Genomic DNA, 56,783 nt, shown 5'->3' with positions numbered 1-56,783 from the left:
GCACCGCGCAGGCGCTTGGCCATGCCCGGGCTCAGCAGCGCGTGGTCGAGGCGGCCAGTATGGCCGTTGTAGACGTAGCTGTAGGGATGCTCGACCTTGGCGACCTTGAACGCGTCCTGCCAGCCCAGGTCATGCAGGGTGCGGATCGGGTCTTCCATCGCGTAGGCATTGAAATCGCCGAGCAGCACCACGTCCTTTGCACCGGTACCGGTCGGGTCGGTCTGCAGCCAGGCGTGCAGCTGCTGCGCCGAGATCACGCGGGTGGCGTTCCAGCAGCCCTGGTTGTCGTTGCGGTCGGCGTCGGCACCGGCGGCGTCGCGGCAGCCCTTTGACTTGAAGTGGTTGGCCACCACCACGAACGGCGCGCCCTGCTTGCCCTGGAAGGCCTGCGCCAGCGGCACGCGGCTGTGCTCGACGAACGGGCCACCGGTCAGCGTGGCCGGCTTGCCCAGCGGCTGCAGGCGGCTGCTGCGGTAGATGATGCCAACCCGGATCGGATTGTCGCCGGGGCCGTTGCCGGCATCGACGAAGCGCCAGTCGCCCTGCGCGCCACGGTCGCGGTTGAGTGCGTCGACCAGTTCGGCAATGGCCGACTGCGGACCATAGCCATCGTTCTCCAGTTCCATCAGCGCGGCGACATCGGCGCCCAGCGCGTTGACCGTGGTGACCAGCTTGGCCACCTGCGCCTTGTGCTCGTCCAGCGTGCGCGCACCACGCAGGGTCGGGAAGCCACCGCCCTGGCCACCACCATTGAAGAAGTTCTCCAGGTTGAAGGCCGCCACGTGCAGGCTGCCCGGCACGGTCGGCACCGCCGGACGCTTCAGCTCCGGCAGCTTCAGCACGCCTTCGACCTGCAGGCGCGGATGGCCCTGTGCGTCCACGCGCACGATGCCCTGCACATCGCGCAGCTGCATGCCGGTGCGCAGCACCGGGTGGGCCGGCAGGTAGGCCACGCTGGCCGGGTCGAGGGCATCGCTGCCGTCGTCCAGCACCAGCCGGCGGCGCTGGTTGTCGGCCATCACCTGCTCGTAGCCGGCAGTACCCGGCGCGGCCACTTCGGTGGGCTGCCAGAGACGGCCATCGAAGGCCACGGTGAGCTGGCCAAAGCGCTCAAGGCCGTCGGTACCGGCCAGGGTGAGCGGTGCGGCGATGCGCACGCGCTGGCCATCCAGCACACGCCAGTCGGCCGGCGCGGCGGTCAGCACCACGGTGGCGCTGCTGCGCGCGGCCGAGGGCGACGCGACCGGTGCGGCCTGCGGCTGGGCCTGGGCAAAGGCGCCGGCCGGCAGCAGCAGGGACAGGGCAAGGGCGAGGGAACGGCGGCGCATCAACGGGCGACTCCATGGAAGAGGCGCACAGACTAACCCTGAAATGCGAAACCCCAGCGACGCGCGCGGTTTTGGCCTTGGCCGGCAAAGCCGCCGGCGGCAGACGGAGAACGACCGCGGCGATTGGGGCGACCGGCGGGTAGAGTCGACTGTTAATCGACTATCGCGCGCAGCGCGGGCTTTTTCGGTGGCGTTGGGAAGAGCAGTCGACCAACAGTCGACTCTACTCCCTTCCCGCGGTTCCGCCATCCCGTTCGGCCGTTCCATGTTTCGACGTTTCCGCCGTTTCGCGGTTTGGCCGTTCCGGCGCCTACTTCAGGTTGCCCAGCATCCAGTCCACGGTGGCGTGGATCTGTTCCTCGGTCAGCGCCGGGTTGCCACCCTTGGGCGGCATGATGCCGCCATCCGGGCCGGTGTAGCCCTCGATGGCGTGCTTGTAGAGGGTGTCCTTGCCCTGCGCGATGCGCTTGTCCCAGTGCGAATGGTCCAGCGTCGGCGCCATGCCCACGCCGGTGGTGTGGCAGGCGGTGCACAGATTGTCGAAGATGACCTTGCCGTCCTTGGTGCCACCGTAGGCCACCTGCGAGGCGGCCTTGGCCAGCGCGGCGGCCTTGGCCGCTGCCTGCGCGGCGGCGCCGGTGCTGCCGGCATAGACCGCGCCGGTGGGCGAAATGCGCTGTTCGGTGCGCTTGGCCGCCGTCGGCGACACCTCGGGCGGAATCCGGGTGTGGATGTAGGCGGCTAGGAGGATGAGGCCGAGGGTGATGGTCGCCAGCAGCGCGATCACCATGGAGAAGCGTTTCAGGAACTCCAGATCGTAATTCCGCACTCTTCGTTACCCCTGGCTGATAGTCGTTGGACCACGGCTGAGCGACTGCGTGATGGACCGAGTATAGAACGCGCTTTGCGTGCGACAACAGGCGTCACTGCTGGTGCGGCGCAACATGCCAGGGGCTGGGGTCAGATCCCTTTTGCGGCGCAGAAGGGATCTGACCCCAGCAACAGAAGCCGGCCAGCGGCCGGCTCTACCACGTTACCGGGCGCCGATCGCGCGCAGGCAGAAGCTGCAGATCGCATCCACCAGCGCGTCTTCGTCGCGGTGCGCTTCGCGGCTGGGTGCGGTCGGGCCGACCATCGCCTCGGTGAAGGCGCCGACCAGGCAGGCGGCGGCCACATGCGCGTCCTGCGCCGGCAGCTCACCGGCGGCCACGCCCTCCTCCACCAGCCGCAGGAAGACATCCCCAAAGGCACGACGGCCACGCATGCGTTCGGCCTCCACGTCCGGATCGACCGGCTCGACGATGAAGGCATGGGCCAGCCCCGGCCCGGCCAGGGCGCGGCGTACGAAGGCGGTGATCGCCAGCCGCAGCCGCTCGCTGGCCGCCTCTGGACCGCTGGCGATGCGTTCCATGATCGCCACCTCGTGGGCCACCGCGGCGTTGAGCACCTCCACGAACAGCTCGGCCTTGGACGGGAAATGGCGATAGATCAGGCCGGTGGATACCCCCGCCTGGGTTGCCACGGCGGTCACCGGGGCGTTGCGCCAGCCGCCGGTGGCGACCAGCTCGCGGGTGGCCAGCAGGATCCGTTCACGGGCCCCGGCCAGGCGTTCTTCCATCAGTGCAGAGCGTTTGTAGGCCATGTTTTGATTCTGGTTTCAATTTTTGAATTTGTATTCACTTCTTATCCGAACCCCGCTACGCTGGGTCCAATCGCCCGTGCGGGCGGCGGTCCTGCAGACCGCCGCCCGCTCCCCCGCCGGGTGCGTCCATTTCCTGCCATCCCGTCGTGGAGCCACCACAATGCACGTGCCATCCCTGAACTTCGACCTTGGCGAAGACATCGACCTGCTGCGCCAGAGCGTGGCCCATTTTGCCGCCGCCGAGGTCGCACCGCTGGCCGCCGAGGCCGATGCCAGCAACCAGTTCCCGCTGGCCCTGTGGCCGAAGCTGGGCGAACAGGGCCTGCTCGGCCTCACCGTGGAAGAAGCATACGGCGGCACCGCCATGGGCTACCTGGCCCACGTGGTGGCGATGGAAGAAATCTCGCGTGCCTCCGGCGGCATCGGCCTGTCCTATGGCGCGCACTCCAACCTGTGCGTGAACCAGCTGCGCAAGAACGGCAACGAAGAACAGAAGCAGCGCTTCCTGCCGGGCCTGTGCAACGGCAGCCTGATCGGCGCGCTGGCGATGAGCGAGCCGGGTGCCGGCTCAGACGTGGTGTCGATGAAGCTGCGCGCCGACAAGCGCGGTGACCGCTACGTGCTCAACGGCAACAAGATGTGGATCACCAACGGCCCGGATGCCGACGTGCTGGTGGTCTATGCCAAGACCGACATGGACGCCGGCGCCAAGGGCATCACCGCGTTCCTGGTCGAGAAGGGCATGAAGGGCTTTTCCACCGCGCAGAAGCTGGACAAGCTGGGCATGCGCTCCTCGCCCACCTGCGAGCTGGTGTTCCAGGACTGCGAAGTGCCGGAAGAAAACGTGCTGGGCCAGGTTGGCGGTGGCGTGCGCGTGCTGATGTCCGGCCTGGACTACGAGCGCGTGGTGCTGTCCGGCGGCCCGCTGGGCCTGATGGCCGCGGCGATGGACGTGGTGATGCCGTATGTGCACGAGCGCCACCAGTTCGGTGAGGCGATCGGCAGCTTCCAGCTGATCCAGGCCAAGATCGCCGACATGTACGTCGGCCTGGGCGCCTGCCGCGCCTACGTCTATGCCGTGGCGCGCGCCTGCGACCAGGGCCGCACCACCCGCCAGGACGCCGCCGGTGCCATCCTGTACGCCGCCGAGAAGGCCACCTGGCTGACCGGCCAGGCGATCCAGATCCTGGGCGGCAACGGCTACATCAACGAATACCCGACCGGCCGCTTGTGGCGCGACGCCAAGCTGTATGAAATCGGCGCCGGCACCTCGGAGATCCGCCGCATGCTGATCGGCCGCGAACTGTTCCAGCGCACCCTGTAAGGCCACCGCGATGACCGTCCTGAACAGCCAGCTGCAACCGGGCAGCGATACCTTTGAAGCCAACCGCGCGGCCATGCAGGCCGTGGTCGACGATCTGCACGCCACCCTGGCGCGCACCGCGCTGGGTGGCAGCGAAGCCGCACGCGCCAAGCACACCGCACGCGGCAAGCTGCTGGTGCGTGACCGCATCGACGCCCTGCTCGACCCCGGCAGCGCCTTCCTCGAAATCGCGCCGCTGGCCGCGCATGGCATGTACGAAGACGCCGTGCCGGCCGCCGGCGTGGTGGCCGGCATCGGCCGGGTGAGCGGCGTGGAGTGCGTGATCGTGGCCAACGATGCCACGGTCAAGGGCGGCACCTACTATCCCATGACGGTGAAGAAGCACCTGCGCGCGCAGGAGATCGCCGAACAGAACCACCTGCCGTGCATCTACCTGGTCGATTCCGGCGGCGCGTTCCTGCCGCTGCAGGACGAAGTCTTCCCCGACCGCGACCATTTCGGCCGCATCTTCTACAACCAGGCCAACCTGTCGGCGCAGGGCATTCCGCAGATCGCCTGCGTGATGGGCAGCTGCACCGCTGGTGGCGCCTACGTGCCGGCGATGAGCGACGAGACGGTGATCGTGCGCGAGCAGGGCACGATCTTCCTCGGCGGCCCGCCGCTGGTGAAGGCGGCCACCGGTGAAGTAGTGACCGCCGAGGAACTGGGCGGCGCCGACGTGCACACCCGCATATCCGGCGTGGCCGACCACATGGCTGACAACGATCTGCAGGCACTGGCACGGGTGCGTGCGATCATCGCGCAGCTGAACTGGCGCAAGCCGGAACCGGCGATGGCGGTGCAGGCCAGCGAAGAACCGCTGCTGCCGGCACACGAACTGTACGGTGTGATCCCGGCCGATACGCGCAAGCCCTACGACGTACGCGAGGTGATCGCGCGCCTGGTCGATGGCTCGCGCTTCGACGAGTTCAAGCCGCGCTATGGCGCAACGCTGGTCACCGGCTTCGCCCATCTGAACGGCTACCCGATCGGCATCATCGCCAACAACGGCATCCTGTTCTCCGAGTCGGCGCTGAAGGGCGCGCATTTCATCGAACTGTGCACCCAGCGCAACATTCCGCTGGTGTTCCTGCAGAACATCACCGGCTTCATGGTCGGCCGCAAGTACGAACAGGGCGGCATCGCCAAGGACGGCGCCAAGCTGGTGATGGCGGTGGCCTGCGCCAGGGTTCCCAAGTTCACCGTGGTGATCGGCGGTTCGTTCGGCGCCGGCAACTACGGCATGTGCGGCCGCGCGTACTCGCCGAACTTCCTGTGGATGTGGCCGAACGCACGCATCGGCGTGATGGGCGGCGAGCAGGCCGCCAGCGTGCTGGCCACGGTCAAGCGCGATGGCATCGAAGCCAAGGGCGGCCAGTGGCCGGCTGCGGAGGAAGACGCGTTCAAGGCGCCGATCCGCGACCAGTTCGAGCAGCAGGGCCACCCGTACTACGCCAGCGCGCGCCTGTGGGACGACGGCGTGATCGATCCGGCCGACACCCGCCGGGTGCTGGCCCTGGCGCTGTCGGCCAGCCTCAACGCCGCCCCGCAGCAGACGCGCTTCGGCGTGTTCCGCATGTAATCCATGCCATGACCGAGCACGCTCCCATGAAGCCCGTTGCCATGTTCACCAAAGTCCTGATCGCCAACCGTGGCGAAATCGCCTGTCGCGTCATCGCCACCTGCCGCCGCCTCGGCATCGCCACCGTGGCGGTGTATTCCGATGCCGACCGCAACGCGCGCCACGTGCGCCTGGCCGACGAAGCCATCCGCATTGGTCCGGCCGCCGCGCGTGAGAGCTACCTGCGCGGCGATGCGCTGCTCGACGCGGCACGCGCGACCGGCGCGCAGGCCATCCACCCCGGCTACGGCTTCCTGTCCGAGAATGCCGACTTCGCCGATGCCTGCGCCGCCGCCGGCATCACCTTCATCGGGCCGCCGGCCAGCGCCATCCGCGCGATGGGCGACAAGAGCGCGGCCAAGGCGCTGATGGCCAAGGCCGGTGTACCGCTGACCCCGGGCTACCACGGCGACCAGCAGGCACCGGACTTCCTACGCACGCAGGCCGACGCCATCGGCTACCCGGTACTGATCAAGGCCAGCGCCGGTGGCGGTGGCAAGGGCATGCGCAAGGTCGAGCGCAGCGAGGACTTCGTCGATGCGCTGGCCAGCTGCCAGCGCGAGGCGGCCTCGGCGTTCGGCAACGACCACGTTCTGGTCGAGAAGTATGTCGAGCGCCCGCGCCATATCGAGATCCAGGTTTTTGGCGACAGCCACGGTGACGCGGTCTACCTGTTCGAGCGCGACTGCTCGGTGCAGCGCCGCCACCAGAAGGTGCTGGAAGAAGCGCCGGCCCCGGGCATGAGCGCGGAACGTCGTGCTGCGATGGGCAAGGCGGCGGTCGATGCCGCGCGCGCGGTGGGCTATGAAGGTGCGGGCACGGTGGAGTTCATCGCCGGCCCGGACGGCGATTTCTACTTCATGGAAATGAACACCCGCCTGCAGGTCGAGCACCCGGTCACCGAGTACATCACCGGTACCGACCTGGTGGAATGGCAGCTGCGCGTGGCCTCGGGCCAGCCGCTGCCGCTGCGCCAGGAGCAGCTGGCCATCCACGGCCACGCGATCGAAGCGCGCCTGTATGCCGAAGATGCCGACCGTGGCTTCCTGCCCTCCACCGGCACTCTGCGCCGCCTGCGCCTGCCGGCCCCGTCGGCCCATGTGCGCGTGGATACCGGCGTGGAGGAAGGCGACAGCATCACCCCGTACTACGACCCGATGATTGCCAAGCTGATCGTCTGGGACGTGGACCGTGATGCCGCGCTGCGCCGCATGAGCCAGGCGCTGGCCGACTGCCAGGTGGTAGGCGTGACCACCAATGCCGGCTTCCTGCGCCGGCTGGTGAATACCGATTCGTTCGCGCACGCCAGGCTGGATACCGCGCTGATCGAACGCGAACAGGCGGCATTGAGCGTAGTCGGCGACAGCAACGATGCACTGTGGCTGCTGGCAGCGGTGGCCGCCGTGGCCAGCACCGCAGCAGCCACCACCGATGCCCGTGACCCGCATTCGCCATGGCAGGCACAGGACGGCTGGCGCCTCGGCGCGTCTGCGCCGCGCGTGCTGCCGCTGCAGCAGGGCGAGCGCCGGCACACGCTGAAGGTCTGGACGCAGGCCGGTGGCTGGCGCGTGCAATGCGATGACGCGGCACCGATGCGGGTGACCGGCACGGCCGATGCACAGGGGCTGGCGGTACAGCTGGGCGAGCGCCGCTGGACTCTGCAGCTGCTGCGCGACGGTGACCAGCTGTATCTGTTCGGCGCCGATGGCCAGCACCGTTTCACCCTGCATGATCCCGTGGGCGAATCAGACCACGCCGTGGCCGATGCCGGCAGCCTGCTGGCGCCGATGCCGGGCAGGATCGTCGCCACGCTGGTCGCCGCCGGTACCGAGGTCAAGCGCGGCACGCCGCTGGTGGTGCTGGAAGCGATGAAGATGGAGCACACCCTGCAGGCACCGGCCGATGGCACGGTGAAGGGCTATCGCGCCAAGGCCGGCGACCAGGTGGGTGATGGCGCGGTGCTGGTGGACTTCGACGCGGCGTGATGCAGCAGAGGCCGCGCGGGGTCAGCCCGCGCGGTCTTCAAGGTTCCAGATCACGCCTGCCGGGTCCAGTTCGCTGGTCGTCATCCGTGATGCACGCCATCCGAAACCGCAGACCGCGAGTACCCCCTCGTTGATCGTGTCCAGGCCCAGGGCACGTTCGATGGGCTTTTCGTTGATCGCTGCAGTAATGAATGCTCCCAGGCCGGCATCCGTGGCCGCCAGGTACAGCGTCTGGGATAGATGTCCCGCTTCCATCGCGACAACCCGATAGCTTTTCCCATGCTGGCGATACTTCCAGTACGTCCTGTTGAAACGCGGGGCCAGGACCACCAGCACGTGCGCATCCGCGAACCAGTGCTGCTGCCCGACCATGGACATCACGAAGTCGCGATCGATGGCCACGGGGCAATCAACCGGCATCAGTCCGTGGCCCTGCGCTCGATAGAGGTACATGCCCGCGGCAAGTCCATCGACATTGCGCACCAGCACGTAGGCTTCGACAGGATGCAGTCCACCGCCCGAAGGGACGTTCTTCTTCAGGAACACCAGATCATCGCCTTCGCGCTGGCAGCTGCTGCTGCCGAATGCCCGTTGCAGCATCTGGCTCAGCAGGGGCAGCGGCAGTGATCGGGTGACATCGAAGTTCCGGCAGGTGACGCGCCGCGCCAGCAGTGCGTCGAAATCGTTGGACTGCTGAGGCGGCAGTGGTACCAACCCAGCGTCGGCAGCGGCAGCGTGCGGTGGCGGCGGTCCCAACGTCCTGCGCATCTGCGAGGCCGTTTCGATCTGTGATTCACGCATGTTGCGAACGGCGTCAACATCCTCCCAGCGTGAGAAGGCATGCATGACCGCAGCCAGGGGATGCCAATGCGTTGCACGCAACCGCTCGTCACGAGCGGCAACATCGTCATCCTGCCCGCGGGTCAACACCAGGCCACTGGCGATCAGCAGGTCCATCGCGGGTGAACAGGCCTCCCCTGCCTCAAGCGTGGTCCATGCACTTGGGCTCAGGCTTCCCAGCAGTGCCTGTGCCGCAGCGTCCAGCACCACCGGTCCGTCCAGGTGGGGGGCGAGTGCCTCCCAGGCAAGCGTGCGCACCAGCCCATCACCACCGCGCAGCAGGCCCTCAAACTCAAACCGGATCTGCTCGGTGGGCTGTACCACTACGATCGCGCAGCGCCTGACATCCATCGGATCAGCCCTTCCTTCATCGTGAATCCACGTTATCGAACCGCGACCCGATTCCTTTACGTCTCCCGCTCTACCCTCTCAAGAACCGCTTTGCCAAGCCGACATCACCACTGCCCCTCGACACTCCATGGATGCAGGACACAATGCCCACGTTGACGCTCTCGCTGCCGGTCGCAAGGACGCTGGTTCAGCGCCTCGCCACCGATGACACGTTCCGCCAGCTCTTCGCCACCGACACGGCCGCCGCGATACTGCTGGCTGGGCACGTTCCATCCAACCCGGCTGACCTTCAGCAGTTCGTCCAGGATTGCTGCAAGAACATCTGCCTGGCGGAGAAAGACGTCATCGCACAGGCCGAAGAGCAGATCATCGCCATGCTGACCAGTGGTACCGGCTACTCCGTGCCGATGCTTGAGGACGGTTACGGCTCGCCGCGCACGCTGCGCTGAGGCATCGAGGCCATGGTGTCGGCAGCCTCGATTGCCGGCGCCGCCATGAGCCTCCGCACATCCACTACGTTAAGCGCCTGCAGGCAGAAGCTGCATTGCGCTTCTGCATATGCAAATCCGGGGCGATCACGCAGCCAACGCGTCTGCTCCTGGGCAACATCCTTCAGGCCCGCCTCCAGCGCCAGGTCACGCACTGCCAGCCGCACCTGCAGGCGTGGCTGCTTCTTCAGCAGCGGTACGAGCAGGTCCAGCCCGGCCTGGGGCCGGCCCTCATGCTGCATCATCCGCCCGGCCAACAGGGTGACGTACTGGCGCAACACGCTGCTGTCAGGGAGATCCTGAAGCGCGTTCATCCGGGCCTGGACCGCCTTGGCCGGTGCGGCATCGCCCAGTCTCAGTGCCAGCAAGGCTGCCGCGTGTGCTGCAACCAGGCGATCCACTACCTCCACCGCGGGTTCGCCGCTCAGCTCTGCGAACGGCGCGGTCGCGGCCACGCGCGCCACCATCAGCGCCTTCGACCTTCTGCCGGCCATCATGTAGGCGACGGCCAGGGGCATGTCGAAGTTGTACCGATCCATGCCCTGGCGCTGTCCGGCAAGCATCCTTCCCTGTTCGGCGAGCTTGATGGCGCCCTCGACATCGCCTTGGTCAAGCGCAATCGTGGTAGCGAAATTGCCAGCATGGAAGTTGCCTGGATCGATCCGCGCAAGCAGCGCATTGGCCTTCTCGAACTCGGAACGCGCTGCCGCCACCGTCGCCTGGCGCATCAATGCACCTTCCCAACCATTGCCGGCGGCACGGCTGAACGCGATGTCAGCCTCTGCATAGCGCTCGCTGGCCAGCAAGGCGCGGCCGTACTGGTCCTGCGCGATCTCAGGCAGCTCGACCCTGCTTTGTGCAACACGCCTGGAAAGCGCCAGGGCCTCGGCAAGGCGGTTCTCGTGGAAAAGATTCAGACCGGCGTTGTAGCTTGCAGGCATGTAATCCGGATACAGCTCCGCCATGCGCGCCCAGCCATCGGTGGCACGATCCGGATCACTGATCTGCAGCGCCCAGTTCTGCACGTACAGGCGCTCGCGTGGTGTAAGGTGCCCTGATCGACGGTCGGCCTCTGCCAGCAGACGCCGGGCATCGCGGTAATTCATCATGGCGAAGCGACAGCGGGCTTGGCCCAGCCATGCCAGGGCGAACTCAGGATCGACCTCGATCGCCTGTCCGAAGAACGCCATCGCGCCGTTGAAATCTCCTCGGCTGTAGCGCTTCTGGCCCAAGGCAAACGCACGCAACGCATCCATGCTGCCCGTGGTCACCTCCGGCAGGGATTGGCTGTCGCGCTGGATCAATGCGGGCTCTTCGCCCAGGCGATCGCGCAGCTGGCGCGAAACTTCGTCCACCGCCGCCAGTACCGCACCCGCCTTCGCATCGGCGGATACCACGGCCAGGGTGCGCAGCGTCGACGGCTCGACCACCTCCACGCTGAAGCGGGTTCGGCCGCCGACATCGGTCGCCGATGGCACGAACACCAGGCGGGCGCCCGTGCGCACCGCCACAGCGGCGGCATCGCCACGTTCGCGGACACCGCGATCCGGCGGTTTCCGCATCATCTCAAGGGTGCGGCTGACGCGGTCGTCACTGACGACGTTGACGTAGCGGGACTGCTCGAGACTGATCCGGAACGCCTGGTCCAGGGCGTCATCGAGCAGTCGATTGCCGGTGAGGTTATGCAGCCCGCCGAGCACCACCCAGTCGCGTTCGGCGAACGCGATGGCCGGCTGTGGCCGGGTCAGCAACCAGACGCCAAGCACTGCGGCCAGCAGTACGGCGGCCTGCGCCGCCATCGCCAGCGGACGGCGCCACAACGGAAGATCACGCCGGGCCTTGGCCGTGTGCCGCAGCCGCCCCGGGGTGGGCATGCCCGCCGCCTGCACGCCGTAGACTTCGGCTGGCTGGCTCACGCCCTTGAAGCGCCATCGCCCGAACGACCGCCATTGCAGGCCTTCAGCCATCGCGCCCAGCGACCCACTGGAGCGACGCACGATGGATTCGGCCACCGCCGAAAGCAGGATCTGGCCCGGACGTGCCAACTGCATCAGGCGCGCCGCCGTCGGCTTGGCCAGGCCTTCGACTTCAATCGCCTTGGCGCCAGCCCGCACTGCCTCGGCGCTGTTCTCCCAGGTCAGCACATCGCCCACATGCAGACCGGCCCGCGCCTGCAGATGGATCTCGTGTCTCTGCCCCAGCGGCTGCAGCCCACGCTGGTAATCCAATGCGAAGCCAAGCGCGTCGATCGGGCGCTCGAACAGCATGAACAGCCCGTCGGAGCGATCGATCAGCTGGCCGTTCCAGCGCTGCTGCAGTGCCAGCACCAGGCGATCGTGTTCCTGGAACAGTTCGGCGGCAGCGACATCGCCGATGCGTTCGACCAGCAGCAGCGAGTCACACAGGTCGGTGAACAGCAGGGCGCGCAGTTGCTGGTTGTGCGGCGCCGACGTTCCGTTGTCGCCATTCATCGCCTCTGTCTCCCGATCTAGGGTGAGTCCACTGCGTCTGCCCAACGCAGGCAGTTGCCACCATCACGCTTGGCCTGGTACAGCGCACGATCCGCGCTGGCGTACCACTCGCTCCAGCCCGCATCCGGGTCCAGCAGGCTGGCGCCGATGCTGACCAGGCTGACGTGCGGCGTGCCGTGGCTGCGCTCGAGCAGGCCGTGTACCGCGCTGAGGATGAACTCTGCCGCGTGCTGCACGATCTCGTGGTTGCCACGACGCAGGATCAGGCAGAACTCGTCACCGCCGAGCCGGCAGGCCAGGTCCTGCTCACCGGCCATCGAGCGCAGGATGTTGCCCATGCTCTGCAGCACGCGATCGCCGGCCTGGTGGCCATGGCGGTCATTGATCTGCTTGAAGCGGTCGCAGTCGATGAGCAGCAGCGCCTGCGGCAGCCCACTGCCATCGGCGCGGCATTCCTGCAGGTACAGGGTGAGGCCACGGCGGTTGTGCAGCCCGGTCAGTTCATCGGTACGCACCAGTTCACGGGTGTGGGTCAGCTGGTGGGTAGTGATGTACAGGTTGTCCAGCGCGGTTTCCAGATCATGGTTGCGCCGGCGCAGCTGGCTGATCAGCGCCTGTTCGTTGGTCAGCACGCGCATGATCGTGCGGCGCAGGAAGTAGGCGACCAGGCCCGGATCGGATTCCACCAGACGATGGAAGTCGGCGGGCCCCAGCTCAAGCACCTCGCAGTCCACCAGGGCGCGCGCACTGGCGCTGCGCGGGTGATCACCCACCAGCAGGCCCAGCTCACCGAAGAACTCCTGCTGCCCGAGGGTCTTGATCACCAGGTCCTCGCCGAAATCCAGTTCGATCTGGCCTTCCAGGATCACGTACATGCGCTCGCCACGGTGGCCACGCTGGAACAGCCACTGCCCGGCATGAAGCTTGCGTGGACGGGCAAATCTGGCGAACAATGCGACCTCGGCATCGGACAGCAGCGCATGCACGATCTCGGCCATCGCCACCCGGGCGATACCTGACGTCACATCACTGTTCTCGGCCGCACCCCTGCCGGTCATTCCCTGCACCCGCCGCCAGCGTCCCCTGGTGAGCCGCGGAGCATAGCACCGCTTTAAAATGTGCGCCCTATCTCATTTTGAGCCGTGTGGTCCGCTTTCCCGATGTGAAGGCGCACGGTGGCCGTTCTGCCCGCCACGGTCCAGGGAAAAGTCGTTCCGGATCAATCTGATGGCCACCTTCACAGGGTTTCGGCCAAGTTGCCGGACTGTGGGGTGCGCTGGATTGACGCTGCATGCGTTCATCGCGTTTCCATCGATACAACAACGCCGGCAGGTCCCCCGACCGGCCGGCGTTGCCTGGCCCTTCCCTGGCCACCCTGATCGGATTCGCGCCCACGGTAGAGCTGGCCGCTGGCCGGCTTCTCCGTAGTGCACGAAGGCGCACGTGGGTGCCGGCCAGCGGCCGGCACGATCGGATCACGCGGCGCGTTCGCTGCGCCCGCCGTGGAACTGCTCCTCTTCGGTCGAGCCGGTCAACGCGGTGGTCGAGGACTGGCCCTGCTGGATCGCCTGGGTCACGGCATCGAAGTAGCCGGTGCCAACCTCGCGCTGGTGCTTGACCGCGGTGAATCCCCGCTCGGCGGCTTCGAACTCGGCTTCCTGCAGTTCCACGAACGCGCTCATCTGGCGGCGTGCGTAGCCGTGGGCCAGATTGAACATGCCGTAGTTCAGCGCGTGGAAGCCGGCCAGGGTGATGAATTGGAACTTGTAGCCATAGCTGCCCAGCTCACGCTGGAACTTGGCGATGGTGGCGTCGTCCAGGTTCTTCTTCCAGTTGAAGCTGGGCGAGCAGTTGTAGGCCAGCAGCTTGCCCGGGAACTTCGCATGGATCGCCTCGGCGAACCTGCGTGCGAATTCCAGGTCTGGCTTGCCGGTCTCGCACCACACCAGGTCGGCGTAGGGCGCGTAGGCCAGGCCACGGCTGATCGCCTGGTCCAGGCCATTGCGGGTCTTGTAGAAGCCCTCGACGGTGCGCTCGCCGGTGGTGAACGGGCGGTCGTTGGCGTCGATGTCACTGGTCAGCAGATCCGCGGCCTCGGCATCGGTGCGCGCGACCAGCAGGGTCGGCACGCCCAGCACGTCGGCGGCCAGGCGTGCGGCGTTGAGCTTCTCGATGGCCTCGCGGGTCGGCACCAGCACCTTGCCGCCCATGTGGCCGCACTTCTTCACCGACGCCAGCTGGTCTTCGAAATGCACGCCGGCGGCGCCGGCCTCGATCATCGCCTTCATCAGTTCGAAGGCGTTGAGTACGCCGCCGAAACCGGCTTCGGCGTCGGCCACGATCGGCTGCAGGAAGTCGATGTCATCCTTGCCTTCGGCGTGGTGCAGCTGATCGGCACGCAGCAGCGTGTTGTTGATGCGCTTGACCACCGCCGGCACCGAATCGGCCGGGTACAGCGACTGGTCCGGATACATCTGGCCGGCCAGGTTGGCGTCGGCCGCCACCTGCCAGCCGGACAGGTAGATCGCCTTCAGCCCGGCCTTGACCTGCTGCATGGCCTGGTTACCGGTCAGTGCGCCCAGCGCGTTGACGAACTCGCGCTCATGCAGCGATGCCCACAGCTTCTCCGCACCCAGGCGGGCCAGCGAATGCTCGATGTGGACGGTGCCGCGCAGGCGCACCACGTCGGCGGCGCTGTAGTTGCGCTGGATGCCTTCCCAACGCGGGTTGGTATCCCAGTCGTGCTGGATCTGTTCGGCAGTGGGCAGCTTGCTCATGTCTTTCTCCAGTTCGGTTCGTGCGTGCAGCGGGGAGGGAAACGGCGGGTTTGCGGGCAGTCGGTCAGTCGATGCGCGCGTAAGCCGGCAGGGTCAGGAAATCGGTCAGTTCGTCGCTGCGGCTCAGTTCGCCGAGCAGGGCGATGGCCTCGCCGATGCGTGCGCCACCGGGCAGCGCGGCGGTATCGCCCAGCCGTGCCGGCAGCTGCGAGAGGGTGGAATCCAGCAGCGCGAGGTCGATCGCGGTGCCGTCGTCCAGCTGCTGGCCCGGCGTGTGCAGCCACTGCCACAGCTGGCTGCGACTGATCTCGGCGGTGGCCGCATCCTCCATCAGGTGGTGGATCGGCACGCAGCCGTTGCCATCCAGCCAAGCGGCCAGGTAGCGCACGCAGACTTCCACGTTGCCTTCGAAACTGGCGCGGGTGATGGTGCCCGGCGGCCGTGCGATCAGTTCGTCGCGGCCGACGCGCACGTCCTGGCGCAGCACGCTGTGCTGGTTCGCACCGGGCATGTGTTCGTCGAAGATCGCCATCGCCACCGGAATCAGCGCCGGGTGTGCAACCCAGGTGCCGTCATGGCCGGCGGTGACTTCGCGCAGCTTGTCGGCGCGCACGCGGGCCATCGCCTGTTCGTTGGCGGCGGCATCGTTATTGATCGGAATCTGCGCGGCCATGCCGCCCATCGCATGCGCACCGCGGCGGTGGCAGGTCTGGATCAGCAGTTCCGAATAGGCCTTCAGGAACGGCTGGGTCATGGTCACCTGGCCGCGCTCGGGCAGCACGCGATCGGCGTGGCGGCGGAAGGTCTTCAGGTACGAGAAGATGTAGTCCCAGCGCCCGCAGTTCAGGCCGACGATGCGGTCACGCAGCGCGTGCAGGATCTCGTCCATCTCGAACACCGCCGGCAGCGTTTCGATCAGCACCGTCACCTTGATCTGGCCATGCGGCAGGCCGAGCATGCCTTCGATGTGCGACAGCGCGGTCTCCCACAGCGCCGCCTCTTCCATGCTCTGCAGCTTGGGCAGGTAGAAGTACGGGCCGCGGTCCTTCGCCTGCAGGGTGCGGGCGTTGTGGAAGGCGAACACCGCCGCGTCGAACAGGCCACCGGCCAGCGGCTGGCCGTCGATGGCCACGTGCTTTTCGTCCAGGTGCCAGCCGCGCGGGCGCACGATCAGCACCGCCTGCTCGTCGTACGGGCGCAGGCTGTAGTGCTTGCCATTTGCAGCGGTGAATTGCAGGTCACCGCGCACCGCCGCCGCCAGCGACTGCTGGCCGGCCAGGAGGTTGCGCCAGGTCGGCGAGGTCGAATCCTCGAAGTCGGCCATGAACACCTTGGCGCCGGAGTTCAGCGCGTTGATGACCATCTTCGGGTCGGTCGGGCCGGTGATCTCGACGCGGCGGTCCTGCAGCGCGGCCGGCAGCGGGGCAACGCGCCAGTCGCCGTTGCGGATCGCGGTGGTGTCTTCGCGGAAGTCCGGCAGGCCGCCCTGATCGAAGAACGCCTGGCGCTCGCGGCGGGCCTGCAGCCGTGCCTGCCGGCCCGGTTCCACCGCACGGTGCAGCGACACCAGCAGGGCCAGCAGCGGCGCCGGCAGCACGGTGTCCTGGCCGGCCACGCGGGTCGCCAGGGCGATGCCGGGGGTAGCCTTGCTGGCAGGGGTGGGAACAGCGGAAGCGACGGCGGACATGGGGCGACTCCAGCGGTGGGGGAACGACTCCACGGTGCCGCTGGGCCGGAGTATTTGGCAAAACAGTTTTTGCAATGCTTTACATAAATTGTGCTAATACTTGTGACGCCATGACCACGCGCCCCTCGCCAAGTCCGCGTTTTTCCTACAAATCCGACCGGTTGAAGCCGCTGCGCGCGTTCTGCCAGACCGTGCGCCTGGGTTCGGTCTCACGGGCGGCTGAGGCACTTTTCGTCAGCCAGCCGGCGATCAGCCTTCAGTTGCAGGCGCTGGAGCGGGAGCTGGGGGTGCCGCTGTTCGAGCGCAGCGGGCGGCGCCTGGTGCCCAGCCGCGAGGGCCAGCTGCTGTATGAAATGGCGCAGCCACTGGTGGAAAACCTGGACGGGCTGGAGGCGCGCTTCCGCGACAAGGTGCGCGGACTGGATGCGGGCGAACTGAACATCGCCGCCAACAGTTCCACCATCCTCTACCTGCTGCCCAAGATCGTCGAACGCTTCCGCCTGCATCACCCGGACGTGCGTCTGACCCTGCACAACGCGATCAGCGCCGACGGCACCGACCTGCTGCGCGAGGATGCCGCCGACCTGGCGATCGGTTCGATGACCGATGTGCCGGCCGACCTGAGCTACGCCCCGGCCTACCGCTTCGAGCAGGTGCTGATCGCACCGCACGATCATCCGCTGGCCAGTGGCGGCGAGCTGGAGCTGGCCGACATCGCGCGCTATCCGCTGGTACTGCCGCCGAAGCGGCAGATCACCTATCGCCTGGTGGACCAGGTGTTCCAGCGCCACCGCATCGCCTACACCGTGGCACTGGAGGTCGGCGGCTGGGAGGTGATCAAGCAGTACGTGGCGATGGGCATGGGCATTTCGATCGTGCCGGCGCTGTGCCTGAACGAGGCCGACCGCGAGCGGTTGGCGGCGCGGTCGATGAAGCGCTGGTTCCCGGAACGCAGTTACGGGGTGATCGTGCGCCGGGGCAAGGCGCTGTCGGCGCAGGCGCGGGCGTTCATCGAGCTGATCCAGCCGGAGTTGTTCAGCCCGCGCGATTACGACCAGAGCGGGCATTCGGAGCGGTGAGGGGTGTTCGGCAGGGCTGCGCCCTGCACCTGCCGAATCAACGTCAACGGCAACTGCAACTGCAACTGCAACGTCAAAAGCCGGGCTTCCGTGAGATGGCGGGGTGGGTCCGGTTGCGGGGGACGCTGCAAGTACGTCCCTGTAAGCTCGGTCGCCGCATCCATGCGGCTCACGCCCCCGCAACCGGACCCACCCCGCCTTCGACAGTTGGTTGCTGCTGTTGGTGCCAGCTGCTGTTGGTGGGTGCCGACCGTTGGTCGGCACGGGATCGGATCCCATCTCTGATTCATTTCCGGCTGACGATGAATAAACTGGCCGCATGTCCATCGAACTCCGCCACCTGCGTTACTTCCTCGCTGTTGCCGATACGCTGCACTTCGGCCAGGCGGCGGAGCGGCTGGGCATGTCGCAGCCGCCGCTCAGCCAGCAGATCCGCCAGCTGGAGGACCTGATCGGTGCGCGCCTGTTCGTGCGCAGCCATCGTCGTGTGCAGCTGACGCCTGCGGGCGAGCTGCTGCAGGAACGTGCACGCGCCATCGTGCAGCAGGTGGAGACGGCGGTGGACGAGGTACAGCGCGCGCAGCGCGGTGAGCAGGGTGAACTGCACATCGGCCTGACCCGCGCCACGCCGCTGTCGCCGCAGATTCCGCGTTCGATCCTGCATTACCGCCAGCAGTATCCGCAGGTGCGGCTGCAGCTGAGCGAGATGAACACCCTGCAGCAGATCGACGCGCTGCTCGACGGCTCACTGGACGTGGGCATCATCCGCAAGCGTGCGCTGCCGCCGGAACTGGTGGCGCACAGCCTGTTCGTCGATCCGCTGGCGTTGATCGTGCATGCCGACCATCCTGCCCTGCGCAGACTGTCGAAGCAGGGCACGCTGTCGCTGCGCGACTTCGCGCAGGAGCCATTCGTGGCGTTCCGCCGCAGTGCCGGTGCCGGCATCCATGACCACATGATCGCGTTGTGCGCGGCTGCCGGATTCACGCCGCGCATCGTGCAGGAGGCGGGTGAAGCCTCGACGCTGATCAGCCTGGCCGCCGCGGGCCTGGGCGCCGCGATCCTGCCGTCTTCGTGCGATCACATCCGGGTGGAAGGATCGCGCTTCGTGGCGCTGGCCGATGCCGGTGCCCATTCGGAAGTGCAGCTGGCGTGGCATCGCGAACGGGTAACCCCGTTGATCCGCAATTTCGCCACGCTGCTGCGCGGGGCATTCGCCGGTAGAGTCGACTGTTAGTTGTGATCTCTCGGTAGGTTGTTCATCCGGGGCATCTTTGGAAAATGGTGGTTACCACACCTCTCCAGACCCCAAAGAGCCCGGATGAACCACCATAAAAATGCCCGTTTGACGCCGTTTAGTCGAGAACTTCTTGTCCGCCGCATCACTGAGCAAGGCCTTCGGCCAGAAGAGGCCGCCCAGGCTTGCGGGGTGAGTGTACGCACGGCTTACAAGTGGCCGGCCCGGTATCGAGCCGAGGGCCTGATTGGGCTGCAGAACCGCAGCTCTCGGCCCAGCCGCAGCCCCCATGGCACCCCTGAGGCATTGGTAGAGCAGATCGTCCAGCGTCGACGTCAACGGCAAACCTACCTGACCATTTCCAAGGCATTGGGTGTGGCTCACAGCACCATTTCACGACTGATGCGCCGACGAGGACTCAATCGCCTGTGCCTTCTGGACCCACCGAAGAAGGCGGTCCGGTATGAGTACGACAGCCCGGGCGGCTTGCTGCACTTGGATATCAAGAAACTCGGCAACTTCCACCGGCCCGGACACCGGGTCGATCCGAATCGGCGTGGCAATGCTGGCGGCGGTGGCTGGGGCTATGTCCATGTGGCCATTGATGACCACTCCCGAGTCGCCTTCAGTAGCGTTCACACCGATGAGAAGGGCTCAACGGCCTGCCAAGCGCTGCTGGCCGCTTTGGCGTACTACAAGACGCTGGGGGTCACCTTCCAGCGTGTTCTGACTGACAACGGCGCCTGCTATCGCTCCGGCGTCTTCGCTCGACTCGTCGCCTCGTTGGGCATGAAGCACTATCGGACCAAGCCCTACACCCCGCGAACCAACGGTAAGGCCGAGCGCTTCATCCAGACCAGCTTGCGTGAATGGGCCTACGCCTGCGAGTACGCTTCGTCAGAGCAACGCAACGCCGTGCTACCTGAATGGCTGCATCATTACAACTGGCACCGACCCCACATGGGGATCGGCAGCCAGCCGCCTATTTCCAGAATCCCGCTGAACAACGTGGTGGGTTTACACAGTTAGTCGACTATCGCGCGCAGCGCGGGGTTTTCGCGATCTGATGGAAGAGCAGTCGACTAACAGTCGACTCTACCTCGGCAGACCCGCCACACCGTGGTTGCCGGCCAGCGGCCGGCACTACCGTGCGTTGGGTCACGCCGTGACCGGCTGCGGCGCGCGCTGCTGCAGCGCCCAGACGATGCCACCGCCGATCAGGGTCAGCACGGCGGCGAACGCACACACGCCAAGCCAGTCCCAGGCTGCATAGGCCAGGCCACCCACACCGCCCAGCACGCTGGACCCCAGGTAGTAGGCGAACAGGTACAGCGCCGAGGCTTCCGCACGCATCGCACCGGCGCGGCTTCCAACCCAGCTGCTGGCCACGGAATGACCACCGAAGAAGCCGAAGGTCACCAGTGCGATACCCAGCGCCATCGTGCTCAGCCACGGCATCGCCAGCAGCGCGATGCCGGCGCCGATCAGCGCGAACGAGATCGACAGGATGCGGCCGCGTCCGTAGCGCGTGGCCTGCTGGCCCATCCACGCCGAACTGAAGGTACCCACCAGATAGACGCTGAAGATCAGCCCGACCACGGTCTGGCTGAGATGGTAGGGCGGCGCCAGCAGGTGATAGCCCAGGTAGTTGTAGAGGGTGACGAACACGCCCATCAGTACGAACGAGGTGGCGAACAGCCACGGCAGGCCCGGGTCGGCGAACAGCGTGCGCCAGCGCGACGGCAATTGGCGCAGGCCGCCGCGACGTGCATGGAAGTGACGCGACGGCGGCAGCTGCAGCCACAGCAGCACGGTGCTGGCCACGGCGATGATCGAGACCACGCCGATGCCCCAGCGCCAGCCCCAATGGTCGGCGATGATGCCGGCCAGCAGGCGCCCGCTCATGCCACCGATGGCGTTGCCGCCGATGTACAGGCCCATCGCCAGGCCCAGCGCGCGGCTGTCCATTTCCTCGACCAGGTAGGTCATCGCTACCGCCGGCACGCCGCTCAGCGCCAGGCCAAGCAGGGTCCGCAGCACCAGCAGCGTGGTCCAGTCGTCCACCAGCGCGGTGCACAGCGACAGCATGGCCGACGCCAACAGCGCAACGATCATCAACGGGCGACGGCCGACCGCGTCGGACAGCAGGCCGGCCAGCAGCATCGCCACCGCCAGCGTGCCAGTGGTCAACGACAGCGACATCGCGCTGCCGGCGGCGGACACGCCGAAGTGACGGCTGAACTCGGGCAGCAGCGGCTGCACGGTGTACAGCAGGCCGAAGGTGGAGAAGCCGGCCAGGAACAGCGCCAGCGCGGTGCGGCGGAAGGCCGGGGTGCCCTGCTGGATGCGGGTGTCGGTGCCGGTATCGAGAGTGGAGGGACGGCCTTCAACGGCCGCCGCAGTTTCGCCAGTCATGGAATCGAAGGGCCGGTGGGGACGGCCGGGCGTGGGAGGGAACGGGCCTCAGACTAGGCCCGTCCATCCAGTCGATCCATAACCTGATAAGTCAGGATTGATACTCAAGAAGTATCAATTCAGCTTACAGGCGCTGCCACTCGAAACCGTCGCCGCGGCGGTAGTACACCGCCACCGCACGGCCGTAGACCTTGTCGGCATCTACGAAGCCGAAGAAGCGGCCATCGAAGCTGTTGCCACGGTGGTCACCCAGCACCAGCACCTTGCCGTCCGGCACCACCAGGTCGGCGATGTCCGGGCCGCCCCCCATGTCCAGATCGAGGCTGGCACGGCGTTCACCGAAGGCTTCCACATCCTGCAGGTCCGCAGTCTGCAGCGGCTGGCCGTTGATGGTCAGGTGCCCTTCGTGCAGCTGTACATGGTCACCGGCCACTGCGGCAACGCGCTTGATCAGGCGGGTGCCGTCGGCTGGCGAATCGAATACCGCCACTTCGCCGCGCTGCGGCGTGCCGGTGGACATCAGTTCCCTGCTGGTGAATGGCAGGCGCAGGCCGTAGGCGCGCATGTCCACCACCACCCGGTCGCCGGGCTGCAGGGTCGGCTGCATCGAACCGCTGGGCACCACGTAGTGGTTGGCGAGGGTATCGCGGGCGGCGGCGAGCAGGCCGAGCATCACCAGCAACGGCAGCGCCTCCTTTTTCAGCCAGGCCAGCGCGCGATCAGAAAAGGGAGGGCGGGCAACGGCGTCCATGGCAGGCTCCGGGTGGGTGGTAGCTGCATCAGACCACACATGGGGGGAGAGGTTCCCGGTAGCGCCAGGTTACGCAGGTTTTACGCGCGGGACCGGCCGCGGGCATCGCACCTTTACGGCCAGCACGCGCATCGTGTGCCCACCGCGCCGCAGGGCGCATTCCGCAAGGTGTTGTATGACCCTCCTGGTGATCCGCCACGCATCTTCGTCCGTGCCGCGCCCGCAGCTGCCGGCGCAGCTGAACGGCCATCGCGTGCTGTGCAGCGACTGCGCCAGCCTGTCCGAAGTGCGCCAGTGCCTGTGCCAGCCGCAGGCGCGTTCGGCCGACTGGGTGCTGCTGGATGTCGGCGTGGCCGACGAGGCGCAATGGCAGGCCGAGGGCGGTGCGCTGCAGGCGGCGCTGGAACGGCTGCCGGCGCAGTACATCGAGTTGCAGGCACCCAGCGAGCCCGGCCTGGAGGCGCGCCTGCGACTGCAGCATGGCCCGGCGGCGGTGGTCATCGACCAGCGCAGCCAGCAGGCCGGTTATCCGTTGTCGCTGGCCATCGTCGGCCGCCGCCTGGCGCAGGAGGGCTGAGCCATGTCGATCTTCATCATCCGTGGCCCGGAAGCCGCCGGTGCGCTGATCCGTACCGCCATGCCGCTGCCGGCACCGGTACTGAAGTCGTTGGTGCACCGGGCGATCGACGCCGGCACCAGCGTGGCGATACGCGCCTGCGGCTCGGAACAGGAACTGCTGGACGCCCTGCGCGTGGCCGACCACAGCCGCGGCGAGGTGACGCTGCTGGACCCGGGTGCGTGTGCAAACAGCCTGCGTCTTCAGCGCCTGCTGCCCTACCTGCACAACGCCTACGTGGAAGTACATGACGACGGCGCGGTGGCCGAGCCGTGCCTGCCGGCCGGTGTCGGCCAGCGCCTGGGCATCGCCGCCGGGTACGGTGCGCAGAGCTATGTGCTGGCGCTGGACATCGCGCTGGATCACCTGGGGCTGGCCGAACAAGCCAACCGGGTACACGTGGGGACGTGATGGCCGGGCTGTGCCCGGCACCCGGTAGTGCCGGCCGCTGGCCGGCAACCTCAACAGCAACAGCAACAGCCAAAGCCGGTTTCCTGGGGGATGGCGGGGTGGGTCCGGTTGCGGGGGACGCTGCAAGTACGTCCCTGTAAGCTTGGCCGCGGCATCCATGCCGCGGACACCCCCGCAACCGGACCCACCCCGCCTTCGACAGATCTCCGCGAACTGTCGGAACAGCATGGCCTGCTTTTGGTGGGTGTCGACCTTGGTCGATACATGGATCCACGCCATGCGTGGATGAGCGGCAAACTGCGGAATCTGTCGATGGCATCGATTCAACGAAAAACGGCGGGGTTTCCCCCGCCGTTATTTCTTTCGTACTCCAGGTCGCGCTTATTTCAGCCCGCGGAACTTCAGCAGCGGTTCCACCGACGGGTCCTTGCCGCGGAAATCGCGGTACAGGGTCGACAGCTCCACGCTGTTGCCGCGCGAGAGGATCTTGTCGCGGAATTCCTGGCCATTGGCGGCGGTCAGGCCACCGTGTTCGGTGAACCACTGGTAGGCGTCATGGTCCAGCACTTCCGCCCAGAAGTAGGCGTAATAGCCGGCCGAGTAACCGCCACCCCAGATGTGGTCGAAGTAGGTGGTGCGGTAACGCGGCGGCACCTGCGGCAGGTCGACCTTGAACTTCTTCAGCGCGCTCGCTTCAAAGGCGCCGACATCCTGCAGCGGCGCGTCAGCCTTCTGCGTGTGCCAGGCCAGGTCCAGCAGTGCGGCCGACAGGTACTCGGTGGTCGCATAGCCCTGGTTGAAGCTGCGTGCCTTGAGGATCTTGTCGACCAGCTCCTGCGGCATCGCCTCGCCGGTCTTGTAGTGCTTGGCGTAGTTGGCGAACACCTTCGGGTCCAGCGCCCAGTGCTCGTTGAACTGCGACGGGAACTCGACGAAGTCGCGCGAGGTGGCGGTGCCGGCAATCGACGGATACTTCACGTTCGAGAACATGCCATGCAGTGCATGGCCGAACTCATGGAACATGGTGGTGACGTCGTCGAAGCTGATCAGCGCAGGCTGGCCGGCGGCCGGCTTGGTGAAGTTGCAGACGTTGTAGACCACCGGCTTGGCGCCGGTCAGGCCGTCCTGCTCGACGAACACGTCCATCCAGGCGCCGCCAGACTTGCTGTCACGCTTGAAGTAGTCGGTGTAGAACAGGGCCAGCGAGGTGCCGTCCTTGTCGAACACTTCGTACACCTTCATGTCCGGGTTGTAGGTCGGAATGTCGGTACGCGGCTTGAAGGTGATGCCGTACAGCTGGGTGGCGGCGTAGAAGACGCCGTTCTGCAGCACGTTGTCCAGTTCGAAGTACGGCTTGATCTGCGACTCGTCCAGATCGTACTTGGCCTTGCGCACCTGCTCGGCGTAGAAATCCCAGTCCGAGGCGGCGACCTGGAAGCCGCCCTTCTGCGCGTCGATCACCTTCTGGATCTCGCCGGCTTCGGCGCGCGCCTTGGCGGTAGCGGCCGGCACGGTGTCGGTCAGCAGCTTCAGCGCGGCAGCCGGGGTCTTGGCCATCTGGTCGCCCAGCTGGTAGTCGGCGAAGGTGCCGAAGCCAAGCAGCTTGGCCTTTTGCGCACGCAGCTGGGCCAGGCGCTGCACGGTCTGCCGGGTGTCGTTGGCATCGCCACGCTCGGCGCGGGTTTCCGAAGCCTTCAGCACGGCGGCACGCTGGTCGCGGTCACTCAGCGAGCCGAGCACCGGCTGCTGGGTGGTGTTCTGCAGCGGCAGCAGGAACTTGCCATCCAGCTTGCGCTCCTTCGCTGCGTTGGCGGCGTTGTTGATCGCATCCTCGTCCAGGCCGGCCAGCTTGGCCTTGTCGTCAACGACAACGGCCGCAGCGGCGGTAGCGGCCACCAGGCGGGTGTGGAACTGGGTGGAAAGGGTGGTTTCTTCCACGTTGAGCTTGCGCAGCGATGCCTTGTCGGCGTCGGACAGCTGTGCGCCGGCGCGCACCAGGCCATCGTAGTAGTGCTCGACCAGGCGCTTCTGCACCGGATCCAGTTCAAGCGTGTCGCGCTGGTCATAGATCGACTTCACGCGCGCGAACAGCTTCGGGTCGAGGTTGATCTCGTCCTGGTGCGCAGCCAGCTTCGGCGCCACTTCTTCCTGGATCTTCTGGCGCGCATCGTTGGTATCGGCCTGGACCAGGCCGAAGAAGATGCGCGACACGCGGGTCAGGGTCTCGCCGCTGCGCTCCATCGCCACGATGGTGTTGTCGAAGGTGGCCGGCTCGCTGCTGTCGGCGATCTTGCGAACGTCGGCCAGGTGCTGGCGCATGCCTTCTTCGAAGGCCGGCAGGTAGTCGCTGTCCTTGATCTTGTCGAACTGCGGCGCCTGGAACGGCAGCGTGCTGGCGCTCAGCAGCGGATTGGTGGAGGCTTCGGCCGGCTGCTGGGCCGGGGCTTTCTGGGCATCGGACACGGGGGTGGACTCCTTGCCGGAACAGGCCGCCAGCGCCAGGCTGATGGCGGCGGCCAGGACTACGGTACGCGACATGTAAAACGCTCCTTGGGCAGACGGTATGGAATACCAGCCCTCCACCCTACTCCTGTCGCGCTCGCCCGGCATGTGCCGGACGTGGCGTCTATGCGACGGCCTGCGGCCGGCTCAGACCGTGCCGCGGGTCTTGCCGATCCACGGCCGGTAGAACTCGCGGATGGCGGCCATGTCGGCAGCATCGTCGCCGGTCGGCTGGAACAGCGGGCCGATGCCGATGGTCTTTTCCGGGTAATGGAAATAGGCGGCCAGGATCGGCACGTCGGCCATCCGGGCGATCTTCAGGAAGCCGGCCTTCCACTCCTTCACCGCCTTTCGGGTGCCCTCGGGGGTGATGGCGAACCACATCTTCTCGTTGTTGCGCAGCAGGTCCACCGCCTGGCCCACCGTGCCCTGCGGCGAGCTGCGGTCCAGCGGGATCACGCCCAGCTTGTGCAGCAGCGGCCCCAGCGGCCACCAGAACAGCGAGGCCTTGCCCAGCACCTTCACCTTCATGCCCAGCGCGATCTTGGCCGCCATGCCCCACAGGCCGTCCCAGTTGGACGAATGCGGCGCGATGATGAACACCAGGCGCGGGATGTCAGGCAGGGTGCCGGTCACCTTCCAGCCGCCCATGCGCAGGGTGCAGCGCGCCAGCCAGCGCAGGAAGGCGTTGGGTTTGACCTGTGGCATCTGCGGCGGCACGGCCGGCAGCAGCGGAGTCGGGTTGTTCAAGCAATCACTCCCAGTCACGTGATGAGCGCCCGCGCTTGATCTGCGCGCGCCCGCGTTTGGCGTCCAGACGACGCAGTTTCGACCCGAGGGTCGGCTTGGTGGCCTTGCGCGGTTTGGGCACGCTCAGCCCGGCCTGGATGAAGGCCGCCAGCCGCTCGCGCGCATCCTCGCGATTGCGATCCTGGGTGCGGAAACGTTGCGCGTCGATGACCAGCACGCCTTCGCCGGTCATGCGCCGGTCACGCCGCGCCAGCAGGCGCGTGCGCAACGGTTCGGGCAACGAGGGCGAGTTGGCCACGTCGAAACGCAGTTCCACCGCAGTGGAGACCTTGTTGACGTTCTGGCCACCGGCACCGCTGGCACGCACGAACCGCTCGACGATCTCGCCGTCGGGGATTTCAAGCTGCGCGTTGATGGTGACCGGTCCACTGCCCATCCGCGCATTGTAGCGGCAGCCACGTGTCGGAGTGCGCATCGCGCGCCGTATGCCGCCGATCAGGTACCGAACACGCCGCCTTCGCCTTGGCTGCGGGTATGCTGGCCGTCCCATGTACCGCAGGAAGCTTCGCATGACCCGCTCCGCACCCGCCCTGCCGTCCCTGCTGCGCCGCGCCGCCCTGCTGCTGGCGCTGGCCGTGGCCAGTGTCCCCGCCCTGGCCGCGCCGCCGACCGATGGCGACATCAACCGTCTGCTGTCCGCGTCACGTGCGCAGAGCATGATCGACACCATGCTGCCGCAGATCGAGGCGATGCAGCAGCAGCAGTTCCAGCAGGTGGCCGCACAGCGCCAGCTCAATGCCCAGCAGCAGGAGCAGCTGAAGCGGATCCAGGCACGGACCAGCCAGACCCTGCGCCAGGCACTGTCCTGGCAGCAGCTGCGGCCGATGTACGTGGACCTGTACAAGAAGACTTTCAGCAAGGAAGACGTGCTGGCGATGGCCGAGTTCTACGAGAGCGCGGCCGGCCAGAGCCTGCTGGACAAGACCCCGGCCCTGATGCAGAACGTGATGGTGGCGATCCAGGCGCGCATGCAGCCGCTGTTCGCGGACCTGCAGAAGGACCTGGAAGCGATCGTCAACGAGCCGGAAAAGAAGTGAGGTCGTGCCGGCCGCTGGCCGGCAACCTCGTACGGTTGGGATCAGGCAGATGCCGGCCAGCGGCCGGCACTACCGTCTATAGGTCCACCTGCCAGCCGAACAGGTCCAGCGCCTTCTGGAACTCACGATCCAGCGGCGCACTGACATCCACGTTGCCACCCTCAGGATGCGGGAAGCGCAGGCGCTCGGCGTGCAGCAGCATGCGGTGCACGCCCTGCATGCGGAAGATGCGGTTGTGGCGGCCATCACCGTGGCTGGTGTCGCCGATCATGTGATGCGACAGGTGCTTGAGGTGCCGGCGGATCTGCCGGAAGCGCCCGGTCTGTGGCTGGCAGCGCAGCAACGCATAACGCGAGCTGGTGAATTCACCGACCGGCACCGACAACTCTCCGGTGGCCAGGCGCTGGAAGTCGGTGACCGCCGGCTTTTTCACCGGTTTGCCCGGGCCGCCGTCCAGATCATGATCGACCTGCCAGGCGAGTTCGGCCGGCCGGCCCCGGCAGACGGTCAGGTAGTCCTTCAGCACCTCGCCACCCATCAGCGCCTTGCCCAGCGCACTGGCGGTCTCGCGGTCAAAGGCCAGCAGCAGGCAGCCACTGGTGGCCCGGTCCAGGCGATGCACGAGCAAGATCGGGCGGCCCAGCTGCTCGCGCAGGCGGTCGGCCAGGAAGTCGTCTTCGCCACGGGCCAGCTTGCTGTCGTGGACCATCAGCCCGGCAGGCTTGTTGACCACGGCCAGGCGCTCATCCAGGTGCAGCAGCTGCAGGGGCGCGGTTTCAGTCTCGACCGCGGCGAGGGTGTCAGGTTCGGTGCTCACGGCGGGATTATCGAGGCTGGGCACTGAATGCGGTAGAGCCGGCCGCTGGCCGGCTGCCTGCGGATCGTCTGGCTGCTGGGCTTGCCGGCCAGCGGCCGGCACTACCAGATCAGGCGCGGCCAGCACTACCGGATCAGGCGCGGGCAGCACGGCGGTCAGGCGTTGCGTACGGCCAGCAGCTCGCCGTTGCCCACCGGCACCAGGCTGGTGCTGAAGTCCGGATCAGCGTCCAGCAGCGTCCGCAGCGGTTCCATCTCTCCCGCATGCGAGGTGGCGTTGTCCACCACCAGCAGGCCACCCGGACGCAGCACGCGGCGCAGCTGCGGCCACCAGCCGGCGTATTGCCCGCGGTCCGAATCGAGGAACAGCAGGTCAATGCTGGCATCGGCGGCCTCTGCCAGCCACGGCCCGGCATCGCCGTGGACCAGCGTGATGCGATCGGCCAGGCCACTGCGCGCGAAGGTGTCACGCGCCATCGCCGCCTTGTCCTCGGCGTATTCCAGCGTGGTCACGTGGCCGTTGATGGCGGCGGCTGCCTCGGCCAGCCACAGCGTCGAATAGCCGTTGGACGTACCGATTTCCAGCACCCGGCGCGCAGTGCCGAAGCGCACCAGCACCGACAGGAATTCACCGGTCTCCGGCGTGATGTTGAGCATGCGTCGGCCGCGCGCACTTTCGCGTGCGTCGTTGTCGGCGCCGAAGCGGGCCAGTTCGTCCTTGAGTGCCTGCAGCATGGGGCCTACTTCCACCACGCGCGCAGCAGCGCCACTGCGCCGACCGCACCGGACAGCCAGCTCCACGCCGGCACGTCGCCCCAGTACCAGCCCGGCGGCTGCAGCACATACATCAGTGCAGCGATGGCCAGCAGGCCGACGCCGGTGATCGCGCCGACCGCATGCTTCTGCAGGCGCTGCACGCTGGCATCCAGTGCGGCCAGGTCGCGCGAACGCATCGACAGTTCGTGGCGGCCTTCCACCTGCTGGGTCAGCCAGGCGTGCACCAGGCGCGGCATGTCCGGTGCATGGGTCATGATTTCCGGCAGGCGCTTGCCGATCTCGCGTACCACCCGGCGCGGGCTGTAACGTTCGCGCAGGATCTTTGCCAGCACCGGCTTGGCCACCGCCCAGATGTCGATCTGCGGGTCGAGCTGGCGGCCGACGCCCTCGATGTTCAGCAGGGTCTTCTGCAGCAGGATCAGCTGCGGCTGCAGGGTCAGCTGGTAACGCTGGGCCACGCGGAACAGCTTCATCAGCACTTCGGCCAGCGATATCTGCGACAGCGGACGGGTGAAGTACGGTTCGCACACCGAACGCACGGCGGCCTCGAGGTCATCGATGCGCACGTTGTCGGGCATCCAGCGCGCCTGCACGTGCAGTTCGGCGATGCGGCGGTAATCGCGGTTGAAGATGGCCATGAAGTTCTCGGCCAGGTAGTACTGATCTTCCTGCGAGAGCTGGCCCATGATGCCGAAATCCAGCGCGATGAAGCGCGGATTGGCGCGGCGCGCCGGATCGGTGTCGACCCAGATGTTGCCGGCGTGCGCATCGGCGTGGAAGAAGTTGTCGCGGAACACCTGGGTGTAGAACACCCGCACGCCCTTGGCGGCCAGCGCCTTGCGGTCGATGCCGGCCTTGTCCAGTGCGGCGATGTCATCGGACGGGATGCCCCACACACGCTCCAGGGTCAGCGCGCGCTCTGCGGTGTGGCTCCAGATCACTTCCGGCACGTACAGATCGTCGCTGTTTTCCCAGAAGCGGCGCAGCACGCTGGCATTGGCGCCTTCGCGCTGCAGGTCCAGCTCGGCGGCCAGGGTGTTCTCGACCTCGGCCACCACTTCGCGCGGCCGGATCTTGTCGGCGCGCGGATGGGTGCGCTCGACCAGGGCGGCCAGCGAATTGAGCAGGGCAATATCCGCGTCGATCTGCTTCTCGATGCCCGGTCGAAGTACCTTGACCACCACCTGGCGACCATCGGCCAGCGTGGCTGCGTGCACCTGCGCGATCGAGGCCGAAGCCAGCGGTTCGGTGTCGAAGCTGGCGAAGGCCTCGCTGACCGGCAGGCCGAGCGCGTCCTCGACGATGCGGCGCGCGGTCTCGCCATCGAACGGCTTGACCCGGTCCTGCAGCAGGGTCAGCTCGTTGGCCACGTCCGGCGGCACCAGGTCGCGGCGGGTGGACAGGATCTGGCCGAACTTGACGAAGATCGGGCCGAGGTCCTGCAGTGCCAGGCGCAGGCGCGCACCGCGCGACTGCGAGGCGATGCTGGCCGAGGCGCGCGGCACGAACGGCTTGGCCAGGCGCAGCCAGCGCTCGGCCGGCGTGCCCTGCAGCAGGTCGTCGAGGCGGTAACGCAGGATCACCCGGCCAATGCGGCTGGCCCGCAGCACGGCCTTCATGCGGCACCCCGCAGGCGCTGCACGCGTGCACCAAGGCGCTCCACGTCATCGCGCAGCACGTCCACGTCGTCGTGGAAGGCATCCAGCTCGGCGCGCGGCACCACATCGCGCGACTCCTCGGTGATGAACTCAGCGGCGCTGTGGGCCAGGTCGATCGCCCCCTGGCGCGCGTGCTGCAGGGCGCTGCGCAGGGTGTTGGCGACCTGCACGCCCAGTACTTCGCCGAATACGCTGACGAAAGGCTGCTGCCAGTCCGGATCGAAGCCCTTGGCCAGTTGCTGCAGGCGGCGCGCCAGCTCGGCATCGCCGGCCACGCGCACACGGCCCTTGCCGTTGTTGTCGCCGCGCCGCGCGTTGGCCAGCAGCGGCAGCTGCGCCAGCACGCCGGCCAGGCTGCTGCGCACGGCCAGGTCGGCTTCCTGCGCATCCACCGGGCCGACCCGCAGCTGGTCGCCGTCGACGCTGATGCGCATGGCCAGCGACGGCGCTTCCAGGGTCAGGTCGATATGCCGGCCGTCGAGGCTGGCCAATCCATGGCGGGTATCCGGATCCAGCGCCAGCGCGCGGTTCAGGGCGATCTGCAGGGCGCGGCCAGCGACCGGCTTGAGGGACTTGAGCAGGGAGAGAGCCATGTGCGCATTCTACCTGCGTGGGTGGGGAGCTTGGGCCGGGCTGCCGGGCTGCCGGGCTGCCGCCCGGCACCCGTGGTAGTGCCGGCCGCTGGCCGGCAAGATCAACATCAAAAGCTGGCTATCCGTGGGATGGCGGGGTGGGTCCGGTTGCGGGGGACGCTGCAAGTACGTCCATGTAAGCTCGGTCGCCGCATCCATGCGGCTCACGCCCCCACAACCGGACCCACCCCGCCTTCGACAGTTTCCTGTCGTCCGTGGGGTCGGATGCCGTTGTAGCGCAACGGGCTCCGACCCCTGCTGATGGGCCATGAGGACGGTAGATCCACGCCATGCGTGGATGGATTTCTGGTTCATCTGTGCCTCACGCGGAGGGCCGATGAAGGTTCATGCTATGGGGCCACGCAACGCACAGGACATCGCACTCCCCATGGCACGGACCCGGGTTGGCATCATTTTCGGGGGCAAGTCTTCCGAGCACGAAGTTTCGCTGCAGTCGGCGAAGAACATCCTCGATGCGCTTGATCGCGAGCGCTTCGAGCCGGTGCTGGTCGGCATCGACAAGCAGGGCCAGTGGCATCTGAGCCAGCCGGATACCTTCCTGATCAATGCCGATGATCCGTCGCGCATCGCGCTGCATCGCTCGGGCCAGTCGCTGGCGGTGCGTCCGGGCGCCGAGCAGGCGCAGCTGCAGCCGTGCGATGCGGCCAGCGCGCTGGGCCAGATCGATGTCGTGTTGCCGATCGTGCACGGGCCACTGGGCGAGGACGGTGCGCTGCAGGGGCTGCTGCGCATGATCAACCTGCCCTTCGTCGGTTCGCCGGTACTGGGCTCGGCGGTGGCGATGGACAAGGACGTAACCAAACGCCTGCTGCGCGACGCCGGGCTGCAGGTGGCACCGTGGCTGTGCATCCGTCGCCATCAGGCGGCGGAGGTGGATGCCGATGCGGTGATCGCGCAGCTCGGCCTGCCGTTGTTCGTGAAGCCGGCCAACCAGGGTTCGTCGGTGGGCGTGAGCAAGGTCAAGGATGCGGCGGGCTTCACCGAGGCACTGGCCTTGGCGCTGCGCTACGACCACAAGGTGCTGGTGGAATCGGCGGTGGTCGGTCGTGAGATCGAGTGCGCGGTGCTGGGCAACGAACATCCGCAGGCCAGCCTGTGCGGCGAGGTGGTGGTGCACGACGAGTTCTACGCCTACGACACCAAGTACATCAACGCCGATGGCGCCGAGGTGGTGGTGCCGGCGGATATCGATGCTGCAACCCAGGCGCGCATCCAGCAGATCGCGCTGCAGGCCTACCAGGCGCTGGAGTGTGCGGGCATGGCGCGCGTGGATGTGTTCCTCACCGCAGACGGCGAGATCGTCATCAACGAGGTCAACACGCTGCCGGGCTTCACCCGCATCAGCATGTACCCGAAGCTGTGGGGCGCCAGCGGTGTTGACTACACCACGCTGATCACGCGCCTGATCGAACTGGCGCTGGTACGCCATGAGGCCGATCGCGGGCTGCAGAGCGCTGTGTAACGTGGTGATCGCCCGCAGAGTCGAGCATGGCTCGACTCTGCGGAAAGCGATGCCGGCCAGCGGCCGGCACTACCGGCTAGCCTCGCTTGCGGAACATCGAGATCACCGCAAGGATCAGGAACACCACGAACAGGATCCAGGCGATGTTCGTTGCGGCGCCGGCGATACCGGAGAAACCCAGAACGGCGGCGATGATGGCGATGACAAAGAAAATGATGGCGTAATGCAGCATGGCGCTCCTCGCGGGTGGTCGAGCCTTGAATGGCGTGGGTCCATCCTCCCGATCCTGCGGTGTGCAACCAGTGATGGCGATCTATGCAGCAGATGAAGCCTTCAGCCTGCGCAGCCCTTCTTCGATGCTGACCTGCGGCACATAGCCGAAGTCACGGCGGGCCGGCTCCATGCTGTACCAGTGCGGCGTGCACAGCTGTTCGGCCAGGAACCGGGTCAACGGCGGTTCGCCGCGCAGGCGCAGCAGCGGCCACAGCCGCTCGCAGATGGCGCCGATACGGTACGCGGTCTTGAAGCTGATCGCCTTGTCCACGGTCGGTGCACCCACCGCCTGCAGCAGCTTGTTGACCAGCTCGCGCATCGGCAGCGGTTCGCCGTTGGAAATGAAGTAGGCCTTGCCTGCACATGCGGCACCGGGCGCCAGTGCCTCGAAGGCGAGGAAGTGGGCAAGCGCGGCGTTGTCGATGTAGGTGGTATCGACCTTGTTGCTGCCATCGCCCACCAGGCGCAGGCGGCCCTGTCGTGCACGTTCGGCCAGGCGCGGTACCAGCTGCTGGTCGCCAGGGCCCCAGATCAGGCGCGGACGCAGCGCCACCGTCGCCAGCGACGCGTCATTGGCCGCCAGCACGCGCTGTTCGGCAATCGCCTTGGTGGCCGCATAGGGCGCCTGGAAATCTTCGCCGTACGGCACTTCGTCGGCGCCGAGGCCTTCCACCGGGTGCGTGGCCCGGTGCGTCACGCTGGGCGTGGAGGTGTAGACCAGCCGGCCGATACCGTGCGCACGGCAGGCGGCGATGACGTTGTCGGTGCCGACCACATTGGCCTGGTGGTAGCTGTCATAGCTGCCCCACGCACCGGCCTTGGCACCGTTGTGGAATACCGCATCGACGCCGGCCACCGCATGCAGGACCGCCTGCGGGTCGGCCAGGTCGCCACGGATCTGGCCCACGCCCATCACCTGCAGCTCCGGGTAATGGCTGCGGTTGAACGCCAGTACCTGGTGGCCACGTTCGACCAGCCCGCGGCACAGCGCCTGGCCAAGGAACCCACCACCACCGGTGACCAGGATCTTCATGCGCGCTTCTCCAGTTCGGCGCTGGCCCAGACGGCGAGCTTCTCGCGGCCGATCTTGGCGTTGTGACGGATATCGACGGGGAACGCCGGATGCACCAGGAAGTGCTGCAGGCCGGCCTCAGGCGTGCGCGCTGCGGCATGCGCACGCAGCGCTTCCTGCAGCGCCGGGCTGTCGGACTGGCCGCGCAGCAGTTCCACGCACAGCACCGGCACCTGCGCACCGGCGGCGCCGACACCGACCAGCGCGGTGCGCGCCACGCCTGCGACGGTGTTGAACACTGGCTCGACCTGTTCGGTGTACAGCGGTCCGCGCGCGGTTTCCACGCGCTGCGTCTTGCGCCCGCAGAACCACAGGCGACCCTGCGCATCGAAGTAACCGACGTCACCCATGCGATGCACCACGCGGGTGCTGCCATCGGCCAGCGTCTCGCGGATCTTCGCTGCAGCCGTGGCCTGCGGGCGGTTGAAGTAGCTGTCGGTGGCGGTCGGGCCAGCCACCGTGATTTCTCCCACTTCGCCAACCGCCAGCACGCGCGCCTGCGACCAGTCGGCCAGCGGCGCGTCATCGATGGCGATGATGCGCACTTCGTTCGGCGCCACCACGCTGCCCACGCAGGTGCCGGCGCCGGCCTCGGTGGCGGCGCGCGTGCGTTCCAGCTCGCGGCCTTCGACCACCGCTACCGGCAGGCACTCGGTGGCGCCATACGGCGTCCAGAACTGCGCGTCGGCCGGCAGCAGGCTGCGGATGGTGGCGACCACGTCCGGCGGCACCGGCGCACCCGCCGAGGTCACCCGGGTCACCGTCGGCAGCGGCCGGCCATGCTTCGCCAGCACCCGCATCAGCGCCGGCGAGCCGAACAGCTGGGTCACGCCGAAGCGCTGGATGGCGTCGTGCAGGCGCGCCGGGTCGGCCTGCGCCGGCCGGGTCGGGTCCATGTCCGGGATGACCGAGGTCAGGCCCAGCGCCGGGTCGAACAGGGCAAACGGCGGGAAGGTCGGCAGGTCCACCCCGCCCGCTTCCATGCCGAAGGCGCTGCCCAGCAGCTGGATCTGGCCGACGAAGTGGCGGTGGCGGTAGACCACGCCCTTGGGCACGCCGGTGGAGCCGCTGGTGAACAGGATCGCGGCCATGTCCTCGCCGTCGGTGGCGGCCAGCATCGGCCCACCCTTGGCGCCGGCGCGCTCCAGCGCGGCCAGCGTGGTCCCGCCCCAGCCGAGGCGGCGGCCCACGGTCACCAGGCGCGCCGCCGAGGGTGCCCAGCGCAGCACCAGCCGCGCCACATGCGCCAGCGGAATGCCGATGAAGGCCTCCGGCTGCGCCTCGTCCAAGCACTGCTTCAGCGCGCGCCTGTCGATGCCCGGGTCGACCAGCACCGGCACCGCGCCCAGCTTGAACAGGGCAAACATCAGCAGGAAGAACTCCGGCGACGGCCGCACCATCACCACCGTGCGCACTCCACGGCCGATCCCGTAGCCGGCCAGGCCGGCCGCCATGGCGTCGCTGCGGGCGTCCAGCTGGCGGTAATCCAGGGTCACGTCGTAGGCGGCCATGCCGTTGCCGGCGCCACGGCGGCCAGGGCAGCGGATGGCGATCTGATCAGGCCGTTCACGCGCCAGTTCAGGCAAGCGGGCGGCAATATTGCAGGGTCGGTTCATCCGTTCATTGTCGCCGCTTACGGAATTTCTTGCGCGGCGGCCCACTTCGTGGAAAATCCGCACCCTCGTTCCTGATTCCGACTGCCGCCCGAGGCGGCTTGCCCATGCAACATCCCTGCATGACCTGCGGCGCCTGCTGCACCCAGTACCGCGTGGCCTTCCACTGGATGGAATCAGACGAGGTCACCCCCGGCGGCGTGCCGCACCAGCTCACCGAGGTGCTGGACCCGCACCGCCTGTGCATGCGCGGCACCCATTCCAAGCCGGTGCGCTGCGTGGCGCTGGATGCGCAGATCGGCGTGTATTCACGCTGCACCATCCATCCCAACCGGCCCAGCGTGTGCCGCGAGGTGGATGCATCGTGGGAGTACGGCAAGGCCAGCCCGCAGTGCGACAAGGCGCGCATCGCCTATGGCCTGGATCCGTTGACGCCGGCCGACTGGCGCTGGCGCGATGACGCCGACAATGACGACGACCATCCGGACGACAACGGCAACAGCCCTTCCTCGCCGCCGCAGGCGCCGGTCGCCGCGTAATGGTAGTGCCGGCCGCTGGCCGGCAACCTCATCAACCCTTCGGGTGTGCCGACCCACGGTCGGCACCCACCGGAAGAGGAAGGGGTGGGTGCCGACCGTTGGTCGGCACACCGATCAGATCGGGTTGGCGTCCAGGAACGCGCGGATCTCCGGCACCAGCACTTCGTGCTTGTCTTCCAGCACGTAGTGGCCGGCGTCCTCGAACGCATGTACCTGGGCCTGCGGCAGCGCGGCCTGGAAGCCCTTCAGGAAGTGGTGGTCGAACACGAAGTCGCGCAGGCCCCAGCCGAGGAAGGCCGGCCGGTCGGCGAACGACGGCAGCGCCTTGCCGGCACGCTCCAGCAGCGACCACGCCTTGTCGGCCGGCGACAGCGGGATGTCCTGCATGAAGCGGATGGTGCTGATGCGGTTGGCCCAACTGTTGTACGGCGACACGTAGGCGCGGCGCACGTCGGCCGGCATCTTCCGCTCCACGCCCAGCCACGAGGCACCGGAGGAGAACGCGTTGAAGGTGCGGATGATCCACTCGCCGATCTTCCAGTGGCGGCCCAGCGCGATCTGCCACGGCATCTTCTTCGCCGCCGGCATCGGGAATGCAGCGGTATTGAGCACCACCAGGCGCTTGACCTGGTCGTGGTGCGACAGCGCCCAGCCGAAACCGATCATGCCGCCCCAGTCGTGCACCGCCAGGGTCACCGGGCCGGTGATGCCCAGGTGCTTGAGCAGCGCATCGAGGTCGTCAACGCGCGACTGCAGCGTGTACTCGTAGCGGCTGTCATCGGGCTTGTCCGACAGGCCCATGCCGATGTGGTCCGGCACGATGCAGCGGTACGTGTCCGACAGGCCGGCGACCAGCGTGCGCCAGTAATAGCTCCACGACGGGTTGCCGTGCACCATCACCACCACCTCGCCGTCGCGCGGGCCTTCGTCGAGATAGTTCATCGACAGGCCGGGGCGTACCTCGAAGCGCTGCGGGTGGGCGGGGTAACCGGGAAGCTGGGACATCGGATCGCACCTGTAGAAAGGGCCGGTAAACCGGCCCTTGAACACTTGGAAAAATCATCGCTGCCCGTCGTGCAGCAGGTCAGCGGTGACTCTTTTACCAGACCACTTCAGCCATCGAGCAGTTCAGGCCCGAGCCGATACCCAGAAGCGCGATGCGATCGCCCTTCTTCAGCTTGCCCAGCTGCTTGAGCTTGCTCAGCACGATCGGCACCGAGGCCGGGCCGATGTTGCCGTGCTCGCCGAAGATGGTCATCACCTTCTTCGGGTCGATGCCGAAGTTCTTGATGAACGCGGCGGTGTGCGGCTGGCTGACCTGGTGGATCACGAACTGGTCCAGCTCTTCCACGGCCCAGCCCAAGGCGATCTTGGCAGCGGTGAAGGTCTTCTGTGCCAGCTTGATGCCTTCGATCAGCAGCAGGCGGGTGTCGGTGACCATGCGGTCCAGGTTGCCCAGGCACAGCTGGTTCCACTCGGTGGCCGAGCGCGTCACGCCGCCCTTGTAGCGCGGCGCGTCCGGCACCAGCTCCGAGCGCGCCATCACCATCGCCGCGGCACCCGAACCGGTGGTCAGGGCGGCCAGCTCGTTGCGGAAATCGTCAGCGGTGACGTCCGGGGCGGTCATGCGCTCCAGGGTCTTCTCGTACACCAGGTTGGCGGTCTCGCCGTCCACCACCAGCGCGTAGTCGATGTCGCCGCGCTCGATCATGCGCGCGGCGATATCCATGCCGTTGATGAAGGCCAGGCAGGCATTGGCGACGTCGAAGGTCATGCACTCGTCGCTGACGCCGAGGTTGCCCGAGACGATGGAAGCCGTGGACGGCTCCAGGTAGTCGCGGCTGACCGAGGTGTTGACCAGCAGGCCAACCTGCGTCGCATTGATGCCTGCGTCTTCCAGTGCCTTGCGGCCTGCCATGGTGGCAGCGTCGGACGCCAGCACGCCGTTGTCCCACAGGCGGCGCGCGTGGATGCCGGCGATGTCGCCGAGCACGTCGGTGCGGATACCCAGGCGATCCAACGTCGGCTGCAGGCGTTCGTTGATTTCCTTGGTGGTCAGCGTATGCGGCGCGTCGACGTGTGCCAGGCCGGCGATCGAGACATTCTTGAAGAGCATCGAGGTTAGCGCCAAGGCTCAGGCAAAAGGGGGCGCTATTCTATAACCCCCGGGGCCTTCACCGCATCTTTACGAATTCAGCCTTGGCCGTATGGTGAAGCGTTCAGCGCGGCGGGCACTGGAATGCGGCGAAGCGCTGGCTGCCATCGGCCGGGGCCGCGGCGGCCTGCACGGCATTGGCGCCGGCGCTCGGGGCCTCGTTGCGGGCCAGGGTTTCCAGCTCTTCCTGCACGCGCAGCGGGTTGCGGTTGTAGAAGCCGACCTTGCTCTTCACGGTCACCACCACCTCGCCCTTGGCGATGCAGCCAGCGGGAACCGCGCCTGCCGGCAGCACGCGGGTCGCCTTGCCGGCCGGTTCGATCGGCACCCAGGTACAGGCGGTGACGGTGAGCAGCAGGGAGGAAAGCAGCAGAACGCGCATGGGCAGATCCTGGAAGGGTATGGAGGGATTCTGCCTGAACCGCCTGAATCGGGGGTAGCCGGTGGGGGAACGGATCCCCCGCAGGGGGCTGTGACCCCGCCTTCGGGTCACGGCGTTGCCGGCCAGCGGCCGGCACTACCAGAGCAAGGTTGCCGGCCAGCGGCCGGCACTACCACGGCAAGGTTGCCGGCCAGCGGCCGGCACTACCTGGGGAGGCCTGCCCGCGGGGGCGGGCAGGCGCATCCCTTATTTCTTGACCGGGTTGCCTTCGGCGTCGATCACCGTCACCTCGCCCAGGTTCAGCGCACGCACGGCCGCTTCGGTCTGCTTGAGATCACCCACCACCACCCAGGTCAGCGCCTGTGGCTTGATCTCGGCGGCGGCCTGCTGCACCTGCGCCGGGGTCATCGCCTCGATCTCGGCCTTGCGACGCAGCACGTAGTCGTCCGGACGCTTGAACTGCACGATCGAACCGATGGTCGAGGCGACCGCGCTGGCGGTCTCGTAGGCACCGGGCAGGCTGAGGGTCTGGATGTTGCGGATGCGGTTGACCTCGGCGGCGGTGGCCGGCTTGCTGCCATCGGCGAACGCGGCGATTTCCTTGCGCATTTCCGCCAGCGCCGGGCCGGTCTTGTCGATCTGCACCGGCGCGCTGGCCATCCACGGGCGCTGGCCCACCGAGTTGATCGCGCTGCTGCGCGCACCGTATGACCAGTGCTTGTCCTCACGCAGGTTCATGTTCAGGCGCGAGGTGAAGTCGCCGCCGATCACGCCGTTGGCAATATCGAAGCGGGTCGAGCTGGTGGCGCTGGACGGCGCCACCACCTGCCCTGCGAACAGGTTGGCCTGCACCGCACCCGGCTGGTCGATCAGGAACACGCGCGGGCCCTTCGGCAATGCCACATCGGTGGCGGCCTTCACCTGCGGGGCGTCGCCCGCAGCCTTCCAGTCGCCCAGCTGCTTGTCCAGCAGCGGCACGATCTCGGCCAGGGTGGTGTCACCGACCACGATCAGGGTGCCGTTCTGCGGCCGCAGCCAGTCGTGGTGGAAGTCGACCAGGTCTTCGCGGGTCAGGCCGTTGATCGCTGCTTCGTCACCGCTGCCGGTGAACGGAATGGCATACGGGTGGCCCTTGCCGTACAGCAGCGGCGGCAGCACGCGCATCGCCACCGCACCCGGGTTGACCTTCTCCTGCTGGATGCCGGCAATCCAGCTCGCCTTGACCCGGTCGATCTCGCCCTGCTCGAAGCGCGGTTCGCGCAGCAGGTCCCGATACAGCGCCAGCGACGGTGCCAGGTTTTCCTTCAGCGCCGACAGGTCCACGCTCATGGAGTCCAGGCCGGCCGAGGCATCCAAGCTGGCGCCCAGTGCGTCTGCGGCATCGGCGAAGGCCAGCGAGCCGAGCTTGCCGGCGCCTTCGGTCATCAGGCTCATGGTGAAGTTGGCGGTGCCCGGCTTGCGGCCCTGGTCGGCGCTGAAGCCACCCGGGAACTGGTAGCTGAACTGCACCACCGGAATCTCGTGGCGCTCGGCCAGGATCACCTGGGTGCCGTTCTTCAGCGTGGCGCGCTGCAGCGCCGGGAACTTCAGCTGCGGGAACTCGCGGGTCTGCGGTACGCCGGCCTTGCGGTCCACCTGCTCGGGCAGCGTGCTGTACTTGGGGTCCACCGCCGGCACGTTGAACGGCTTCGGCGCCTGGCTCGGGTCTTCCTTCAGCGCCACGCGCTCACCCGGTGCAATCACCAGGGTGTGGCTGCCCTTGTCCAGCCACTGCGCGCCCAGACGGCTCAGATCAGCAGCACTGGCCTTCTCGATGTTGGCCAGCGAGGTGCGGAAGCAGCCCGGGTCGCCGGTGAACACCGCGCACTCGGCCAGTGCGTCGGCCTTGCCGCCGAAGCCGCCGATGCGTTCGATGCCGCGGATGAAACCGGCGCGGGCACCGGTCTTGGCGCGTTCCAGCTCGGCCGCGGTCGGGCCCTGCTTGATCAGCCGGTCCAGTTCCTCGTCGATGATCTTCTCGACCTTGGCAGGGTCCTGGCCCTGCTTGACCGTCGCCATGATCACGAAGTTCGAACCCAGCTGCGACGTCGACAGGCCTGCCGCGATGCTGTCCACCAGCTTGTCCTGGTGCTGCAGGCGCTGGCTCAGCCGCGAGGACTTGGCACCGCCCAGTACCTGCGCGAACAGCTGCAGCTGATCGACCTCGGTGGTACCGACCTGCGGCACGTTCCAGGCGCGGTAGATACGCGCCTGCGGCACCTTGTCGGTCATCGTCTCGCGCGTGTCGGTGCTGCGCTTGGCCACGTTCACCGCCGGCTGCGCCATGGTCGGGCCGGCCGGGATGCTGCCGAAGTACTTGCCAACCTTTTCCTTGGCGGTGGCCAGGTCGATGTCGCCAGCCAGCACCAGCACGGCGTTGTTCGGGCCGTACCAGGTGCGGAACCAGGTCTTCACGTCATCCAGCGACGCCGCGTTCAGATCGTTCATCGAACCGATCACGCCGTGGTGGTACGGGTGGCCAACTGGATACAGCGCCTTGTTGAGCTGGTCCCAGGCCTGGCCGTAGGGCTGGTTCTCGCCCTGGCGCTTCTCGTTCTGCACCACGCCACGCTGCTCGTCCAGCGCCGCCTGGTCGATCGCACCGACCAGATGGCCCATGCGGTCCGATTCCATCCACAGCGCCATGTCCAGCGCAGTGGTGGGCACGTTCTCGAAGTAGTTGGTGCGGTCGGTATTGGTGGTGCCGTTCTGGTTGGTGGCGCCGACCTGCTTGAACGGCTCGAAGAACTCGCCGTCGTGGTTTTCGCTGCCCTGGAACATCAGGTGTTCGAACAGGTGCGCGAAGCCGGTGCGGCCGGCCGGTTCGTCCTTGCTGCCGACGTGATACCAGACGTTGACCGCGACGATCGGCGCCTTGCGATCGGTGTGCACGATCACGCGCAGGCCGTTGGGCAGGGTGAACTGCTCATACGGGATATCGACCTTGGCCGGTGCGGCCGGCTTTGCCGCCAACGCATGGGAAGGCACAAGCGTGCCCAGGGCGGTGCTGAGGGCAATGGCCAGCAGCGCAGTGCGCGGGCGAAGGGCGAGAGACATATCCGGATCCTTGGTCACATAGGTGAACCCCGATCCTAGCGTGCGCGCGCAACGGCAGGAATCGGTCGCCAGTCACTGGGGGTGTTTGCCCCTGTGCGCCATCCGCGGAGCCGATCTGCTCTGTCCGAGCCGTCACAAGCACCCGCCAGCAACGTCCGGACAGTGTCCGCAGCACATCGAATGGACAGGTGTCCGCCCGCCGGACACTTTTCGATGACCACAAAACCCTTGCAAATCAATGATTAAAAGTTGGCACGGGGATTGCTTGGTACTTCCTGCACCTGGAAGGGCTTCAGACAAAAGCTGACTGAAGACTGAACAAACGCAGGAAATCGAAAATTTTCCTTGCAAGCCCAGAATTGGTGTACTACCTTACTACCACACCACTGATCACCAACACTAAACAGGCCCCGTCATGAACGCCAAGACCATCGCCATCGCCATCGCCATCGCCCTGATCGCCGGCACCGCGGTTGTTTCGTCGGTGCAGGCCTCCGAATCCATCAAGACCCTGTCCACCGTGCAGGTTCGCCCGGCCGCCGACCAGTTGGCCCAGCAGGCCTGGGAACAGGCCAGTGGCATCCCGACCCTGGCCACCGTGGAAGTGCGCCCAAGCGCCGACCAGCTGGCCGAGCGCAGCGGCTACGTCGCCGCCCCGGTCGCCGCCGCGATGCCGATCACCACCCTGGCCTCGGTGGAAGTGCGCCCGAGCCTGGAGCAGCGCGTCGCCCTGGCCGCCGAACTGGAAGCCCAGCGCTACGCCGCCACCCTGGCCGCAGCCGCCACCAGCGTCGCCAACCAGGTGATCGTCAACCTGCCGGCCCTGCAGGTGCGTCCGAGCGCTGCAGACCTGCAGGCCCTGGCCACCGAAACCGCCCAGGTCCTGCTGCGCCCGTAAGCGGTGCCGCCCTGCCTCGCGCAGGGCGTGCGCCGTAAAGGCGGCGGTCGTCGCAGGTACACTGCGCCGATGAATGCCGCGCCCCAGTTCCACGTGATCCTGTTCCAACCGGAAATCCCGCCCAACACGGGCAATGTGATCCGGCTCTGCGCCAACACCGGCGCGCAGCTGCACCTGGTCGAGCCGCTCGGCTTCGCACTGGAAGACAAGCAGCTCAAGCGCGCCGGCCTGGACTACCACGAGTATTCGCGCCTGCAGGTGTACCCCGACCTGGACACCGCGCTGGCGCGGATCGCACCGAAGCGGTTGTTCGCCCTCAGTACGCGTGCCAGCGTCCGCTATGACAGCGTGGCGTTCGAAGACGGTGATGCCTTCCTGTTCGGCCCGGAAAGCCGCGGCCTGCCGCAGGACGTGCTCGATGCCTTGCCCGATGGCCGCCGCCTGCGCCTGCCGATGCGGCCGGACAACCGCAGCCTCAATCTTTCCAACACCGTTGCCGTGGTGATGTACGAGGCGTGGCGGCAGCACGGGTTTGCCGGCGGGGCGTAACGCCACGCGTCTCTCTTCTGCCTGGTCGTTGCTGTGGCGGGCGCATGCGTTCATGGGCGTTACTTTTCTTTCCGCGCGGAAAGAAAAGTAACCAAAAGAAACGCGCCGCCATCCGCGAGCCGGTGCTGCGCACCGGTGCCCTGCGCTCCTCGGCCCGCCGGGGGACGGCGCGGAACTCGCTGCGCTCAGACACCCGCGCCTCTTCGCCCCCGCCGGACCTGCGGTGCTCGGCTCGCTTCAAGGCGGACCCAACAGCCGCGCGGTACAGGCTGTCCTTGAACCCATCTCGGTACGGTGCGCGGTTCGGTACACCGATCGCTCGCCTGCGAATACGCTACTGGGCAATGCCGGCCAGCGGCCGGCACTACCGGTGCACTCAGAACGCGTTGATGCCGGTCAGTTCGCGGCCGATCACCAGCTGGTGCACGGTCTCGGTGCCTTCATAGGTGATCACCGATTCGAGGTTCAGCGCGTGCCGGATCGCCACGTGTTCGGTGGTGATGCCAGCGCCACCCAGCAGGTCACGGCATTCGCGGGCGATGTCGATCGCCATGCGGCAGTTGTTCCACTTGGCCAGGCTGACCTGCTGCGGCTGCAGCTGGCCGGCTTCCTTCAGGCGGCCCAGCTGCAGGGCCAGCAGCTGCGCGGTGGTGATGCGGCGGGCCATCTCGGCCAGCTTGATCTGCGCGCTCTGCGTGGCCGCCAGCGGGCGACCGAACAACACGCGCTCCTTGGCATAACCCAGTGCTTCATCCAGGCAGGCAATCGCCGCACCGATCGGGCCCCAGCTGATGCCATAGCGGGCCTGGGTCAGGCAGCCCAGCGGCCCCTTCAGGCCCTTCACGTTCGGCAGCCGGTGGCTGTCAGGCACGCGCACGTCATCGAAGAAAAGCGCCCCGGTCAGCGATGCGCGCAGGCTCATCTTGTGCTTGATTTCCTGCGTGGTGAAGCCGGCCATGCCTTTTTCCAGCACGAAGCCCTGGATGCCGTCCTCGGTCTGCGCCCAGACGATGGCCAGGTCGGCCACCGGGCCGCTGGTGATCCACATCTTGCTGCCGCTGATGCGCCAGTCGCTGCCGTCGCGCACCGCGCGGGTCTTCATGCTGGCCGGATCGGAACCCCCATGCGCCTCGGTCAGGCCGAAGCAACCGATCAGTTCGCCGCGCGCCATCGCCGGCAGCCACTGCTGGCGCTGCTCCTCGCTGCCATAGGCGTAGATCGGGTACATGCACAGCGAGCTCTGCACCGAGACGAAGCTGCGCAGGCCCGAATCGCCGCGCTCCAGCTCCTGGCAGATCAGGCCGTAGCTGACCGCGCCGAGGCCACCACCGCCGTACTCGGTCGGCAGGGTCGCACCGAGCAGGCCCAGTGACGCGATCTCCGGCACCAGTTCATCGGGGAAGCGGGCCTGGTCGAAGGCATCGCCGATGATCGGCAGCACGCGCTCGTTGGTGAAACGGGCGACGCTCTCCTGCACCGCGCGCTCTTCCTCGTTGAGCAGGGAACGGACATCGAACAGATCGTACGGATGCAAAGCCATGGCACTCACGCGCAGTCAGGACCGGGCCATTGTCGGTCATCCGGGCAGAGCGTGCCGACCAAGGTCGGCACCCACCAGAGCTGCGGCCCTACGCTGCATTGCAGCAATCCGGGTGTGAACATCGGCGATCTAGCTCGATCACGCGCGTCCCGGTACCCTGACACATTCAAACAACCGTTTCGCCCGTGGCCGCACGCGCGATTCCCAGGCACCGCCGGTGGCCCCGATGCCGGCCCTACCCACGAGTCATGCAATCGATGAGCGCTGAAGCCAACGCCCTGCCCCCGCGTGAAGTAATGGAATTCGACGTGGTGATCGTCGGCGCCGGCCCCGCCGGCCTGGCCACCGCGATCCGCCTGCGCCAGCGCGCGATCGAAGCCGGCCGCGAGTTGTCGGTGTGCGTGCTGGAGAAGGGGTCCGAACCAGGCGCGCACGTGCTGTCCGGCGCGGTGATGGATCCGCGCGCGCTGACCGAACTGTTCCCGGACTGGGCCGAGCGTGGCGCACCGCTGAAGCAGAAGGTCACCCGCGACGAATTCCTGTTCCTCAGCGAAACCGGCGCACGCAGCACGCCCAACGCGCTGCTGCCGGAGTGCTTCCACAACGAAGGCAACTACATCATCAGCCTGGGCGAAGTGACCCGCTGGCTGGCGCAGCAGGCCGAGGCGCTGGAAGTGGCGATCTTCCCGGGCTTTGCCGCCGCCGAAGTGCTGTATGGCGACAACGGTGAAGTGATCGGCGTAGCGACCGGCGACATGGGCATCGAGAAGGACGGCAGCATCGGCCCGGCCTTCGAGCGCGGCATGGCGCTGCACGCCAGGTACACGATCTTCGCCGAAGGCGCACGCGGCCACCTCGGCCGCCAGCTGATCGCCCGCTACAAGCTGGACGAAGGCAAGGACCCGCAGGCCTACGGCATCGGCATCAAGGAACTGTGGCAGATCGACCCGGCCAAGCATGAGCCGGGCCTGGTGGTGCATGCCGCCGGCTGGCCGCTGGACAGCGACACCTACGGCGGCGCGTTCCTGTACCACGCCGACGGCGGCAAGGTCGCCATCGGCTACGTGGTCGGCCTGGACTACAGGAACCCGTGGCTGAGCCCGTTTGAAGAGTTCCAGCGTTTCAAGACCCATCCGTCCATCCGCAAGCACCTGGAAGGCGGCACCCGCATCGGCTACGGCGCGCGCGCGATCACTGCCGGCGGCCTGCTGTCGCTGCCGAAGACCGTGTTCCCCGGTGGCGCACTGGTCGGCTGCGAGGCCGGCTACCTCAACGCCAGCCGCATCAAGGGCAGCCACGCCGCGATCAAGACCGGCATGCTGTGCGCCGACGCCGCGTTCGATGCACTGGCCGCCGACCGCCAGCACGATGAACTGAGTGCCTACCCGACGGCGTTCAAAGCCAGCTGGCTGTTCACCGAACTGCAGCAGGCCAAGAACTTCAAGCAGTGGTTCAAGAAGGGCCAGACCGTGGCCACGCTGATGACCGGCGTGGAGCAGTGGCTGCTTCCCAAGCTGGGCGTGCGCAACCCGCCGTGGACCCTGCACCGCACCCAGCCCGACCACGCCTGCCTGGAACCGGCCGCCAAGCACACCCGCATCGCCTACCCGAAGCCGGATGGCGTGCTGACCTTCGACCGGCTCAGCTCGGTGTTCCTGAGCAGCACCAACCACGACGAGAACCAGCCCAGCCACCTGACGCTGAAGGACCCGAGCATTCCGGTGAAGGTGAACCTGGCCGAGTACGCAGGCCCGGAAGCGCGCTACTGCCCGGCCGGCGTGTACGAGTTCGTCGGCGAAGCCGACAGCGCGCGCCTGCAGATCAACGCGCAGAACTGCGTGCACTGCAAGACCTGCGACATCAAGGACCCCACCCAGAACATCGTGTGGGTGACCCCGCAGGGCGGCGGCGGCCCGAACTACTCGGGCATGTGAACGCCACGGGCTGCGACCGAGCGTCGCAGCCCGTCGCTTGCCACGCACCGCTATCCTGCCCGCCCATGCGTGCATCATTCCTGCTCATCGCTGTTGCCGTGGCCCTGGCCGCCACGGCCTGCCAGCGCCCGCCTGCAGCGCCCGCCACGCCGGAACAGGCGCAGCAGCAGGCCATGCAACGCGCGTTCGAGTTGTGTGCCGGCTGCCACACCGTGCAGCCTGGCGGCATCCACCGCTTCGGCCCGAACCTGCACGGCGTGATCGGCCGTCGCGCCGGCAGCCTGCCCGACTACGGCTATTCCGACGGCATGCGCCGCGCCGACATCACCTGGTCCGCGCAGACCCTGGATGCGTTCCTGCAGTCACCCACCCATGTTGTACCGGGCACACGCATGTACAACGCCTTCCCCAGCGCCGAACGCCGTGCGCTGGTGATCGCCTACCTGCAGCAGCAGTCGGCTCAGTGAGCCAGGCGCTGCAACTGCTGTTGCAGCCGCGCCACGAATGCCGCCACCGCGGTGAACAAGGGCACCGGATCGGTCTCGGCCGCATCCTGCAGGCGCTCGACCAGGGCATTGGCCTGCGCAGCCAGCACCGTCGCTCCCACCGCGCCCAAGCCACCGGCCTGGCGATGCAGGTGCAGCGCGGCAGCCTCACGGTCGCCGGCCTCCAGCGCGCGCTGCACAGCGGCCAGGTCACCTGCACTGGCCTGCAGCAGGCTGTCGCGCAACTGCTCGGCCACCGCACGTGAGCCGAAGCGCCGCTGCAGGCTGTCCAGATCGGGCAGCGTCCTGTCATCGACGGCAGCGGACTCGGCCAGCGGCTCCTCGAACCGTTGCCCCTGCGCCTGCGGCAACCAGCGCAGCAGTGCCGCGCGCAGTGTCGCCAATGACAATGGCTTGGCCAGCACCTCATCCATCCCGGCTTCACGGCAACGACGTGCATCGTCGTCCAGCACGCTGGCGGTCAGCGCCAGTACGGTCAGCCGCGGCTGGCCGTTGCGGCCTTCGCGTTCGCGCAGCAGGCGGGTGAAGGCGAAACCATCCAGTACCGGCATCCGGCAATCGGTAATGACCAGATCAAAGTGCTCCGATGCCAGGCGATCCAGCCCCTGCTGGCCATCGCCGACCAGCACATGTGGTACACCCAGCTGCTGCAGCCGCCAGGCCATCATCGCCTGGTTGGTCGGATGATCTTCGATCACCAGCACGCGTGCCTGGCGCAGTGCGGGCGGCAGCAGCGCCGCCTGTTCCTGCTCGGCGACCAGCGCTTCAACATCACTGCTGCCGGCTTCCACCAGCGACAGCCGCACCTCGGCGCGGGTGCCCTCGCCCAGCGTGCTGTGCAGTTCCAGCTCGCCGTCCATCATCTGCACCAGGCGCTGGCAGATGCTCAGGCCCAGGCCGGTTCCACCATGGTCGCGCTGGATGTACGCACCGGCCTGGGTGAACGGCGCAAACAGGTGCTGCAACTGTTCCGGTGCGATGCCGATGCCGGTATCGGTGACGCTCAGGCACAGCGGCTGGCTGCCGTCTTCGGCGGTCGGCCCCAGCACTTCCAGCTGCAGCCGCACTTCGCCGCGCACGGTGAACTTGATGGCGTTGCTGAGCAGGTTGAACACGATCTGGCGCAGGCGCACGCCATCCACTTCGTGCGCGGCTGCCAGCTGCGGATCGATCTGCACGTGCAGGTCCAGCCCACGTGCGCTGGCCTGCGCCGACAACAACCGGCACACGCTTTCCAGCAACGGCCGCAGCGGCTGCGGTACCGGCTCCAGCCGCAATGCGTTGGCCTCCAGCCGCGAGTAGTCAAGGATGTCGTCAAGGATCTGCCGGAGCATCTGCGCCGAATCCTCGATCACGCCAAGGATGCGTTTCTGCTCTGCATCCAGCGGTGAGTGCGCCAGCACTTCCAGCATCCCCAGCACGCCACTCATCGGCGTGCGGATCTCATGGCTCATGGTGGCCAGGAAGCGGGATTTCGCTTCGGCCGCCTGCTCGGCCTCGGCCTTGGCTGCGGTCAGGGCATCCGCTTGTGCACGAGCCTCGCTGGCATCCACCCAGTAGCCACTCCAGGTCACCACACCGGCTTCGGCGGCATAGGGTTGCGCCTGGGTGCGCACCCAGCGCGGGCCTGCTCCATTGCCCCGCAGGCGGAATTCCAGCATGAGCGGTGCGAACTGGTGCGCGGCCTGTTCGACCGCCTGCAGGATGCGCGCGCGATCGTCCTCTTCGACGCGTTCCAGCAACATCGTGGCGTCCTGCTCAGCCTGCTGCCGGGTGATCCCGAACAGCGCCTGGAGGTCACCGGCAATGAACGGGAAGCGGAGCGTGCCATCAACCTCGCGACGGGCCTGGTAGACCACGGCAGGCAGGTTGTCGGTCACTTCGGCCAGGCGCTGCTCCAGCTGGCGGCGCCCGGCCACCTCGCGGCGCAGGCGCCAGTAGCCGATGCCATGCACCAGCAGCGCGGTCAGCAGCACCAGCAGCAGCGGTACACCCCAGCGCAGCGTGCTTCGCCAGTCGATGCCGTTGTGGTACTCCACCGCCAGCCAGTCGCCGCGCAGCGCTTCGCGCTCGCGTGGCGTCATCTGCAGCAGCAAGCGATCGAAGGTCGTGGCGAGCGCCGCATGCCGGCGCTCCACGGCCAGTGCCAGCTGGTCGTTGAAGCCCGCGGGCGCGGCAACCTGCAGGCGCCCCGGGAAACGCGTGCGCAGCAGGTGGTCGACCAGGGCCAGATTGCCCACGTAGGCGTCGGCCTCACCATCGATCAGGCGTTGCATGGCCTGTTCGGCGCTGCGCGCGGCGACGATCCTGGCCTGCGGCGCCTGCTGCAGCACGTAACCGCGTACGCGCTCCGGATCCGACAGCAGTACGCGCTTGTCCTGGAGGTCGGACAGGCCCAGCAGCGCCGGGCTGTCGTGGCGGCTGACGATCACGTTCGGCACGCTGATGAAGGGTTGGCTGTACACCCAGTCCGGGCCCAGATAGTGCGAATCGACCGGAATGCCCATCACCGCCTGCAGCTCGCCGCGGCGCGCCTTCTCGCGCACCTCGTACCAGTCATGGCTGTTCTGCGCCTGCAGGTTGGCACCGGCCTGCATCAGCCGCGCCAGGTACTCGCTGGCCAGGCCGCTGGGCCTGCCATCCTCGTCGGCGAACGACAATGGGGCGGCGTTCGGCGCGAAGCCGATCTTCAACGGCTGTTGCAGAACCCGCTTCTCGGCCTGGCTGAGCGCCAGCTGCGCCGATGCCGACCACTGCGGCAGGGGCAGCCAGCGTTGTGCCAGTGCATCGCGCTGGGCCTGGCTGGTCGCGGCCAGCGCCAGGTCCAGCGCTTCGGCCAGCGGTTGCTTGCTGTTGGGAACGCCGAAGTGCATCCGTTCGGGAGGCAGGTCGCTCGGACGCAGCAGGACGACACCCTGCAGGTGCTGGCGTGCGATCAGTTCGGTGGCAACGTAGGCATTGCCTATGTAGACATCAGCTTTGTCGTCTCTGACCATCTGCAGCGCAGCCAACGAGCTGTTTGCGACAAGCTGCACCGCACGCGGGAAACGTGCCCGCACCTGCGGTCCGGTCAGGAAATCCTGCTCGATGACCACCCGCAATCCGTCCAGGTCGGGCATGTTCGAAGCACGCAGATCGCCCGGCCTCCCCACCAGCGCCAACGGCGCCTCGCCATAGGCAGCGGTATAGACCATGCACTGGGTGCGGTCGGCACTGAGACCGACATTCATTACCACGTCGATCTCGCCACGACAGGCCGCATCCAGCACGGATGTCCAGTCGGAATAACGCCTCGCCTCGACCTTCACACCCAGCTGACGGGCGAGAAGCGACAGATAATCCGGACCCAGGCCAACCTGCTGGCCATCACGGAGGGACTCGAACGGCGGCCAGCCGCTGTCATACTGGCCCACGACGATGCTTGGATGGGCGGCGAGGTACTCGCGCTGCAGGGGACTGAGCGGCAACAGCCCAGGCACAGCCTGTGCCAGCGCCACGGGCAGCACCAGCACGGCCAGCAGCAGGACCAGCCCGCGAACAGCCCAGCTACGCATCGGCGTCGATCTCCTAGAATCCTGACAGGGCCGCGATGGTCGCGGCCCGGCTTGCCCGGTGGCCATACTAGAGCAATGAGCTTGCGCATCATCATCGCAGACGACCACCCTGTGGTCCGTATCGGTACCCGCGCCGTCATCGAATCGAGCGGGGTCGGCCGCGTGGTCGGCGAGGCTGACAGCGCGCAGGCGCTGATGGCCCTGCTCGGCAGCCAACCCTGCGACCTGCTGGTGACCGACTATTCCATGCCGGGCAGCCCACAGGCCGACGGCTTCGCCATGATCGGCATGATCCGCCGCCGCTTCCCCGACCTGCCGGTGCTGATGCTCAGCGTCTCCAACAACCTGGCGATCCTGCGCATGGTGCTCGACAGCGGCGTGCTCGGCCTGGTCGACAAGAGCTCGTCGATGGACGAACTGCCGCAGGCCATCCAGGCGGTCTATCGGGGCCAGCCCTACATCAGCCGGAGCCTGCGTGAGCGGGTCGAGGCTGCGGGCAGCTGGCGCATGCGCGAGGGCGACGGCAAGCCGTTGTCGCCACGCGAGGTGGAAGTGCTGCGGCTGCTCGGCACCGGCATGACGGTGAAGGAGATCTCGCTGCAGCTGCACAAGAGCGTCAGCACCATCAGCCGGCAGAAAGGCGACGCCATGCTCAAACTGGGCCTGAAGGGCGACGCCGAATTGTTCGACTACCTGCGCGACGGCAAGATCTGAGAACCAGATCACACTGTAAGGGCATCTGTCACCGCCCTCTTTGACCGGCCGCCGTTCTGTGCCAAGATGACCCGGCATGGGTTTTCAATGCGAGGTCGAAGGAATCGACCGGCTCATGTCCTCGCTCCCGTCCCAGGTGGATGGGGTGCGGTTTCCTGCCGGCCGTCTGGCCCGGCAACGCTGACCATGGAGAGGCGCATGCATCACCCCCCCGAGCCATGTTGGACCCTGCCGTTGCGGCCCCTGCGCGCATTCGCGGCGTGCCTGCTCGTCTCTCTTTCCGCTGCGGCCTGCAGCGCCGCCGATCCGGCCCCCTCGTCCTCCCAGCCTGGCGCTCCCGTGCAGGCTGCCGATGCGCCCCGACAGGATGTTGCCCCGATGCAGAACACCTCTCCCGATACCGCCGTCACCCCGCCCGACGCGCCGACCGTCATGTATTTCACCTACCAGGTGGACGGTGATGGCGCGACCTCCTACGAGGTCCAGAACGGCAGCGTGGCGACCTTCTGGTTCGGCCACACCTTCACCCTCGATGGCACCACGTATTACACGGGTTTCTCCTGGGATACCCGCGAGCACTACGGCAAGCCGGGCGAGCAGTCGCCGGCTGGCCCGGATGATCGCGCCAACCTGGCCGAGGCCACTTTCGTGCTGGCCGGCGCCGACGCGAAGAAGCCATGGAAGTTCCGTGGCCAGGAATGGACCATCGGCGCGCTGGGCGCGTACGACAAGGCCGACGATGTCGATACCCGGCGCAAGCCGCTTGAACATCGCACCGCCGACGGTCGCCTGCTGCTGGCGGTGCCGACCAGCAGCTTCGACCGCGGCATCAGCAGCACCGGCTATGCACTGCTGCTGTTCAACCCCAAGCGCAGCGAAGACGACGTGGACAGCAAGGTCTGGCGCTATGTCGGCTCGGTGCGTACGGGCGAGGACAACAGCGCCGCCTGCGACGAAGGCAACGTAATGCCCTGCACCGACAGCGATGGCGAACTGGCCTTCGCTGCCGACGGCAACGGCCTGCCGCGACTGACCGTGACCTTCAAGGGCACCACCATCGAAGGCCCCGGCAAGACCCGTGCGCTGGGTGCCGGCGACGCCGTGCACTACACCTTCGACAGCGCGACCCAGCAGTACGTCGCGCCCTGATAGCACCCGCCCACGCGCGGGTTTCCTGTTGACCGACATGTTCTTGACTCACGGATGAGTCCGGTTGGCGATTCGCGGCATGCGCCGCTCCATCAACCCCGAGGAAAACGTCATGGCACAGCATGACTACAGCAGAAAGGAAGTCCTGGACATCGTCGAGCAGGTCGCCCGGCAGAAAGGCCTTCCGGTCGATGACTTCATGCGCTTCGCGCACATCGAGACCGGCGGCACCTTCAACGAGCGCGCCCACAACACCTCGTCCGGCGCCAAGGGCCTGTTCCAGTTCGTGCCCGGCTCCGCGCGCCAGTACCACCTGACCGGCCACGAGTTCGACCCGACCCGCAACACCGAAGCGGCCGCAAAGATGTACCAGGACAACCTGGACTCGATGGCACGCCGCAACGAGCGCACCGGCCACCCGTACCTGTCCGGAGGCAGTACGCCGACCGGCCTGGACCTGTACCTGGCCCACCAGCAGGGCAGCGCCGGCTATGGCTCGGTGCAGACCGCGATTGCCACCGGCACCTTCGGCGTGGTCCGCAACGGCCACGGCGAAGAGATCAACATGCGCCGCAACGTGCTCAACCAGATCGGTTCCGATGCCAAAGCGCTGACCGGCCACACCCTGGCCGAGATGCGCGGCATGAACGATGGCGACCTGGCGCGGACGTTCTCCAGCTACTACATCCACAAGTACGCGGCGATCAGCATTCCGGAAAAGAACATCGCCCCGCAGACAGTGGCGCCGGGCCAAAGCCAGGCCCCGGCAGCGCCTGCACAGGCCAGCGCAGCCGTGGCGGCGGGTGCAGCCACGCTGGCGGCAACCGCAGCGGCGGCCACCGCGCCGAAGCCGGGCATCGAACTGCACGCCGCCTACGAGGCCGGCGTGAAGTACGACCACGTGAAGTACGCCATCAACATTCCGGGTCACGCGCTGTACGTACCGGGCAAGACCGGCAAGAACGTGGAGCAGGGTTACATCGACTGCTCCGGCTGGGTCGGCACGCTGCAGAACCGCACCATGGACGAGATCAACCAGAAGGCCGGGCATGCGGTCTTCAGCAAGGCCGATCGCATCGACCTGGGCAACCTCGGTTCCGGCGGCATCGTGCGCAAGGCATTCGACCAGTCCGGCGTGCTGCTTGACCGCGACGCGATCCTCAAGCCCGGTGCGCTGAAGGAAGGCATGATCATCGGTCTGGATACGGCCAGGACCCGCCACGAGCACTGGAACGGCATCGACCACATCGTGATGGTGGTGCGCGACCCCAACACCGACAAGCTGCTGATCAGCCAGTCCTCCGGCAGCAAGGGCGTGCACACCATGCCGGTCGAGGACTACCTCAAGCAGGTGAAGGACCACCCGAACTGGAAGCTGTACGCCTCCGATCCGCTGTCCAAGGCGCGCGACCTGCTGGAAAACCGCACCCCGTCGCACGAGCAGACCCAGGGCAAGCCTGCCGCCGAGCACAAGGCCGCTGCCACGCCGCACGCCGAACTGTACAAGCAGGGCGCGCACAGCGAAGGCGTGCGCAAAGTGCAGGAACAGCTGGGCCACCTGGGCTACGTCGGTGCCGACGGCAAGCCGCTGGTCGAGGATGGCCGCTTCGGCCGCAACACCGACGCGGCGGTGCGCCAGCTGCAGAAGGACAACGGCCTGGTGGCCGACGGCATTGTCGGGGCGAAGACGCTGGAGGCCATCAAGGAAGCCCGCGAGCGCCCGCTGCTGAACGACGAACGGCACCCGCGCAATCCGCTCTTCATCCAGGCCAGCAAGGGTCTGGAACTGTTGCCGGCCGGCACCTTCAAGGATCGCCACGCGCTGGAAAGCGCCGCCGCGGCCCTGACCAAGGAGGCGCATGCTGCCGGCCTGCAGCGCATCGACACGGTGGTGCCGAGCCCGAACGGTGAGCGCCTGTTTGCCGTGCAGGGCACGATCGGCGACCCCGCCGCCAGCCGCGTGGCGGTGGACACCCGTGCGGCCAGCGAGCAGAGCCTGGCGCTCAGCAGCGGTGCCGTGCAGGGCGCGCCGAACGTGCTGCACCAGCAGCAGGACGCCCAGCAGGAGCAGGCCCGGCAGGCACAGAAGGCGATGGGCGTCTAAGCCCGCAACGCCTTGGCAGAGAAGGGAGGGCCACGTCCGCGTGGCCTTTTCCCTTTCTGCCAGCTGAGCGGCCGAGGCCGCTTTCAGCCTTGCTTCATGCCGCCTGCCGCTAGATGAATGCGCAAGCCGCACGGTGGACGAGGCAATGTTCCGGCAATGTTGGAACGTCAGCGTGGTCTCCACGGCAGCCGGGGCGCCCGCGCCCTCCCTGCCCAGCGTGGCATGCACCTCACAGGAGAACGAACATGCTCAGTACTTCCACACTCAGCTTCCGTGGTCTGGCGATGGCCCTGGCACTGGTGGCCGGTGTCGCCGTGGTCAGCGATGCCAGCGCGATGTCGAGGAAGGACAAGCGCACCCTGGTCGGCGCCGTGGTCGGTGGCGTGGCCGGCAACCTGCTCTCCAACGGCGATCCCGCTGCCACCGTCGGCGGCGCCGTGGCCGGCGGCGCGATCGGCAACCTGACCACCTCCGACCGCCGCGACCGCCGTTACTACGACAATCGCCGTTACGACGACCGCTACGATCGCCGTTACGACCGTGGCTACTACCGCAGCGGCTACTACGACCGCGGTGATGACCGTCGCTGGCAACGCGAGCGCTACTACGACAACCGCTACTACCACGACCGCGGTCGCCATCGCGGCTGGTAAGCAGCGCGGCATCTCCCATGCCGATGCCCGGACGGGCGGGTCGATGACCCGCCCGTTTGCGTTGGCCGCGTGCATGGCGTTGAATGCGCAGCCTTGGATGTGACTTTCCCCACTGGGGCTGCGGCATGACTTCTTCCTCCCACCGCGTGCAGGGCCTCAACAACGACGAGGTCGCTGCCGACTGGCCACCGATCAGCGCGGCGGACATCGCGTGGCTGCGCCAGCACTACCCGCAGCTGGACGAGCGCAGCCAACCGCGCTGGCACAGCCCGCGGCCGCTGTCGGCCGCCGCCATCGTCAACGGCGCGAACGGAGCGGTGTTCGTCAAGCGCCATCACCACAGCGTGCGCAGTGCGGCCTGCCTGGAAGAAGAGCACCACTTCATCGCCCATCTCGCCGCAGCGGGCGTACCGGTGGTGCAGGTGCTGCCAGCGGCCGATGGCCACACTGCGGCCGAACATGGCGAATGGACGTTCGAGCTGCATGCGATCGGCGTCGGCGAGGACCTGTACCGCGACGCCGTGTCGTGGTCGCTGCTGACCGATGTCGCGCAGGCCCGCGAAGCCGGGCGCACACTCGCGCAGCTGCACCGGGCCGCCGCCAGCTACCACGCGCCCCAACGCGGCACCCATGTGCTGGTCGCGCGCGACGATCTGATCCGTGCCGACGATCCGATCGCGGCCATCAAGGCAGGGCTGCACGAGCGTCCCGGGCTGGCCCGCTATCTCGCGCGCATTCCATGGGAAGCGCAGCTGCAGCGCGACGTGCTGCCGTGGCATGCCGGCCTGGCCGAGCGCCTGCGCGATGAGCCACGGTTGTGGGCGCACAACGACTGGCACGTTTCCAACCTGCTGTGGCGCGATGGGCAGATCAGTACCGTGCTGGATTTTGGCCTGGCCTCGCCCACCAGTGCGCTGTTCGACCTCGCCACGGCGATCGAGCGCAACGCGGTGGCGTGGCTGGAACTGGAGCGCGGCATGGAGGCGGTGCGCATCGATATCGCGCTGGCCCTGCTCGACGGCTACCGCCAGGTGCTGCCGCTGTCGGCGGCACGCGTGCACCTGCTGGCCGACCTGCTGCCGATGGTTCATTTCGACTTCGCACTGTCCGAAGTGGAGTACTTCGAAGGCGTCACCGGCTCGACCGCCAATGCCGACGTCGCATGGCAGCCCTTCATGCTGGGGCATCCGGCGTGGTTCCACAGCGCGCCGGGACAGGCACTGCTGCAGGCGCTGCACGCGGCGGCGTGACCCGGTTGGCGCACCATTGGGATCA

47 protein-coding genes (1 of these 47 cut by a window edge) are annotated in these 56,783 nt (G+C 67.3%); 21 read left to right on the top strand and 26 right to left on the bottom strand.

The features are described 5' to 3' along the window. The 3 genes from CKW06_RS01025 to CKW06_RS01015 all read right to left on the bottom strand — a co-directional run. Positions 1-1,328: the 5' portion of an ExeM/NucH family extracellular endonuclease gene (locus CKW06_RS01025; protein ID WP_024956226.1), read on the bottom strand. It extends 118 nt beyond the left edge of the window; 1,328 of the gene's 1,446 nt are visible here — the first part of the coding sequence; it begins with the start codon at positions 1,326-1,328; its stop codon lies off the left edge, out of view. A 310-nt stretch (positions 1,329-1,638) separates the two neighbouring features. Next, a complete protein-coding gene (locus CKW06_RS01020) occupies positions 1,639-2,157 on the bottom strand; it encodes a c-type cytochrome (RefSeq protein ID WP_005407662.1) in 519 nt (172 codons plus the stop codon). Positions 2,158-2,361: 204 nt separating this feature from the next. Further along, positions 2,362-2,970: a TetR/AcrR family transcriptional regulator gene (locus CKW06_RS01015; RefSeq protein ID WP_005411925.1), complete on the bottom strand. Its 609-nt coding sequence runs from the start codon at positions 2,968-2,970 to the stop codon at positions 2,362-2,364. 160 nt (positions 2,971-3,130) lie between these two features. On the opposite strand from CKW06_RS01015, the gene CKW06_RS01010 reads away from it, so the two are divergent. Genes CKW06_RS01010 through CKW06_RS01000 form a run of 3 tightly spaced genes read left to right on the top strand, consistent with a single transcriptional unit; the run spans position 3,131 to position 7,939 of the window. Beyond that, positions 3,131-4,294, top strand: coding sequence for an isovaleryl-CoA dehydrogenase (locus CKW06_RS01010; RefSeq protein WP_024956227.1), 1,164 nt, complete (start codon positions 3,131-3,133; stop codon positions 4,292-4,294). 10 nt (positions 4,295-4,304) lie between these two features. Then, on the top strand, positions 4,305-5,915 hold the full coding sequence (locus tag CKW06_RS01005; RefSeq protein WP_005407659.1) for a carboxyl transferase domain-containing protein: 1,611 nt from the start codon (positions 4,305-4,307) through the stop codon (positions 5,913-5,915). A gap of 8 nt (positions 5,916-5,923) precedes the next feature. Further along, complete coding sequence (locus tag CKW06_RS01000; RefSeq protein WP_425513022.1) at positions 5,924-7,939, top strand: acetyl/propionyl/methylcrotonyl-CoA carboxylase subunit alpha; 2,016 nt, start codon at positions 5,924-5,926, stop codon at positions 7,937-7,939. A gap of 21 nt (positions 7,940-7,960) precedes the next feature. Here the strand turns inward: CKW06_RS01000 and CKW06_RS00995 are convergent, their stop codons facing one another. Beyond that, positions 7,961-9,130: a putative peptide maturation dehydrogenase gene (locus CKW06_RS00995; protein ID WP_024956229.1), complete on the bottom strand. Its 1,170-nt coding sequence runs from the start codon at positions 9,128-9,130 to the stop codon at positions 7,961-7,963. A gap of 143 nt (positions 9,131-9,273) precedes the next feature. On the opposite strand from CKW06_RS00995, the gene CKW06_RS00990 reads away from it, so the two are divergent. Beyond that, positions 9,274-9,579, top strand: coding sequence for an NHLP-related RiPP peptide (locus CKW06_RS00990; protein WP_005407656.1), 306 nt, complete (start codon positions 9,274-9,276; stop codon positions 9,577-9,579). Here the strand turns inward: CKW06_RS00990 and CKW06_RS00985 are convergent. The 4 genes from CKW06_RS00985 to aceB all read right to left on the bottom strand — a co-directional run bounded on the left by CKW06_RS00985 (position 9,552) and on the right by aceB (position 16,553). Continuing rightward, on the bottom strand, positions 9,552-12,089 hold the full coding sequence (locus CKW06_RS00985; protein ID WP_024956230.1) for a putative peptide modification system cyclase: 2,538 nt from the start codon (positions 12,087-12,089) through the stop codon (positions 9,552-9,554). The two genes, CKW06_RS00990 and CKW06_RS00985, sit on opposite strands and share 28 nt — an antisense overlap. Before the next feature lie 17 nt (positions 12,090-12,106). After that, on the bottom strand, positions 12,107-13,147 hold the full coding sequence (locus tag CKW06_RS00980) for a GGDEF domain-containing protein (protein ID WP_024956231.1): 1,041 nt from the start codon (positions 13,145-13,147) through the stop codon (positions 12,107-12,109). A 417-nt stretch (positions 13,148-13,564) separates the two neighbouring features. Beyond that, complete coding sequence (gene aceA, locus CKW06_RS00975) at positions 13,565-14,866, bottom strand: isocitrate lyase (RefSeq protein WP_024956232.1); 1,302 nt, start codon at positions 14,864-14,866, stop codon at positions 13,565-13,567. A 64-nt stretch (positions 14,867-14,930) separates the two neighbouring features. Further along, positions 14,931-16,553 carry a malate synthase A gene (gene aceB, locus CKW06_RS00970; protein WP_024956233.1) on the bottom strand — a complete coding sequence of 541 codons (1,623 nt, stop codon included), beginning with the start codon at positions 16,551-16,553 and terminating at the stop codon, positions 14,931-14,933. Positions 16,554-16,663: 110 nt separating this feature from the next. Here aceB and CKW06_RS00965 point away from each other — a divergent pair, with 110 nt between their 5' ends. From CKW06_RS00965 to CKW06_RS00955, 3 genes are all read left to right on the top strand, one after another. Further along, positions 16,664-17,632 carry a LysR family transcriptional regulator gene (locus tag CKW06_RS00965; protein WP_024956234.1) on the top strand — a complete coding sequence of 323 codons (969 nt, stop codon included), beginning with the start codon at positions 16,664-16,666 and terminating at the stop codon, positions 17,630-17,632. 319 nt (positions 17,633-17,951) lie between these two features. Continuing rightward, on the top strand, positions 17,952-18,869 hold the full coding sequence (locus tag CKW06_RS00960; RefSeq protein ID WP_024958551.1) for a LysR family transcriptional regulator: 918 nt from the start codon (positions 17,952-17,954) through the stop codon (positions 18,867-18,869). A gap of 84 nt (positions 18,870-18,953) precedes the next feature. After that, a complete protein-coding gene (locus tag CKW06_RS00955) occupies positions 18,954-19,898 on the top strand; it encodes an IS481-like element ISStma12 family transposase (protein ID WP_024958550.1) in 945 nt (314 codons plus the stop codon). 129 nt (positions 19,899-20,027) lie between these two features. Here the strand turns inward: CKW06_RS00955 and CKW06_RS00950 are convergent, their stop codons facing one another. Continuing rightward, entirely contained in the window at positions 20,028-21,284 is a 1,257-nt protein-coding gene (locus CKW06_RS00950; protein WP_012478788.1) for an MFS transporter, read from the bottom strand. 124 nt (positions 21,285-21,408) lie between these two features. Then, a complete protein-coding gene (gene lepB / locus CKW06_RS00945; RefSeq protein ID WP_005407648.1) occupies positions 21,409-22,035 on the bottom strand; it encodes a signal peptidase I in 627 nt (208 codons plus the stop codon). 175 nt (positions 22,036-22,210) lie between these two features. On the opposite strand from lepB, the gene CKW06_RS00940 reads away from it, so the two are divergent. Then, positions 22,211-22,612 carry a hypothetical protein gene (locus tag CKW06_RS00940; RefSeq protein ID WP_005411912.1) on the top strand — a complete coding sequence of 134 codons (402 nt, stop codon included), beginning with the start codon at positions 22,211-22,213 and terminating at the stop codon, positions 22,610-22,612. 3 nt (positions 22,613-22,615) lie between these two features. Beyond that, positions 22,616-23,062: a 3-dehydroquinate dehydratase gene (locus CKW06_RS00935; RefSeq protein ID WP_004153636.1), complete on the top strand. Its 447-nt coding sequence runs from the start codon at positions 22,616-22,618 to the stop codon at positions 23,060-23,062. Positions 23,063-23,443: 381 nt separating this feature from the next. On the opposite strand, the gene dcp is transcribed toward CKW06_RS00935, so the two are convergent. The 3 genes from dcp to arfB all read right to left on the bottom strand — a co-directional run bounded on the left by dcp (position 23,444) and on the right by arfB (position 26,750). Further along, the gene (dcp, locus tag CKW06_RS00930) at positions 23,444-25,600 is read right to left on the bottom strand and encodes a peptidyl-dipeptidase Dcp (protein ID WP_024958825.1); all 2,157 of its coding nucleotides are present in this window, start codon (positions 25,598-25,600) and stop codon (positions 23,444-23,446) included. 111 nt (positions 25,601-25,711) lie between these two features. Further along, positions 25,712-26,314 carry a lysophospholipid acyltransferase family protein gene (locus CKW06_RS00925; protein WP_005407645.1) on the bottom strand — a complete coding sequence of 201 codons (603 nt, stop codon included), beginning with the start codon at positions 26,312-26,314 and terminating at the stop codon, positions 25,712-25,714. A gap of 4 nt (positions 26,315-26,318) precedes the next feature. Further along, complete coding sequence (gene arfB / locus CKW06_RS00920; RefSeq protein WP_005407644.1) at positions 26,319-26,750, bottom strand: alternative ribosome rescue aminoacyl-tRNA hydrolase ArfB; 432 nt, start codon at positions 26,748-26,750, stop codon at positions 26,319-26,321. A gap of 133 nt (positions 26,751-26,883) precedes the next feature. Here arfB and CKW06_RS00915 point away from each other — a divergent pair, with 133 nt between their 5' ends. Further along, entirely contained in the window at positions 26,884-27,411 is a 528-nt protein-coding gene (locus CKW06_RS00915) for a DUF2059 domain-containing protein (protein WP_005407643.1), read from the top strand. A 76-nt stretch (positions 27,412-27,487) separates the two neighbouring features. On the opposite strand, the gene CKW06_RS00910 is transcribed toward CKW06_RS00915, so the two are convergent. The 4 genes from CKW06_RS00910 to CKW06_RS00895 form a co-directional block, all read right to left on the bottom strand. Continuing rightward, positions 27,488-28,228 (bottom strand): pseudouridine synthase, encoded by a 741-nt coding sequence (locus CKW06_RS00910; RefSeq protein WP_024958826.1) that lies wholly within the window; start codon positions 28,226-28,228, stop codon positions 27,488-27,490. A gap of 155 nt (positions 28,229-28,383) precedes the next feature. After that, the gene (locus tag CKW06_RS00905) at positions 28,384-28,962 is read right to left on the bottom strand and encodes an O-methyltransferase (RefSeq protein ID WP_024958827.1); all 579 of its coding nucleotides are present in this window, start codon (positions 28,960-28,962) and stop codon (positions 28,384-28,386) included. 5 nt (positions 28,963-28,967) lie between these two features. Then, entirely contained in the window at positions 28,968-30,623 is a 1,656-nt protein-coding gene (ubiB, locus tag CKW06_RS00900) for a ubiquinone biosynthesis regulatory protein kinase UbiB (protein WP_024958828.1), read from the bottom strand. Further along, positions 30,620-31,255 (bottom strand): ubiquinone biosynthesis accessory factor UbiJ, encoded by a 636-nt coding sequence (locus tag CKW06_RS00895; protein WP_024958829.1) that lies wholly within the window; start codon positions 31,253-31,255, stop codon positions 30,620-30,622. The genes ubiB and CKW06_RS00895 overlap by 4 nt, the downstream gene beginning before the upstream one ends. A 427-nt stretch (positions 31,256-31,682) precedes the next feature. On the opposite strand from CKW06_RS00895, the gene ddlA reads away from it, so the two are divergent. Then, complete coding sequence (gene ddlA, locus CKW06_RS00885; protein ID WP_024956305.1) at positions 31,683-32,777, top strand: D-alanine--D-alanine ligase; 1,095 nt, start codon at positions 31,683-31,685, stop codon at positions 32,775-32,777. A gap of 76 nt (positions 32,778-32,853) precedes the next feature. On the opposite strand, the gene CKW06_RS00880 is transcribed toward ddlA, so the two are convergent. From CKW06_RS00880 to oleC, 3 genes are all read right to left on the bottom strand, one after another. Beyond that, on the bottom strand, positions 32,854-33,009 hold the full coding sequence (locus tag CKW06_RS00880) for a DUF1328 domain-containing protein (RefSeq protein WP_005407633.1): 156 nt from the start codon (positions 33,007-33,009) through the stop codon (positions 32,854-32,856). 81 nt (positions 33,010-33,090) lie between these two features. Next, positions 33,091-34,083 carry a 2-alkyl-3-oxoalkanoate reductase gene (oleD, locus tag CKW06_RS00875; RefSeq protein WP_005407632.1) on the bottom strand — a complete coding sequence of 331 codons (993 nt, stop codon included), beginning with the start codon at positions 34,081-34,083 and terminating at the stop codon, positions 33,091-33,093. Next, entirely contained in the window at positions 34,080-35,738 is a 1,659-nt protein-coding gene (oleC, locus tag CKW06_RS00870) for an olefin beta-lactone synthetase (protein ID WP_024956304.1), read from the bottom strand. The genes oleD and oleC overlap by 4 nt, the downstream gene beginning before the upstream one ends. Before the next feature lie 104 nt (positions 35,739-35,842). On the opposite strand from oleC, the gene CKW06_RS00865 reads away from it, so the two are divergent. Continuing rightward, positions 35,843-36,274, top strand: coding sequence for a YkgJ family cysteine cluster protein (locus CKW06_RS00865; protein WP_005407630.1), 432 nt, complete (start codon positions 35,843-35,845; stop codon positions 36,272-36,274). A 114-nt stretch (positions 36,275-36,388) separates the two neighbouring features. Here CKW06_RS00865 and CKW06_RS00860 read toward each other — a convergent pair whose 3' ends face one another. The 4 genes from CKW06_RS00860 to CKW06_RS00845 form a co-directional block, all read right to left on the bottom strand. Further along, positions 36,389-37,279, bottom strand: coding sequence for an alpha/beta fold hydrolase (locus CKW06_RS00860; protein ID WP_024956303.1), 891 nt, complete (start codon positions 37,277-37,279; stop codon positions 36,389-36,391). 94 nt (positions 37,280-37,373) lie between these two features. Further along, positions 37,374-38,390 (bottom strand): 3-oxoacyl-ACP synthase III, encoded by a 1,017-nt coding sequence (locus CKW06_RS00855; protein WP_004135358.1) that lies wholly within the window; start codon positions 38,388-38,390, stop codon positions 37,374-37,376. Positions 38,391-38,493: 103 nt separating this feature from the next. Beyond that, on the bottom strand, positions 38,494-38,811 hold the full coding sequence (locus tag CKW06_RS00850; protein WP_024956302.1) for a DUF4156 domain-containing protein: 318 nt from the start codon (positions 38,809-38,811) through the stop codon (positions 38,494-38,496). 246 nt (positions 38,812-39,057) lie between these two features. Then, the gene (locus CKW06_RS00845; RefSeq protein WP_024956301.1) at positions 39,058-41,907 is read right to left on the bottom strand and encodes a M16 family metallopeptidase; all 2,850 of its coding nucleotides are present in this window, start codon (positions 41,905-41,907) and stop codon (positions 39,058-39,060) included. A 415-nt stretch (positions 41,908-42,322) separates the two neighbouring features. On the opposite strand from CKW06_RS00845, the gene CKW06_RS00840 reads away from it, so the two are divergent. Next, positions 42,323-42,805: an XAC0231 family protein gene (locus CKW06_RS00840; RefSeq protein ID WP_024956300.1), complete on the top strand. Its 483-nt coding sequence runs from the start codon at positions 42,323-42,325 to the stop codon at positions 42,803-42,805. A gap of 69 nt (positions 42,806-42,874) precedes the next feature. Next, positions 42,875-43,354, top strand: coding sequence for a tRNA (cytidine(34)-2'-O)-methyltransferase (locus CKW06_RS00835; protein ID WP_005411894.1), 480 nt, complete (start codon positions 42,875-42,877; stop codon positions 43,352-43,354). Between the two features lie 376 nt (positions 43,355-43,730). Here CKW06_RS00835 and CKW06_RS00830 read toward each other — a convergent pair whose 3' ends face one another. Next, positions 43,731-44,894, bottom strand: a complete 1,164-nt coding sequence (locus tag CKW06_RS00830) for an acyl-CoA dehydrogenase family protein (protein ID WP_024956299.1) — start codon at positions 44,892-44,894, stop codon at positions 43,731-43,733. A gap of 257 nt (positions 44,895-45,151) precedes the next feature. Between CKW06_RS00830 and CKW06_RS00825 the strand changes: the two genes are divergently transcribed. Both CKW06_RS00825 and CKW06_RS00820 read left to right on the top strand, forming a co-directional pair. Then, positions 45,152-46,828 (top strand): electron transfer flavoprotein-ubiquinone oxidoreductase, encoded by a 1,677-nt coding sequence (locus tag CKW06_RS00825; protein ID WP_024956298.1) that lies wholly within the window; start codon positions 45,152-45,154, stop codon positions 46,826-46,828. A 65-nt stretch (positions 46,829-46,893) separates the two neighbouring features. Then, positions 46,894-47,295: a c-type cytochrome gene (locus CKW06_RS00820; protein WP_005407622.1), complete on the top strand. Its 402-nt coding sequence runs from the start codon at positions 46,894-46,896 to the stop codon at positions 47,293-47,295. Here the strand turns inward: CKW06_RS00820 and CKW06_RS00815 are convergent. Then, the gene (locus CKW06_RS00815; protein WP_024956297.1) at positions 47,289-50,888 is read right to left on the bottom strand and encodes an ATP-binding protein; all 3,600 of its coding nucleotides are present in this window, start codon (positions 50,886-50,888) and stop codon (positions 47,289-47,291) included. The genes CKW06_RS00820 and CKW06_RS00815 overlap by 7 nt on opposite strands. Positions 50,889-50,963: 75 nt before the next feature. Here CKW06_RS00815 and CKW06_RS00810 point away from each other — a divergent pair, with 75 nt between their 5' ends. The 5 genes from CKW06_RS00810 to CKW06_RS00790 all read left to right on the top strand — a co-directional run bounded on the left by CKW06_RS00810 (position 50,964) and on the right by CKW06_RS00790 (position 56,758). Next, entirely contained in the window at positions 50,964-51,602 is a 639-nt protein-coding gene (locus CKW06_RS00810) for a response regulator (protein WP_005407620.1), read from the top strand. Between the two features lie 378 nt (positions 51,603-51,980). After that, on the top strand, positions 51,981-52,751 hold the full coding sequence (locus CKW06_RS00805) for a hypothetical protein (RefSeq protein WP_005407619.1): 771 nt from the start codon (positions 51,981-51,983) through the stop codon (positions 52,749-52,751). 112 nt (positions 52,752-52,863) lie between these two features. After that, positions 52,864-54,855 carry a peptidoglycan-binding protein gene (locus CKW06_RS00800; protein ID WP_024956296.1) on the top strand — a complete coding sequence of 664 codons (1,992 nt, stop codon included), beginning with the start codon at positions 52,864-52,866 and terminating at the stop codon, positions 54,853-54,855. Positions 54,856-55,100: 245 nt separating this feature from the next. Beyond that, positions 55,101-55,508, top strand: coding sequence for a glycine zipper 2TM domain-containing protein (locus tag CKW06_RS00795; protein ID WP_014645533.1), 408 nt, complete (start codon positions 55,101-55,103; stop codon positions 55,506-55,508). A gap of 125 nt (positions 55,509-55,633) precedes the next feature. Next, positions 55,634-56,758 (top strand): phosphotransferase enzyme family protein, encoded by a 1,125-nt coding sequence (locus tag CKW06_RS00790; protein WP_024956295.1) that lies wholly within the window; start codon positions 55,634-55,636, stop codon positions 56,756-56,758. Positions 56,759-56,783 lie beyond the last annotated feature (25 nt).

Origin of the sequence: Stenotrophomonas maltophilia (assembly GCF_900186865.1) — a bacterium.
Lineage (GTDB): Bacteria > Pseudomonadota > Gammaproteobacteria > Xanthomonadales > Xanthomonadaceae > Stenotrophomonas > Stenotrophomonas maltophilia.
This window is presented reverse-complemented; position numbering and strand designations above follow the sequence as displayed.

What these genes read in the sequence shown, in the direction of transcription:
- CKW06_RS00850 (WP_024956302.1), bottom strand. Translation starts at nt 38,811, where the DNA reads ATGCGCGTTCTGCTGCTTTCCTCCCTGCTGCTCACCGTCACCGCCTGT.
- CKW06_RS00880 (WP_005407633.1), bottom strand. Translation starts at nt 33,009, where the DNA reads ATGCTGCATTACGCCATCATTTTCTTTGTCATCGCCATCATCGCCGCC.
- ubiB (WP_024958828.1), bottom strand. Translation starts at nt 30,623, where the DNA reads ATGAAGGCCGTGCTGCGGGCCAGCCGCATTGGCCGGGTGATCCTGCGT.
- lepB (WP_005407648.1), bottom strand. Translation starts at nt 22,035, where the DNA reads ATGGACGCCGTTGCCCGCCCTCCCTTTTCTGATCGCGCGCTGGCCTGG.
- CKW06_RS00845 (WP_024956301.1), bottom strand. Translation starts at nt 41,907, where the DNA reads ATGTCTCTCGCCCTTCGCCCGCGCACTGCGCTGCTGGCCATTGCCCTC.
- CKW06_RS01000 (WP_425513022.1), top strand. Translation starts at nt 5,924, where the DNA reads ATGACCGAGCACGCTCCCATGAAGCCCGTTGCCATGTTCACCAAAGTC.
- CKW06_RS01005 (WP_005407659.1), top strand. Translation starts at nt 4,305, where the DNA reads ATGACCGTCCTGAACAGCCAGCTGCAACCGGGCAGCGATACCTTTGAA.
- CKW06_RS00805 (WP_005407619.1), top strand. Translation starts at nt 51,981, where the DNA reads ATGCAGAACACCTCTCCCGATACCGCCGTCACCCCGCCCGACGCGCCG.
- CKW06_RS00800 (WP_024956296.1), top strand. Translation starts at nt 52,864, where the DNA reads ATGGCACAGCATGACTACAGCAGAAAGGAAGTCCTGGACATCGTCGAG.
- CKW06_RS00855 (WP_004135358.1), bottom strand. Translation starts at nt 38,390, where the DNA reads ATGCTCTTCAAGAATGTCTCGATCGCCGGCCTGGCACACGTCGACGCG.
- arfB (WP_005407644.1), bottom strand. Translation starts at nt 26,750, where the DNA reads ATGGGCAGTGGACCGGTCACCATCAACGCGCAGCTTGAAATCCCCGAC.
- CKW06_RS00985 (WP_024956230.1), bottom strand. Translation starts at nt 12,089, where the DNA reads ATGAATGGCGACAACGGAACGTCGGCGCCGCACAACCAGCAACTGCGC.
- CKW06_RS00820 (WP_005407622.1), top strand. Translation starts at nt 46,894, where the DNA reads ATGCGTGCATCATTCCTGCTCATCGCTGTTGCCGTGGCCCTGGCCGCC.
- aceA (WP_024956232.1), bottom strand. Translation starts at nt 14,866, where the DNA reads ATGAGCAAGCTGCCCACTGCCGAACAGATCCAGCACGACTGGGATACC.
- CKW06_RS00995 (WP_024956229.1), bottom strand. Translation starts at nt 9,130, where the DNA reads ATGGATGTCAGGCGCTGCGCGATCGTAGTGGTACAGCCCACCGAGCAG.
- CKW06_RS00815 (WP_024956297.1), bottom strand. Translation starts at nt 50,888, where the DNA reads ATGCGTAGCTGGGCTGTTCGCGGGCTGGTCCTGCTGCTGGCCGTGCTG.
- CKW06_RS00810 (WP_005407620.1), top strand. Translation starts at nt 50,964, where the DNA reads ATGAGCTTGCGCATCATCATCGCAGACGACCACCCTGTGGTCCGTATC.
- CKW06_RS01010 (WP_024956227.1), top strand. Translation starts at nt 3,131, where the DNA reads ATGCACGTGCCATCCCTGAACTTCGACCTTGGCGAAGACATCGACCTG.
- CKW06_RS00825 (WP_024956298.1), top strand. Translation starts at nt 45,152, where the DNA reads ATGAGCGCTGAAGCCAACGCCCTGCCCCCGCGTGAAGTAATGGAATTC.
- CKW06_RS00830 (WP_024956299.1), bottom strand. Translation starts at nt 44,894, where the DNA reads ATGGCTTTGCATCCGTACGATCTGTTCGATGTCCGTTCCCTGCTCAAC.
- CKW06_RS00795 (WP_014645533.1), top strand. Translation starts at nt 55,101, where the DNA reads ATGCTCAGTACTTCCACACTCAGCTTCCGTGGTCTGGCGATGGCCCTG.
- CKW06_RS00915 (WP_005407643.1), top strand. Translation starts at nt 26,884, where the DNA reads ATGACCCGCTCCGCACCCGCCCTGCCGTCCCTGCTGCGCCGCGCCGCC.
- CKW06_RS01015 (WP_005411925.1), bottom strand. Translation starts at nt 2,970, where the DNA reads ATGGCCTACAAACGCTCTGCACTGATGGAAGAACGCCTGGCCGGGGCC.
- CKW06_RS00895 (WP_024958829.1), bottom strand. Translation starts at nt 31,255, where the DNA reads ATGGCTCTCTCCCTGCTCAAGTCCCTCAAGCCGGTCGCTGGCCGCGCC.
- CKW06_RS00990 (WP_005407656.1), top strand. Translation starts at nt 9,274, where the DNA reads ATGCCCACGTTGACGCTCTCGCTGCCGGTCGCAAGGACGCTGGTTCAG.
- CKW06_RS00935 (WP_004153636.1), top strand. Translation starts at nt 22,616, where the DNA reads ATGTCGATCTTCATCATCCGTGGCCCGGAAGCCGCCGGTGCGCTGATC.
- CKW06_RS00840 (WP_024956300.1), top strand. Translation starts at nt 42,323, where the DNA reads ATGAACGCCAAGACCATCGCCATCGCCATCGCCATCGCCCTGATCGCC.
- CKW06_RS00960 (WP_024958551.1), top strand. Translation starts at nt 17,952, where the DNA reads ATGTCCATCGAACTCCGCCACCTGCGTTACTTCCTCGCTGTTGCCGAT.
- CKW06_RS00905 (WP_024958827.1), bottom strand. Translation starts at nt 28,962, where the DNA reads ATGCTGCAGGCACTCAAGGACGAACTGGCCCGCTTCGGCGCCGACAAC.
- CKW06_RS00950 (WP_012478788.1), bottom strand. Translation starts at nt 21,284, where the DNA reads ATGACTGGCGAAACTGCGGCGGCCGTTGAAGGCCGTCCCTCCACTCTC.
- CKW06_RS00980 (WP_024956231.1), bottom strand. Translation starts at nt 13,147, where the DNA reads ATGACCGGCAGGGGTGCGGCCGAGAACAGTGATGTGACGTCAGGTATC.
- CKW06_RS00790 (WP_024956295.1), top strand. Translation starts at nt 55,634, where the DNA reads ATGACTTCTTCCTCCCACCGCGTGCAGGGCCTCAACAACGACGAGGTC.
- CKW06_RS00865 (WP_005407630.1), top strand. Translation starts at nt 35,843, where the DNA reads ATGCAACATCCCTGCATGACCTGCGGCGCCTGCTGCACCCAGTACCGC.
- CKW06_RS00860 (WP_024956303.1), bottom strand. Translation starts at nt 37,279, where the DNA reads ATGTCCCAGCTTCCCGGTTACCCCGCCCACCCGCAGCGCTTCGAGGTA.
- ddlA (WP_024956305.1), top strand. Translation starts at nt 31,683, where the DNA reads ATGGCACGGACCCGGGTTGGCATCATTTTCGGGGGCAAGTCTTCCGAG.
- aceB (WP_024956233.1), bottom strand. Translation starts at nt 16,553, where the DNA reads ATGTCCGCCGTCGCTTCCGCTGTTCCCACCCCTGCCAGCAAGGCTACC.
- CKW06_RS00940 (WP_005411912.1), top strand. Translation starts at nt 22,211, where the DNA reads ATGACCCTCCTGGTGATCCGCCACGCATCTTCGTCCGTGCCGCGCCCG.
- CKW06_RS00835 (WP_005411894.1), top strand. Translation starts at nt 42,875, where the DNA reads ATGAATGCCGCGCCCCAGTTCCACGTGATCCTGTTCCAACCGGAAATC.
- oleD (WP_005407632.1), bottom strand. Translation starts at nt 34,083, where the DNA reads ATGAAGATCCTGGTCACCGGTGGTGGTGGGTTCCTTGGCCAGGCGCTG.
- CKW06_RS00955 (WP_024958550.1), top strand. Translation starts at nt 18,954, where the DNA reads ATGAACCACCATAAAAATGCCCGTTTGACGCCGTTTAGTCGAGAACTT.
- dcp (WP_024958825.1), bottom strand. Translation starts at nt 25,600, where the DNA reads ATGTCGCGTACCGTAGTCCTGGCCGCCGCCATCAGCCTGGCGCTGGCG.
- oleC (WP_024956304.1), bottom strand. Translation starts at nt 35,738, where the DNA reads ATGAACCGACCCTGCAATATTGCCGCCCGCTTGCCTGAACTGGCGCGT.
- CKW06_RS00965 (WP_024956234.1), top strand. Translation starts at nt 16,664, where the DNA reads ATGACCACGCGCCCCTCGCCAAGTCCGCGTTTTTCCTACAAATCCGAC.